Genomic DNA, 57,671 nt, shown 5'->3' with positions numbered 1-57,671 from the left:
AATATGCAAACCAAAATGAATATTACGGTTATATAAGTTACTTAATAGGAGAAGGTATTGCATGTGGCTTACTAGCATATGCAATGTCTTTTATATTGTTATATTATATAGAAAAGCACATTACATTTGGGAATCTTAAAAAACGAAATGTAGTTAGTTTGGTATTGCTTTTTATTGGAGTTCAAATAATATACTCCTTAATTTTATGGCCAATGTTAGATGTGGTTCAGAGTATTTCTAGTTTTGAATCAGAAAAAAGCTTAACAGACTCTATAAATTGGTTTATGCGTTTAACAAATATACCATTCTTTTCTGCAATGTTTGTGATATGGATTTTTATAGTATTAGTAATAAAAGCTTATGACTACAACAAAAACATTACGTTAAAACAGTTTAAACTAGAGGGGAGTTTAAAAGAATCGCAATTAAACTCTTTAAAAGGACAAATTAATCCTCATTTTATGTTTAATAGCTTAAATAATATTAGAGGATTAATGTTAGAAGATGTTGGTAAGTCTAGAGAAATGCTTACAAAACTGTCTGAAATGCTTAGGTATTCATTAATTAAGAACGATGTAAATTCTATTGCTTTAGAAGAAGAGTTAGATATGGTAGAAAACTATATTGCTTTGTCTAAAATACAGTTTGAAGATAGATTAGAATTTGTAAAAGAAGTAGATCCTAATTCGCTTTCTGTGTCCATACCTCCAATGATTATACAGTTATTGGTAGAAAATGCGGCAAAGCACGGTATCGCTAATTTAATTAAAGGAGGCACAATAACGTTAATAACTAACAGAACCCATGATTATTTACATATAATAGTACGTAATACGGGTAAATTAAAAATAGCAAAAGGTTCTACGCAATTAGGGCTTAAAAATATAAAACAACGACTACGGTTGTTATACGGAAACTTAGCAGAGTTTTCTATAGGAGAAGTAAATGAAGAGGTAGTAGCAAATATTAAAATACCAATGGTATGAGTATGATTAAAGCAGTTATAGTTGAAGATTCTAGATTGGCTAGAAACGAGTTAAAAGAATTGATTAAAAACCACGGCGATATAGAAATTGTTGGGGAGGCAGAGAATGTAGATGAAGGTTATAAATTAATTAATGAAACCCAACCAGACTTATTGTTTTTGGATATTAATATGCCAGAAAAAGATGGATTTGAGCTCTTAGAAATGTTAGATAAGGTGCCAATTACAGTGTTTACTACAGCTTTTGATGAATATGCCATTAAATCTTTTGAGTATAATGCCTTAGATTACATTTTAAAACCTATAAACGCTAAGCGTTTTGCAAAAGCTATAGAAAAAGTTAAGGCACAACTAGAGGGGTCTATAACAGAAAATGGCCAAGAGAATGCAACTAATGAAGCTAAAGAAAAACTAACAGAAAGTAGTCAGATTTTTATAAAAGATGGAGACAAATGTTGGTTGGTTAAAATAGGAGATATCTCTTTGTTTGAAATAGTGGGTAATTATACACGTGTTTATTTTAAAGGAGAAAAACCAATGTTGTATAAGTCTTTAAACCAAGTTGAAGAAAAATTACCAGAGCATAACTTTTTTAGGGTTAACAGGCAACAGATTATAAATGTAAATTACATTGCTAATGTTGTACCGTGGTTTAATGGTAAACTTAAATTAACAATGAACTCTGGTGAAGAAGTAGAGGTGTCTAGAAGACAGTCTTATATTTTTAAAGATAAAATGAGTATTTAAAAAAGATGCTAAAAAGTAATGACTAAATTGTGGGGAAAAACCACTACTTTTTATACATCTCTTCAGGAAATTAGCCATTAAGCAGGCTTGTATATTTTTACTATCTAATAGTGTATAATTGTATACCTACTTTAAAGTTAATTAAAAATATTTACTTTATAGTATAAAGTATTGTAAAACAATAAATTATAACATTGGTGATAACAGTTTTGCTATTTTATCTCCTAATCTAATATACCAAGGTCTATTAATCCATTTTTCTTTGTCTATTTGTTCTGCATCTAATAGATCGTTGTAAAAAGTTTTGGTTAATTCAGTAGCAATTTCTTCATCATACACAATAGCGTTAACCTCAAAATTAAGTTCAAAGCTTCTGTTGTCCATATTAGCCGTACCAACAATAGCTATTTTTTTATCTGTAACTATAGTTTTTGCATGTACAAACCCTTTTTTATAGCGGTAAACTTCTACGCCTGCATTTAATATTTCTCTGTAATATGCTCTAGAAGCAGCGTTTACTAAAAGGGTGTCTGACTCATAAGGTACAAGTAGTTTAACTTTTAACCCGCTCATTGCAGCAATGTTTAAAGCATCTAATAAACTTTCTCCAGGTATAAAATAAGGTGTGGTAATTAGTATTTCTTCCTCAGCTAAATAAATGGCTTGTAAAATAGAATATAAAATTGTTGGTGAGTTAGAGTCTGGTCCGCTAGCAGCAATTTGTACCAGTTTTGTATCTGTGTATGTAAATGAATTAAAAGGTACATACATCTCTTTCTCTAAAATTAAATTTTGGTTAGAGCAAGAGTTCCAGTCCGATAAAAATATATACTGTAAATAAGTTACCGCCGGACCTTCTAATTTTAAGTGCGTATCTCTCCAAAAAACGGCATCTGTGGTTTGGGTAGAGTTTACATAATTATCACTTACATTTATACCTCCAACAAAACCAATTTTACCATCTATAACAATAATTTTTCTGTGGTTGCGGTAATTAAGACTATTAGCAAAAGCTATTAACTTTATTTTGTAAAAAGGTACAGCTTCAATACCAGCATCTCTTAATCTTTTACTAAGCGTTTTTCTTATTTCAGAACTACCATAATCATCATAAATAAACCTAATTTTAACACCTTCTTTTGCTTTTTTTAGCAGGAGTTTTTCTATGGTATTACCAATTTTATCGTCTCTAAAAATATAATATTCTATGTGTATATGATGCTGGGCTTTTTCAATAGCTTTTAAAACTTCCGGAAATTTATTTTCACCATTGAGTAAAAGTTTTACAGTATTGTTATTTGTAAGCGGACTAGCAGTATCTTTCAATAATAAGTTAACCAATTCTGATCTGCTTTTTGCAGGCTCATTACCATTTTCTAAAACCTCTTTAGAGTGTGCTATTATTTCTTTTTCTAAAACTTTTCTTTGTTTAGAGTCTAACAAAAATTTGTTAGCATACATTTTATGTTTTCTGTAATTTATACCAAATGAGAAATAAATAATAATACCCAAAAAAGGCAAAAACACTGCGCCTAATAAATAAGCAAGTGTTTTTGTAGTGCCTCTAGTATCATAAATTATACGCAAACATGTAAATAATAATAAAAGTGCGTATAGTATTTCTAACAACAATATCCAGTTCATAAAAAACAGTTTATCTTGTTAAGATAAGCAATGCATTTGTTTAACGTCTATTATTTGTTAACAGAAACTCGTACGCCTTCACTATGGCTACTAAATTCTGGAGCATACATACCTTGTATTGTTGTAATACCATTACTAAAATCACCCGCGTTATTTACACGCAAGTTATACTCAAAAACATACACTCCTTTAGGTAAATAGTCAAAAAAGAAATTAGTGCTAGCATCTTTAGTACTTTCATAATAACCTAAACCATCTTGCCATTTGTATCTAGATAGTATATTTACAGGTTCTAATCCAGAGGCTCTCATATCTTTCATATGAACAAATTCCATTGCTCTGTCTGCTCTAAGCTCTATACGTACTTTAACCAAATCACCTACAGCAAGTTTTGTGTTTTTTGTTATTTCAGATAACTGCTCACCAGTATTGGTATTCTTTTGTAAGAACAGTTTTTTAGATAATTTAAGCGGCGTTTCTGCAGATGTAATTTTATCTAAATCTTCAAAATACTGCCAATACATAGCTCCCCAAGCAATACCGTTACCTTTTTTGGTAATTTGTACATCTGCCATATTTGGTTCTATTTCTTTACCGCTCCAACTAGTTTTGTAGTAACCTGTACCAGCTTCTACTTTAACATTATCTAGCTTACTAGGGTCTATTTTTTTATCAGCTACTAAAACATCTACTGCATCTGTTACAGAAAGCCAATCACTACCTTGTAACAGTAAAGCATAAACAGCTTCTGTTGTAGCTTTTGTTGTTTTCCATTGGTTAGTTTGTTTGTTTTTAAGTAACCAAATTTTAAGATTGTCAATTGTTTTAGTGTCATTCTCAATTTCTGTAAAAGCTTCAATTAATAATGACTGAGTTTCTATTGGTGCTTGGTACCAATACCAAGAACTGGTGTTTTCTTTCCAATACATACCCAATTCATCTGAAGTAATGCTGTTTTGTTTTAAAGATTTTAAAATCTTTTTAGCAGTAGCAGCTTCATCCATTCTATGCAAACTTAACGCAAGCAAGCCTTTGTTGTATAAACTGCGCTTGGTCCAGTATTTTTTAGCTTGCCCTTTGTAATATGCAGTAACTTCTCTTGTTTTTTTAGACGCTTTAACATCCGGATAAAAACTACGCATATATAAATAATGTAGTTGCATATTACTTAAATGGTCACTGTTTAAGTTAGAGCTATGTTTTTTCATATACTCATACTCACTTACAAATTCATTATCTAGGTAGGTAATAGCTTTTGTAATCATTTGCGCAACATCTTTGTCTTTTTTATTCAATGCTTTTAAGGCATCTAAATGCCCAAAACCAGCAATAATATGTTGTGTTATATATCTACTTTCATTACCACCGTTAAACCAAGCCCAAGCACCATTATTGGTTTGGTTGTTTGCTAATTTACGAACCACTGCTGCTTGTTCACTTTTCATTTTATTTAAATTAAAAAGTAAAGCAATACGTTTTTTTTGTTCTGTTTCAGATTGTGCATCTCGTAACCAAGGAGTTTCTTGAATTAAAATTGATTTTAATTCCTGGTTCTTTTCTAAATTACTTAGCAATGCATCAGAATTTGCCCATTGCTTAAAAACTTCCTGTATTTTAGGAGTACTATTTGCAATATGGCTAGCCAATGTATTTGCATAATACCTAGAGAATAACTGCTCATTACACTCGTGCGGATACTCCATTAAGTATGGTAATGCCTGCACAGCATACCAAGCCGGATTAGATGTAATTTCTAAGCTTAATTTATGGTTTGTTAATGTTGTAGATGTATTATTTTTTAATTTGTCTAAGCTGAATTTTTTAGTTTGATTGCTTCTTACCCACATTGGTAAAGTTTCTGTTACCAACATTCTATTGGTAAGTACAGGAAGTAAGTTTTGCTCACCATCACTAAAATTACCTGCTTTGGCAATAACCGTATATTGTACAGCCTGAAGATTTTTAGGAATTTCTATAGTCCATGAAACCTGAGTGTTGCCTTTTGCATCTACAGAGAAGTTATTTTCTGTGGTAGATGTAATTAATGTAGCTGTAATATCTTTACCAGTAACAGCATCTTTAAGCTCTAAAGTGGCTGCACCAGATAATTTTTTGTCCGTTATATTGGCAATTTTAGAGCTAAAAATAAGCTTGTCTCCTTCACGTAAAAAACGTGGAGCATTTGGCATAACCATTAGCTCTTTTTGTGTTACAGTTTGCAGTGTTGTTACAGCACTTTCTAAACTCTTGGTATGTGCTAATAACTGCAATTTCCATTTAGTTAATGCTTCTGGTGTTGTGAAATTAAATGAAACATTACCCTCTTTATCTGTTTGTAAATGAGGAAAAAAGAATGCTGTTTCTTGTAAGTTTTTTCTAATCTTAACTTCTTCTTTTTTAGCAGGAACAGATGCAGTAGCAGTGCTATCTTTTTTAGATTCTACGGGACTACTCATTGCATCATCTAATGCGCCAGAAGCACTTTCCTCTACTACAACTATTTCTTCAGTATCTTCAACCATTTCCATAGCAACAGGAGATGTAGATTTTCTCATCATAGACCTGCGGTTATAATAAGAGTTACCTATGTACAAGTCATACCATTTAAAAGAGTCGTAGTCTTGACCTTCATATAGGTATTTATAGGGTTCGTTAGTATAAACTCTAAACGAATTTGAAGAGAAACTTACATATGCATTAGTCCTTGTTTTTGAGGAGTGTGTTTGGTAGTTTATTGGGTAAAAGTACCAGTTATGACCTCTAAATTCATCTAAAGAAGCATCATACATACTGGCAAGTATTTCTGCAGCAACCTTATCTCCTTTAGGACCTTTAATTTTAAATTTCCAAGTTTCATCTGTACCTGGTTTAATTTTATCTCTAAAGGTTACTGTTTCTATTTCTAAAGATGTACTTTGGTAAGGCACATTAATATATACTATACCATCATTATAAGAGTTGTATGCAGTAAAAGAGTAATTAATAGATAAACCACCCATATCTTCTTTAGTTATTGGCAATTTAATTGTTTTAGAGTTGTTGTTAAGTGTCACTATTTTTGTTTCTACAGGCTTATTACCTCTGTCTATGTATAAAGTAACATACAATGGTGTAGCTGCTGATAACAATTTAACTTCTACATTATCTCCAACACTGTAACTGTTTTTATCAATTTTTATATTAAAAAGTTCATTGTCTGCAGTAGTTTTATCTTTTGTACTGTACAAGCTTGTTATAGCTTTATCTGTAACTGTTTGTCCAAATTTGTCTTTTGTTTCTAGTTCTATAATATATTTTCCTGAATCCCATTTTTTAATAGTTGGTAAATTAACTATAGCAGATTTTTCTGTATCAAAATTAGTGCTCCATAATAGTGGACCCTTGTCCCAATCTTTTGGTTGTTGTTTTTTATATATTTCATTAGGAAATTTGTCATTAAAAATATCCTCATCCATCTTATAGTCAGGTGCAGACCAAGGTCTACTACGTTTAACATTTTTAGGCGCCTGTAATTTATATATTTTTAAAGATCCTTTAGCTGCAGCAAATTGTCCGTTTAAATTGCTTGTGTTTACATATAGTACGCTGTCTTTTTCTGTTTTGTCTATTTGCGAGTTTACATTTATAGTAGCGTTTAAACTATGGTAACCAACATTAACTACAGTTGTTGTACTTTTTGTTTCGCCATTAATATCTGTAACATCTGCAGTAATTTCATAATTAAAAACAGGTAAGTTTTCTTTATTGGCACTTTTTTCTGGTATAGCCTTAAATGTAATTTGGTAATTACCATTAGCATCTGTAGTTGTTTCTCCGTGTTTAATTTCTTGTGGTGTGCTATTATAGTAAGGCATTCTCCAATAGTACCAGATAGGGTACCTAACTAATCTTTTTACAGTGTATACAACTTTAGCGTCACTAATTGTACTACCAGCAAAAGCATTGGCTGTACCGTTTACCGTTACCATATCATTAACCTTGTAAGTCTCTGTAACAGGTTTAAAAGTTGTTGTAAATTTTGGACGTTTGTATTCTTCTACACTTATATAGCTAGTACTATTTATTTTATTAGGAGTAGAAATTGCTTCTATAGTAAAATTACCTGTTAAGCCATTGCTTGGTAATATAAATTCACCGCTAAAAGAGCCGTATTCATTTGTAGTTAATTCTAAAGTTTTTACAGCTTGGTAGTTAACATCTTTTAATGTTACCGTAAACTTAGCGTTTTTTAATACTGTAGATTTATTGTTTTTCTGTTGTACTGCTATCCCTTTAAAATAAACAGGTTGTCCTGGTCTATAAATACTACGATCTGTAAATAAAAAGGCATTGTTATATTCTGTATTTTTATTTCTGTTGGCTTTAGTGTATACATAATACGTACCAAATGTAGCGTAATCATCATTACTACTAACCTTAAGTTTTATATTACGCCATCTTTCTTTTGTTTTATGAATGGTAACTATACCTAAACTATTGGTTTTAAATTTTGCGTGTTGCACAGGGTCATCATACGTTTTGTGGTACTCAAACTTAACAGTTGCATTAGTAATTGGTTTGCCGTTAGCCCTGTCTACTACCTGAAAATAATCTTCTGTATCTGTAGATGTATTTACAACAGCCATATCTGTAACTTGTATGGTACTATAACCAAATGTTTTGGTTAGTTTAGTTGGCTCTGCAAGTATAAGTAATTGGTTAACATTTAAACTAGGTATAATAACCTCAGTGGTGTGATTTTGATAGTCTTTTTCGTTTTTTAATTTTGTTTTCCAAGTTTTTACATCTTTAAGCTTTTTTATAAACTGTAGTTTTTTATCATTTTCATAAATTGTATCTAACGTATATAATTGCTTGTCTGAAATAGTATAGGCTGTAAAATTTAAATCGTCTACGTTTTTATAACGTACAAGAACCTTAGCGGGTTTATTGGCTTGTATATAGCTTTCTGTAGTTATGCTTAACTGACTTCTTTTTATTGATGTAATTAGGTCGTTACACATTTCTGCGGCTCTACTTTTAGGAAACTTTGCTATTACAGTTTCACAAACTTTAATAGCATCATTTTTTTTCCATTTGTTTTCTTGCTCAGCGCTAAAAGGTTGGTAAGTATCACCTTGATTATTGTAGTATGTTGCAATGTTGTAATTGTATAAACCAGAAACGGCATTGCTTTTAAATACGTTAACCATTTTTTTTAAGGTAGATAAGTAGTATTTATCTTTCTCTAAAAAAACAGCATTTGAGTATACAAAATTTAAACGTTCTAAATCTACTTCAGCAAAAGCCTCTGGTGAAGCATCGTTTTTATGAAAATCTAATAAATTTTGATATACTTTTAAGGCTCTGGCTTTTAATGATGTTTTATCGTCTTGGTTAATAGGTAAGCTAATAAAATCTGTTCCACTACAAAGCATATTTTGGTCATCAATCTCAAACTTATCAGCAGGTCTTGTAATGTTACTTTCATCTGTTTTATAAAACTCTAATGCAGTATGAGATAAAAGGTCAAACAAGGTAGGCCTGTATATTTCAGAATCTTTTCTGTTGTTTAATAACAAGTCAAATTCAGTTACTTTTATGTTTTGTAATGTGCTACTATTTTCTAATGATGCCTTAAAATGTGTGTCAATTTCATAAAACAAAGTAGTTAAGTCCCAAGTTCTAAAATCTACACTATCTACTTTAGTTTCAGTTGTAGTTCTATTGTAAAATCGATATCTATTTTGTCTAAAATATTGTAAATATAAATTAGCTAAATAACTGTGTAAAACGTTTTTTGTTGGAGAATCACTTTTAGCAATTTCAGATTTAAAATTATTTATAATAGTTAACACAGCATTTTCCTCTAAAACCATTGCATATTTAGAGATGTACAACAATGCCTTTATATTTTGTGGCGAGTTACCTTCTTTTTTTGCTTTGGCAGCAATTAGCTGTACTGTTTCTAAGGCAGATTTAGTCATTGTAGACTTTTCGTGCTTTTCTACGGTTTTCCAAAGTGCGTTAAAACTGTTGTTTTCTTGTGCCATTGCTATGTTTGCAAATAAAATTAGAACTATAATTGACGTTAAGTTTTTCATTACCTGTATGTTATCTTGTTAAGACTTATGAATCTAAATCTGCATTAAAAGTACTAACAAAAATGAGCTTTATAGTACAACTATGCAATTAAGAATGCGTTAACTTACCCTTTAAGTGAGTAAAGTCATCTAAACAAATCAAAAGTAGTACCATTCTAAGTTTTTTACATCCCAATTTACCGTGTAATTGTCTGCAGTGTTTATTTTTTTTATACCTATTTGTATTGTTATCTTTACGGCAATAATTTTACGTATGAAAATTCATTTTATAGCCATTGGCGGAAGTGCAATGCACAATTTGGCATTAGCCTTAGAACACAAAGGATACACAATTACAGGTAGTGATGATGTTATTTTTGAACCTTCTAAAAGTAGGTTAGAGGCTAAAGGATTACTACCAGAATCTTTTGGTTGGTTTGCAGATAAAATTACGGCAGATATAGATGCTGTTATTTTAGGTATGCACGCTAAAGCAGATAATCCAGAGCTTTTAAAAGCAAAAGAATTAGGACTTACTATTTATTCTTACCCTGAATTTTTATACGAGCAAAGTAAAAATAAAACAAGAGTTGTTATTGGTGGTAGCCACGGAAAAACAACTATAACTTCTATGATTTTGCACGTGCTTAATTACCACGGTAGAGAAGTAGATTATATGGTAGGCGCACAGTTAGATGGTTTTGATAGAATGGTGCACTTAACAGAAGAAAACGACTTTATAATTTTAGAGGGAGATGAGTACTTGTCTTCTCCTATTGATAGAAGACCTAAGTTTCATTTATACAAACCTAACATTGCCTTGTTAAGTGGTATTGCTTGGGATCATATTAACGTTTTTCCTACGTTTGAAAATTATGTAGAACAATTTAAAATTTTTGTAGATAGTATTGTTAAAGGCGGAAGCATTACTTACAATGAAGAAGATGCAGAAGTAGTTAAAGTTGTAGAAGCTTCTGAAAACCCTATACGCAAACTAGCATACTCTACACCAGAATATACTATAGAAGACGGAGAAACTTTGTTAGAAACCCCAGAAGGTCCAATGCCAATAGAAGTTTTTGGTAAACACAACCTAAGTAATTTGGCAGGTGCTAAATGGATTTGCCAAAACATAGGTATAGATGAGGACGATTTTTACGAAGCAATAGCAACTTTTAAAGGAGCCTCTAAAAGATTAGAAAAAATAGCGGAAAGTAAAACTTGTGTTGCTTACAAAGATTTTGCACACTCGCCAAGTAAAGTGGCAGCTACTACAAAAGCAGTAAAAGAACAATACGGAAACAGAAAATTAATTGCTTTTTTAGAGTTGCATACTTATAGTAGTTTTAATCCAGAGTTTTTAAAAGAATATAAAGGAGCATTAGATGCTGCAGATGAAGCAGTGGTTTTTTATATTCCAGAATCTGTGGCTATTAAAAAACTAGACCCAGTTAGTCCACAACAAATTAAAGACGCTTTTAAAAGGGACGATTTGCAAATTTTAACTAATGCAGAGGAATTTAAAACCCTTGTGCATAAACAAGATTACAACAACTCTGTTGTTTTGTTTATGAGTTCTGGTAACTACGGAGGCTTAAATCTTAATGAGTTTAAAGAAATTATAGAAGCCTAATTTTTTATTTTTTAGGCAAGTACATCATAAAGTTTAGATATTTTCGTTAAAAGAATATCTAAACTTACTTATGTATATTTCTCCTGTTGACCTTTTAGGAATATCACTAGACCAATTAATGAACTTGGATAGCCGAGGAATTATTAGACTAGAGAAGACATTAAAAATACAAAGATTGCGTTCTGGCGCTAATGCTTACAATCCAGAGCAGGTAAGTAGCATAATAAAACAACTCTCTAACGAAGAACAAAAAAAGTCTGTTTACTTTGTAGAAAAACACAGGTATTTAAAAGAATTTATTACCACTGGTAATGATAGCGGAGAAAAAACATTTGTAATAGATGCTGTCTTAATAGCCAAAACACCAAATATAAAAGAGTTTTTAGAACCATATTTTGAAGCTTATTTTATGAAAATGGTAAAAACGGACTTTGCTGCAAAAAAGTACGATACTATTATTAAAGCAATGCAGCATAAAGAGCTTTTTACAGATTATTTATTAAGCACATATTACCGTTATATAAAATCACAAGCAGATATTATTACCGAAAAAGTAAAAATATCTTCTAACGGAGATCTAATAAGTAGGTGTCCGGAGGTTACTTATAAAACATATATTCATTTACTAAATACGGTTTCTTTAGGTGTAATTACCAAGTCTAAGGCAGACTATGTAAATGCTATGATAGACTATTACAATATTACTAAAAATGTATATCAAGAGTTTCCCAGAGTACAAAGGGCGTTTCGTAATTTTAAGCTCATAGAGGTAGCCAATCAAGAAACAAAAGATTTTTATATAAAAGTAGCCAACCATGTAGGTAGCCAACACTGGGCTTCTCAACAGCAGCAGCATACATCTACCAGAAGAGATACCAAAAAAAGTAAAGAGTCATCTTTTTCTAGCTTAAAAGCAATTGGAATTGTTATTGGGATTATGATATTTCTAGTAAGAGTGGGGCGTATTTTTACATCGTCTTCATCATCATCAACAAATTACTCTACATATAGTTCTCCTAATTATAAAATTCCAACTTTAGAGTTTTCTTACGAGGATGATAAAACCGCATTTTACTCAGACTTAATACACAAAGCAGAAAATGATAGTTTAGATATAAATAACAAAATAATTATAAAATCCGGAACTACACCATACGCAGCTTCTTTTAAAAGTAATGAAGGACTAAGATCTGGTGATTTTATAAAAGTACTAAACAAAAGAACTAGGCCTTTTATTCTTTTTGAGCATTTTAACGTTATAAAACCAGATTACGCAGCTTATACCAGGCCTAATGACTCTTTTAAAATAATGAATAAAAATTATTTAGAAGAATTGGTTTTTTATATGGGTGATGATTTTGTGGGCAACGAAAGTTTAAAACGAGAAACCTATGGATCATCTACAAAATTAAGTGCTAGTAAAAAGTACTTTAAAAGTGTAAATGAAAAAGAACTGAGCTTTTTAAAAAATAAATACATTATAGATAGTTTAGGAACAGATCCTAATATTGTTGTTTATGATGATGATATTGTTTTTACAGATGTGTTTTACCATTTAGAACCTCATAAAATTTTACCTCCAGAGGTTGAAGAAGTAGAAGAAACTATAATTATGGATAGTGAACCACATAGGTATTATGAAGAACCTAGTGAAACTGTTTCAAGAAAAAATAAGGCGCCATTTTTTGTAAACTTATTTAAAGGAGAAGATGTTAGTACTGTAAAATGGAGCTTAAAGAATTTAAAAACAGGGGCAAACCCTTTTCCTAAAATATTTAAGAGTATTAGAAGTAATTCTATTACTGGCTATGAGGTTGTTGTTAATAATACTAGTGCAGAAGACGTTATCCTTTTTGGTGTAAACACAGCGTTAAGTAGAGATCAGTCTACCTATATAAAAAAGAATACTTCTGTAACTTTAAACTTGCATGATGAAGATGATACACTATATATTTATATGGGATCTTATTTTTATCAGCATAAAGATTTTGATGTGAATTCTACCATAAATTCTCCCAACGGATTTTTTAAGAACTCGTCTAAAATAGGTAAAGACTTATCTAAGAAAAGCTTTACCATTACATATTTGGGTGTAAACCCCAAAATAAATATAACTCCTTTTGGAGTAACCTTAGTGGATATTGAGTATGATGAAAATAAGAGTTGATAAAAACCACTAAGCATAAAAAAAGAAGGGCTGAATTAATTTTAATTCAGCCCTTCTTTTTTATAAAATACCGTACACCTAGTTTTAACTTAAACCAGTTTTGTCTTGGTTGTTAAATGACGTTTTTGGCGTGTCATCTGGTAGCATACTAGCAAGCTGATATACTACTTGTTTTAAAACCTTATATTGTTTGTTTTCTAAAGCTTTATCTCCTTCTGCAATTAACATATTTGCTTTTTGCTGATCTGGGTAATTATCTAAAGTTTTATAATGGAAAAAAGGCCCTATAAAGTTAGATTCGTCCGCGGTAAAAATAGCATTTCTAATAACCCGTAGTTCTTCAATTTTAGAACGTATTAAGTATTTATTTCCAGAGTTTATAAATGATTTTTCGTTGGCAATTACTTTATTAAATTGGGCTGTATAATATTCACTATTATTTTCAGATAAAGATTGCTTTACTGCTAAAACAGAAGTTTTGTATTCTTCAATATCATTATCTAATTCTTTATGCCTAGTTAATAAATCAAACTGTTGTATTAAGCTTCTTTTTTCATTGTCAATTTTAAATTTAGCATCAGTAACATCTGTGTCTGCTAATAATGTTAACTGTATTTGTAACTCTATTAAAGCGTGCTCTATAGTTTTAAATTTTTGCAATAACTCATAGTTCTCTGCATATTCTGGCTTAGCTTTTTCTTGTTCAATTTTTTGGGTAACTACTCTAATTTCATTCTCCATTTTAGAGCTGCTAATGTACCTTTCTGTTGGTTTAAAGGAATTACTAAACTCTTGGTCACAACTTGTTAAAAATATATCTACATCAATATCTCTAGATTCAGATACAGAGATGTTTAATTCTATATCTGTTCCTTTAATTAAGTCTTGTTCTAATTGTTTACCAGTAATTTCTATATAACCAATAGATAAACCAGAGCTAGGTAAACCATTACCATCACCTTCTACAATATTAATTTGTAATTTTTCATCACTATCTTTTAAAATAGTTTTGGAGGCAGATTTGTAAATTGTTTTTTTAAGAGGAAGAACAGTGTTTTTATTAAAAATAGCTTCAAGCCTTGTTACACTATACTGTATATCATCTATCTCTAGACAAATATCATTAGGTAGTAATTGTCCTTGTATGTTGTATTTGCCTTGGTTAATATGTATGTCATCTGTAGAAAAAAGAACTTCTTGTTGCGTATTGTAAATTTTTAAATAAAAGGTGTTTACTTGTCCTTCTAATAAATCTACAAATACATTTACATTTACATTGTTTTCTAGTGTAACAAGTCCGGTATCATAACCACCATCTTTTCTTGTAATACGGTAAAAACCTTGTGTAGGCTTATGTAGTGTAAATGCAATTAGCTCTTCTGTATCTTTTGTGTTTTTTTCAAAAATTAAATTAACAAGAGGTTGCTTTTCACTGGTTGCCGCTGTAGTAGTGCTGGTTGGTTGACTAATTTTTTCTTGTTTTAATGTAGATATTTTTGTGCCTGCATAATATGCAGCGCCAATGCCTACAGCTGCAGTAGGGTCTACACTAGTATCTATAGCAATTTTTAGGTTATTTTGCACTTGTTCTCTAACATACGGTATAAGCGTACTGCCGCCAACCATAATAATTTTTTCTACATCTGTATTGGCCAGGTTATTATTGTTAAGTATTTTTTTAGAAAAATTAATAGTGTGTTCTACCAAAGGAGCAAGTAAATTATTAAAATCTGCTCTGCTAACCTCTACACTGGTGTAAATATCTTTGTCTGGGTAATCTATATCTATTTCTGTGGTTTCAAACCTAGAGAGTTCTTTTTTTGCTTCTTCTGCTCTAAATAAGAGTTCAAAATATAATTTTTGTAGCGGATTGTTAGGCTCTTTAAACTTGTCCAAAAGTTTGGTTTCATTTAAAATAGGTTCTAATTTAGGAACAAGAAGTTTTTCAATTATTAGGTTGTCTATGTCCATACCTCCTAAAAAGTTATCACCTTCATTGTCCAAAACATTCATTTCTCTCTGGTTAATCTCTAACAAGGCAACATCAAAAGTACCACCGCCAAAATCATATATAAGCCATTTTTTTGTATCGCTTAATTCTAAATTGTTTTTATTGGCAAAGGCTAAACTGGCAGCAATAGGTTCTTGCAGTAAATACACTTCTTTAAAACCCGCTTGCTGGCCAGCGGTTTTAGTTGCGTTAGATTGTATGGTGTCAAAAGAAGATGGAATAGTAATAACCGCTTCATGTAACTCTTCTCCTGTATGTATAAAGTTTTTAAGTTCTTTTAATACATAAGCGCTAAGCTCTATAGGAGATACATCTTTGTTAATACTTTTAGCAAAGTAACGGTCTGTAGTACCCATTTTTCTTTTAAAACAGGTAAAAACATTTAAGGGATCTTTCTCTAATAAATCTCTGGCTTTATCTCCAACTAAAATTCTACTACCTCTAAAGGCAACAGCAGATGCAAGGGTTTGTTTTTGACCAATAGGGTTTTTAAAAACCTCTAATAATCCGTTTTCATATTTAGCAATTAAACTATTTGTTGTACCTAAGTCTATTCCAAAATTTACTGTTTTCATACTTACTTATTCTACTATTGCTACCCCTTTTTGTATTATTATTAGTTGGTCATTCTCTTTTTTGTAAATAATAGGTTTTAACACCTTCGTAATTTTAGATTCTGGTCCCAAACTATTCATTAAAGTAGCGTCAATATCGGTTCTAGATTCTGAAAACTTTTCGCCTAACGGATTTTTTATAAAAAAACCTTGTTCTTCAATATCATGAAATAAACGTTTTAGGTTTCTGTTAAACAAAGTAATATTATTTTTTATACTTTTTTGTTCAATCTCGTAAAGCTGATTCAGAATTTCTTTCATTGTAATATTTATTTATAGAAGTAACGTTTTAATACACAAATACGTATGTTGCCAAAGATTATTATCTTTAACAAATGCAAAACCAACCACAATCCTTTTCTATTAAGAATTGGTCTAACGATGATAAACCTAGAGAAAAATTAGCACAAAAAGGAAAATCTGTATTGTCTGATGCGGAACTTATAGCAATATTAATTGGCTCTGGAAGCAGAAATGAAAGTGCTGTAGAACTATCTAAAAGAATATTAGGCTCTGTAAATAATAATTTAAACGACTTAGGAAAGCTATCTATAAATCAGCTAATGCAGTTTAAAGGTATTGGAGAGGCAAAAGCAATTACTATTACCGCAGCTTTAGAAATAGGCAGACGTAGAAGAGAAGAAGGAGAAAAAAAGGTGGAGAAAATAGGAAGTAGTAAAGATGTTTTTAACTTGTTACAACCTGTGCTAGGAGAATTACCGCATGAAGAATTTTGGATTATTTACCTTAATAACTCCAATAAGGTTATACACCAAGCACAACTAAGTAAAGGTGGTATAACTGGTACTTTAGTAGATGTAAGGTTGGTGTTAAAACAAGCCTTAGAAATAGGTGCAATAGGCTTAATTTTGGCACATAACCACCCGTCTGGAGGCCTAAAACCAAGTACTGCAGATAAGCAAATTACAGAGAAACTAAAAAATGCAGCAGCAGCTTTAGATATGAAAGTTTTAGACCATATTATTATTACTCAAAGAGAATACTTTAGCTTTGCAGATGATAATTTATTGTAAAATAAAAACATACACTATATAAATAGCTAAAATCCAAAATGTTACTAATCTACACACATAAAATAACACCACGTTTCACGTATATAATGAAACACCTTTTTGGTAAAATATTGGGAGTAGAGGTTACATTAACAACTAAAGTAGAAGATTTTATAAAGCACTCTGGAGCTAAAATTACGTACAGTAAGCAACCATTACAAAACGAATTTTTTATACGTAGTAATGATTTGCTGTACCAACAAGGAATAACAGATTTAGAGATTAATATTGGAGATTGGGATGGCACACCTTGTTTTTTTGCTACTGGAGAACGTAGTAACATTCCGTTTGATGTTTTTGCAGCAAGTTTTTACTTAATTTCTAGGTATGAAGAGTATTTGCCACACGTTAAAGATGAGCACGGTAGGTACCCTGTAAAAGATAGTTTAGCATACAAATACAATTTTTTAGAGCAACCTGTAGTAGATATTTGGATGTATAAAGTGCTAGATGCTTTACTAGTACAATTTTCAGATTTAGTCTATAAAAAAAGAGCTTACCAGTATACATCTATAATAGACGTAACCACATCTCATTGTTATGCCCATAGAGGAATTATGCGTAGCTTGGGAGGTTTGTTTTTAGATGTATTTACCTTAAAATTTAAGCGAGTTTTTCAGAGAGTATCGGTATGGTTTAACCCCAAAAAAGATCCTTATAATAATTTTGATTACCTTATAAATTTACACAAAGCAAATACTGTAAAAAGTATGTTCTTTTTTCAGTTTGCAAACTATTCTACTTTTGATAAAAATGTATCTACCACAAACAATAAGTTTAAATACTTAATTAAATCTGTGGCAGATTATAGTGTTGTGTCTTTAGCGGCATCTTACAATTCTTTTTCTAACTTAGAAATTTTAAAAGAAGAAAAACGCAAATTAGCAGCTGTAATTAACAGACCTATAAAATATGTGCGTTTTAGATACAATAGGGTAGAAATACCCGCAACATATAAGGCTTTGGTAGATGCAGATTTTAGAGAAGATTTTACAATGGGTTATACGCATTGTATGGGGTTTAGGGCAGGTACTTGTTCCCCTTTTTCTTTCTATGATATCCATTTAGAGTCTCAGCAGCCAATAAAAATTCATCCGTTTGCTGTGCACAATTATTCACTTATTACGTTAAAAAACGAAAAAGCAATTTTTAAAAAGTTAGATGCTTTGTACCACCAATTGCATAAAGTTAATGGTACGCTGGTTACCATATTTTCTAACGAATTGCTAGGCGGTAAACAGCGTTTTAATTGGATGAATATTTACGAAACAATACTAAAAAAATACAATGTATAAAGAATTAGTAACCGATGTTTTTTTTGATCTAGATCACACACTTTGGGATTTTGAAAAAAACTCTGCACTTACATTTACCAAAATATTAGAAGATAATAAAATTGGTGTTAAAGTTGAAGATTTTTTAACTGCATACGTGCCAATTAATCATCAGTACTGGAAATTGTTTAGAGAAGAAAAAATATCCAAAGCAGATTTGCGTTTTCAACGATTGCAAACCACCTTTAACTCCATAAATTACAAGGCAACAGATGCAGAAATTAATTTACTTGCAGCAGAGTATATTAATCATTTATCATCTTACAACCACTTATTTCCTTATGCTATAGAAATTTTGCAACACTTAAAACCAAACTATAAATTACACATTATTACAAATGGTTTTCAGGAAGTGCAAAACAAAAAAATAAAAAACGCTAAGTTACACACCTTTTTTGATGTGATAATTGATTCAGAAATGGCAGGTGTAAAAAAACCAGACCCTTATATTTTTGAGCTTGCTTTGCAAAAAGCTAATGCAAAACCAGAACAATCCTTAATGATAGGTGATAGTTTAGAGGCAGATATTTTAGGAGCAAAATCGGTAGGATTACATGCGCTTCATTTTAATGCTCACCAAGAGCCATTACATAACCATTGTAGCATAATTAACTCTTTAGATGAAATAAAAATGTATTTGTAGAGTTATGTTTTTACCATTGTTACACAAATACTTAAAAATGAAAAGTCCCCACTATTTATTTGCTGTTCTATTTTTGTGTTTATCATTTGTGTCTTGTATAGATGAACAAGACTTTAACCAAACTGATGATATTATTATAGAACCTACTGTAGAAGCCAGTATATTTTACTTTGAAACTACAGAAGATTTAATAAATTCTAACCCTTCATCATTCTATACAAACGATTTTAATTTTGATGCCTTTAAGGAGGATTATATATCAGACCGTGTTATAGAGTGTACTATTACATATCAATTAGAAAATACAACAAGTAAACCTGTTAGTGTGGTTATAGAGCTTATTGATGATGGTGGTAATGTATTAGATACTACAGTTTTAAATATTGGAGCAGAATCTGCTACAACTACAGATTTAGATGTGCTTTATGGTGGTACAGGTAAACCATTAGATATTATAAGAAATACTTCTGCTTTGCGTTTATCTGCTCAAAATTTAGGAGATAATACAAGCGTATCTAGCAATGCCGACCCAAAACTAATTTTTAGATCTAGTGCTAAATTAAAAATTGGTGTAAGATGATAAATAGATATGCAACACTTTTGTTTTTTGTGTGTGCCACATTTGGTTTTTCGCAAAATAAGCAAATAATGTACGACTTTAAAGAGGTGCCACAAGCTATGCTTTTAAATCCGGGTATAGAAACAGGTTTAAATATGTATGTTGGTGTGCCCTTATTGTCTGGTATTTCTTTTCAGGCAGGATCTAGTGGTGCTTCTGTAAACGATTTTTTTGCTAATGATGGTTTAGATATAAACGATAAAATTAGAGAACGTGCATTGTATGGTATGAAACCATCTGATGATTTAAGCGGTACTTACCACTTAGAAATTTTAAACGTTGGATTTAGAAGCAGAAAAAATCCAGATAATTTTTACTCTTTTGGTATTTATAATGAAGGTGATGCTATTGGGTATTGGTTTAAAGATTATGCCATTTTAGGTTTTGAGGGAAATGCAGACAGGTTAAATCAAAGGTTTGATTTGTCTCACTTAAAAACAAGAGGAGAAATGGTAAACGTTTTTCATTTTGGTGTAAATAAGCGTGTAAACAACAGACTTATAGTAGGTGCAAGAGCTAAATTATACTCAAGCATTTTTTCATTTAAATCTACTAAAAATAAAGGATATTTTGTAACCACAGAAGGTCAAAATAACTTATTAGCCTCTACTTTAGTTGCAGATATGCAACTGCAAACATCTGGTTTAAATAGCATAGAAGAAGCTAATGACAATGGTAATTTAGGTAGTGTTATTACAAAAAGAGGCTTGTTGGGTGGAGATTTAGGTGTTGGTATAGACTTAGGGTTTACCTACCAATTAAACAGAAACACAACAGTTACTGCTAGTATTTTAGACTTAGGTTTTATAATGAATTCTACAGATGTTAAAAATTATACTTTAAAAGGACAAGCTACAGTAGAAGGCGTAGAGGTAATTTTACCAGATGCTTTAGCAGATCCATCAAGAGATTTTTGGCAAGATTTGGTAGATGAGGTAGATGGATTAATACCGTACGAAGAAAACCAAGATTCATATATAAGTTTTAGGCCAACTAAACTTTATGGCTCTATACGTTACAATTTTGGAGAACAAGATAGAAGTATGCAAGATTGTGATTGTAAAGCCGGTGGTAGTAAAGGTAGCTTAGGTTTTCCTAATGCTGTAGGCGGACAATTATATGTAATTAACAGACCAAGAGGGCCACAAGTGGCATTAACTGGTTTTTACCAAAGAAATTTTGGAAAAGCAATTAGCTTAAAAACAACTTACACGGTAGACAAGTTTTCATATACAAACATAGGTTTTGGAGCAAATCTTAACTTAGGCCCAGTAAACCTATATGCAATGGCAGATAATTTAATTGCATATAAAAATTTAGCAGCTTCACAGTACGCATCTTTTCAATTAGGAATTAATGTTATATCTTGGCGTTAAATTTACTTAGTCCTATGAAACAGTTACTTTTTAGCGCAATTTTTATGTGCTCATTTTTTTTATCAGCTCAAAATTTTAACGAGTATAAATACATAATTGTTCCTAAAAAATTTAATGCTTTTAAAGAGGAAGATCAATATAGAACAAGTGCATTGGTTAAGTTTCTGTTTGATAAAAAGGGGTATAATGTTGTATATGATGACGCTATGCCACAAGATTTAAAATCTAACAGATGTTTAGGTTTAACAGTAGATTTAAAAGATGAGTCTAATATGTTTACTACAAAAGCAGGTTTGTTACTAAAAGACTGTAATGCAGACCAAGTTTTTAAAACTACAATTGCAAAGAGTAAACAAAAAGAATATCAAAAAGCCTATAATGAAGCTATTAGAAGTGCATTTAAATCTTTTAATACAATAACTTATAATTACACACCTAAGCAACAAGAAAAGCAAAATAACCAAACTTTGGTTGTGAGTTATGAAGGTGATGTAGAAGAGGTTAAGGAAAAAACAGTAGCTCCGGCTCCAGTTAAAAAACAAGTTGTTGCAGTTGCTAAAGCAGAAGAGTCTGTTCTAGAAGGTGTTTTATATGCACAACAGATTAGCAATGGTTACCAATTGGTAGATAGTACTCCTAAAATTGAATACAAAATGTATAAAACTACAGTACAAAATGTATTTTTGGCAACTAATAATGATATTAACGGAATAGTAGTATCTAAAAACGGCAAATGGTTTTTTGAGTATTACCAAGGAGGTAAATTACAATCTAAAGAATTAAACATAAAGTTTTAGTTCTAAAGTTCATATTTATCTTTCCACCTATTTTTTAAAAATTCTTTAATAGTTCGTTCTCGGTTATTATTTCCAGGAATGTAAAAAGAACTACCTGATAACTCATCAGGTAAAAATTCTGCTGCTACAAAGTTATTTTCATAATTGTGGGCATATTGGTAGTCTTTACCATAACCAATATCTTTCATTAATTTGGTGGGAGCATTACGCAAAGCAAGCGGTACAGATAAATCTCCTGTTTGTTTAACAACCTGCTGTGCTTTTCCTATAGCAGCATAACTGGCATTACTTTTAGCAGATGTAGCTAAATATATAGCACATTGGCTAAGTATAATTCGTGCTTCTGGGTAACCAATTGTACTAACAGCTTGAAAAGTGGTATTAGCCATAACCAAAGCAGTAGGGTTAGCATTGCCAATATCTTCAGACGCAGCAATAAGCATTCTTCGAGCAATAAATTTTACATCTTCGCCTCCTTCAATCATACGAGCTAACCAATACACAGCACCGTTAGGGTCACTACCACGAATAGATTTTATAAAAGCAGAAACAATATCATAATGTTGCTCTCCTGTTTTGTCATATAAAACAGTGTTTTTTTGTACTTTGCTTAGTACCAATTCATCAGTAATAACAACATCTTCTGTGTCTTCAGAATTTATAACTAGCTCAAACATATTTAACAGCTTTCTGCCGTCACCTCCAGAGAGTCTTAACAAAGCTTCTGTTTCTTTTAGTTCAATTTTCTTTTTTTGTAGCTGTGCATCTTGTCGTATTGCACGTTCAAGCAAAGTAACCAAGTCGTGCTTATCAAAAGGTTTTAAAATATAAACCTGACACCTGCTTAAAAGTGCGGGTATAACTTCAAAACTAGGATTTTCAGTTGTAGCCCCAATCAAGGTAACCCAACCCTTTTCTACAGCTGCCAGTAAAGAATCTTGCTGAGATTTACTAAATCGATGAATTTCATCAATAAATAAAATGGGATTTTTAGTAGTAAATAAACCGCCGCTTTTTTTTGCTTTTTCTATAACCTCTCTAACATCTTTTACCCCACTACTAATAGCACTTAGTGTGTAAAAAGGCCTGTCTATTTCATTAGCTATAATATTAGCTAAAGTGGTTTTACCAGTACCAGGAGGTCCCCAAAGAATTAAAGAAGGTAATATACCTCTTTTAATTTGTTGGGTTAGTGTGCCATTATCACCAACTAAGTGGGTCTGACTCACATATTCTGTTAACGTTTTTGGTCTTACTCTTTCTGCTAAAGGCTCATTCATACCACAAAAATAAAAAGAATCTAAATGACAATTTAGCAGATTTATATTTTTTGGCTAAATCATTGCGTTATTGTAGTAAATTAGTGTTAATGACAGACAATAATTACTTTAAATTCTCCAATTCGGTATTATTAGTGCCAATAATAGCAGTACTTAGTATTTGGACGGTCTATTGGGTAGAATTACAATTTAAAATTAATTTTAACCATTTTGGAGTGTATCCAAGAACACTTAGCGGAATTAAAGGTATTTTTTTTAGTCCGTTTATACATGGGTCATTAAAACATTTGTATAGTAATACATTGCCATTGGTGGTGTTAAGTGCCGCTCTTGTTTATTTTTATAAACCAGTAGCTTTTAAAGTATTATTTTATGGTACACTATTGTCTGGTTTAATTACTTGGGTAATTGGTAGACCATCTTACCATATTGGAGCAAGTGGAGTTATTTACTTACTAGCTAGTTTTATATTTTTTAAAGGTGTTTTTGCAAAACATTTTAGATTAATTGCACTTTCTTTATTTGTTGTATTTGTTTACGGTAGTATGCTTTGGTATATTTTACCAATAAAAGAAGGTATATCTTGGGAAGGCCATTTAGGCGGATTTATTACAGGGTTGTTTTTTGCATACTTTTTAAAGGCAGATATTCCTAAACCCAAAAAATATGCTTGGGAAGAGGATAGCTACAATGAGGAAGCAGATGAGTTTTTACGTCATTTTGACGAAGATGGTAATTTTATAGAATCTACTCCGGAATCAGAACCTGAAACCGATTTAGATACTACAACTCCAATTAAAATTACTTACCACTATAAAGAAAACAAAGAAGAGTAGCGTAATTTATGCTAAGCGTTGCCTTACAGCTTCATATAAAAATACACCACAAGCAACAGAAACGTTTAATGATTCTATTTCCCCTAATAATGGCAATTTAGCAGTATGGTCTGCTGCTTTTAATATTGATGGAGAAATACCTACATCTTCTGATCCCATAATTATTGCAGAAGCTTCTTTAAAAGAAACATCGTAAATTGTGTTTTCAGTTTTTTCTGAGGCAGCAATAATTTTTACTCCAGATGCCTGTAAATAATGTACAGCGTCTTTAATGTGGTTAACTTTTGCAATTGGAACTTTAAAGGCCGCTCCGGCAGATGTTTTTATGGTATCTGCAGTTACAGGTGCAGCACCTTTTTTCTGAATAATTATACCATCTACACCAGTACACTCTGCGGTTCTGATAATGGCACCAAAATTACGTACATCAGATAATTGATCTAAAAGTAGAAAAAGAGGAGCTTCTTTTTTTTGAATAACGCTTTCAACTAATTCTTCAAAATTATGAAACGTGATAGGAGATATGTTAGCAACTACACCTTGGTGATTATTTTTTGTTAGCCTGTTTAGTTTTTCAACAGGTACATAAGAAATGCTAATTCCTTTTTTTCTGGCTAAATTTTCTAGTTCTCTAAAAAGATCACCTTTTAATCCCTTTTGAACAAAAATTTTATCTAGAGCTTCATTAGCATTAATGGCTTCTATAATAGCTCTAATACCATAAATTTGGGTAGTTTTTTCCATTTGGCAAAGGTATAAAAAAAACCTGCGGAAATCTCCGCAGGTTTAGATATTAAATAGGATTTATTTTTCTAATTAATTAGTTTACATCCCAAAATAATTTACTTGTAATTAAATCACCATTAGAAAGGCCTTGGGCAGCAGCATTTCTGTTTTCCCCATTTAAAGTTTGTAGTAATTGCGGGTACCTTAAACGAAAAGGTAAATCATCTACAGAAGGGTCTACAGGTCCAGGTTCAAAAATATAACTAGTTAATGGGTCATCTGTATTTTGTTCATCAACTTGAACTTGAGGTAAAGTGATTAATTCATTAGGTTGAATTAATGTATTTGGAAAACCTGTTCTTCTGTATTCTGTGTATGCTTGGTGAGCTTGCATATATAAAGCAATGTATTTTTGGTTTAATACATTTGCTTGATTAGCAGCAGGCAAACTTGATACAAAAGTAGTAATGTCTGCTGTAGGAACTCCCCATTTTTCCATACTTGCAGTTACACCATTTTCATAATTAGTTTGTGACCAACCATTACGTTCAGAAATTAAGAATTCTACCTCTGCATATTCCATTAGAACTTCTTTGTAGTTTGGTTTTAGAACGTTACTGCTAGGATAAGAATACGCAATGTTTCTTAAAAAATTAGTATTTCTAAAAGCATAAGGAATACCTACATAGTCATCAAAGTTTTCTGTAACAACTGCAGTTCCATCTTTAACTTTTGCTATTCCTTCTGAAATTGGTACAGCCATTTTAAATAATCTAGGGTCAGGATTAAAGTTTCCTCTTTCTCCTTTTAGTAACTCTATAAATGGTGCTGCAACAGCAAAATCTGTTCTGTCAATGAATGAATCCCACAATGGTGAAGAATTAGCATCAGCAGTGTCGTATGATTGTGCAGCATTATCATCATTAGATGTCATAACTCCACTAGCAATAGCTGCATCAAAAGCAGTTTCATATGTTGCGTTATCCACACCTTTTATAGTTGTAGCTACTCTTAGGATTAAAGAATTGGCAAACTTTTTCCACTTTGTTGCATCTCCACCATAAATGTTATCACCACTGTTAAAAACTACAGCACCTTCATTAATCATATCAGCAGACTCTCTTAATTCTTTTAGTATATCCATATAGATATCTTCTTGAGCAGCAAAAACAGGTGTAGCTGTTTCCTCTAGCTTTAAAGCTTGAAAGGTTTCGTTATCAGAACCATAAGAATAGTAAGGAACATCCCCAAAGAAATTTGTTAGCTCGTAAAACATATAAGAAAGCATAATACGAGAAGCGGCTATTTGATTATCATTATCGCCATATGCAGCAGCAAGGCCTCTTGTTTCTTCATTTGTATTTTGATCTAATATAGCTTTAAAATCTGTAGCAACTAAATATGTGTTGCGGTATATAGATTCTGCAGAAGATTCACGGTATAGATATCTGTCTTCATCAGCATAAGCAGTTTGTCCCCAGTACTGAACCCAAGGAAGAGTTAATCTTCCTTCATTAAATGCATCTCTAGAGAAATCTGTGAATTGTTTAGTAGCACTAGCAAAAATATTACTAGTAGGTACTACCTCTGGGTTGTTTGGATTCTCATTAATTTCTGCTAAATCTTGGTCACAGGAATTAAAAGTAATTGCCAATACAACTGCTAATAATAGTATAAATTTATTTTTCATTTTCTTAGAATTTTAATTGTAAGTTTAATCCATAGCTTTTAGTTGATGGTAAAGAACCACCTTCAGAACCTTGGATGTTTCCACTTCCAGAAGTAGCTACTTCTGGGTCAAAGTTATCATTGTCTAATCCCCACACACCTAAGTTTCTTCCAAAAGCAGAAATGTTTACAGCAGAAATACCAGTGTTTTTTAATAGGTTAGATGGTAATTTATAACTTAAACTAACCTCCCTTAATTTTACGTAATCGGCATTAAATACATTGGCTGCATCTGCTCCAAAATAATAATCTGTACCTTCCTGCTGTGCAGATATTACTTGGGTATTTGGAGCTGTATTTGTTACAACATAATCTCCATTAGCATCATAAGTAATAGTACCCGTTACACCTTCTAAAACGGTACCAACTTCTCTTTTGTTGTTTGTTGCTGTTTGTTCTAATATACCAGAGTAGTTACCCCATATATTTGTTAGAGACCTGTACTTACCACCTTTTTGTACATCTATTAAAAATCCTAAACTAAGGTTTTTGTAACGGAAACTATTTTTAAAGCCCATATTGTAATCAGGAAGAATTGATCCTAAGTTTTCTACATTTTGAGTTTCTGCGTAGCTACCGTTTGCATTTACAACCTTGTTACCTTGATCATCAAAAACAAAATTTGTACCTCTAATTACTCCATATGATTCCCCTACAACAGCATTTATTGATACTGAATTAAAAGGAAAAGATGCAATTTGTAAAGATTCTACACCGTCAATTATTTCAAGTAATTCGTTGTCATTTTTTGAGAAATTCCAAGTGAAATCCCAAGAAAAATCTTCAGTTTGTATTGGAGTTATATTAACTAAAGCTTCTATACCTCTGTTTCTTAAAACACCTGCATTTGTAAATGTAGAGTTGTAACCTGTTGAAGGGTCAACTGTTACAGGAGTTATCAAGTCGCTAGTTTCTTCATTGTAGTAAGTTAGATCAAAACTAAGGCGATTTTTTAAGAAAGCCATTTCTAAACCTACTTCATAAGTCTGCTTTAATTCTGGACGTAAATTTGGATTTTGGCTTATACCATTTGTACTAAATGGTACATCTCCTAAAAATGGAATATCAGCTACAAATGTAGTTGCTAACTGGTAAGGGTCAGTATCACTACCTACTTCTGCATAACCACCACGTATTTTACCAAATGACAACCAATCTGCTTTAATTAAATTAGAAAACACAATACTACCGTTTACACCTGGGTAAAAGAAAGAATTATCATTTTCAGGAAGTGTTGATGACCAATCACTACGACCAACAACTGTTAAATAAGCAAAGTTGTCATATCCTAAAGAAACAGATCCGTAAACACTGTTTACTCTTTTGTAAGAGTCATATTCTGTTGCCTGAGCAGGGTCTGATGAGTTACTAATGTTGTAAAGTCCAGGTACAACCAAACCTCCCGAAGTAGTTGCAGATAATCTATGAAATTCATTATCCCTACGGTTTGTACCTATAAATGAGTTAACACTAAATTTATCATCCATAAATTTTTTGTCAAAATGTAGTCTAGCCTCGTAATTTATTTCTTGGAAATCTCTATCCGTTTCAGTATAAAATGCTGGTGATTGAGAGCCAACTGCTCTACGATCATTTATTCTAAAGTCATAAGTATCTGCATATATTTTAGCAACTACATATAATTCATCTGTAAAATTATAAGTTGCACCTATATTACCATACCAACGTGTACGTTTATCTTCTGATGTATTTTCATACAATGTCCAGTATGGGTTGTCTGAGTATCTAGGGCTTCCATCTTCTGCAGAAACTCTATTCCAGCTACGTTGAGTACCGTCTTCTCTTTTATATTTTTTTAAACGTTCAAAATCTAAAGACGTTTGACCAAATTGATACATCTGCTGAACTACACCAGATCCTGTATAACCTGAAGCTGGCCTATTAAATCCGTCAGTAATTGTTAAGTTAACAAGTGCATCTACTTTCAACTTATCTGTTAATTGACTTGTAGCGTTAAAGTTAACAGAGCTTTTATTTAACTCAGAATTAGGAACAATACCAGTAGTACTTGTTTTATTAGCACTTAAACGTACTGTAGATTTTTCTGTTCCTTGTGAAAAAGATACTCCGTTATTATAAGTTACACCAGTATTCCAAAAAGAATCTTTATCATTTTTAGGAGCAACCCATGGCCTTGTTTGTAAATAATCATCACTAAACTCAGGATCAAAAGCATCCCAATGCAATACTTGTTGACCTTCATATCTTGGCCCCCAAGATTCATCTGTACCATAATCAACAACATTATACACAGTACCATTAATAGTTGTAGTTCCAAAACCAACTTGACCTATAGTGCTTGCATCACCAGCACCACCACCGTATAAGTTTTGTACTTTAGGAAGAATATTAACTTTGTCAAATGTAATACCAGAGTTTATTGTTATTTGTGCTTTTCCTTTTTTTCCAGACTTTGTTGTTATAAGGATAACACCATTACTTGCACGTGAGCCATAAAGAGCAGCTGCGGCACCACCTTTAAGTATGTTCATAGTTTCAATGTCATCTGGGTTGATGTCAAAACCAGCATCTCCAAAATCACGTCCGCCGCCCCCTGTTTGGGTAGAGCTGCTATTGTAATTAGAATTGTCTAAAGGAATACCATCAACAACCATTAACGGTCTGTTTTCTTGTGTTATTGAACTTGGTCCCCTTAATACAATTCTTGTAGATCCTCCTAAGTTACCAGAGTTATTTGAAATTTGAACACCCGCTACTTTACCAGACATAGCATTAAGAGCATTTGAACTTCTAGTTTCGGCTATGTCATCACCACTAACAGTTTGGGTAGAGTAACCTAGCGATTTTTTTTCTCTAGAAATACCCAAAGCAGTAACAACAACTTCTTGTAATGCTTCTGCATCTTCTGTCATTTGTACGTTAATAACATCTTGGTTATTCACCGTACGTGATGTTGGTGTTTGACCTAAATAGGTAAATAAAAGTACTTGCCCGCTAGATGCTGAAATTGAGTATTTCCCATCAAAATCTGTTTGAGTACCTGTAGTTGTTCCTTTAACAAGGATGTTTACGCCTGGTAATGGTATACCATCTTGATCGGTAACTGTACCAGAAATCGTTTTTTGTTGTGCAAAAGTTAAGTGCACAATAAACGCTAAGAGTAGCGTTAAGATTCCTCTTTGTTTTGTTTTCATTTTTTTGAAATTTGAATTAGTCGGTTTCAAAAGTCAAAAAATAATGTTAATTAAAAAAATAATATTCACTTTATTTTAACAAATAGAGTAAATTATTAAAATAACATATGTTTTTTTAGCATATACAATTGTATTTTTATTGTTAATTAAAGATATTTTATAGCTAATGTTTGTTATTAAAAAAAGCCTTTGAATTTCTTCAAAGACTTTTTTCGTTACTACTCAAATATTAAAAAATTAAATCATTTAAAAGCTGATATTTACTGGGTAATTTTTTTTATACTCAATGAGTATTTTTTTTTTGTCTTTTCTACTAAAAGTTATTTTACCATTAATTAAAATTTCAGCTTTATTGTGAAAAATATATTTATTGCTATGTTTTAATACATTGTACAAATGCATTCCCATATCAATAGTATTTGCTTTTTCTGTTAATGTTTTGCCTTCAACTTTTAAGCTTGTAAAACTGTAAGAGGGTATTGAAAAATTATTTACTTTTTCAATGTTATTCTTATGTGTTACTTTTATGTCATCTATAATAATCCAGTTATCATCTTTTATTTTAAATAAGTTACTTTCAGGGTAATTTATAGATATAATGTTATTGGATTTTTTTATTGTATTATTAATACAGCTAAAAACCAGTGATAATGTTACTAATGTTATAATAGTTTTTAGTTGTTTTTTTAACATAGCTAAAAGTTGAAAATTACGGAGCTTTTGAGTTTTTATTAACTCCGTAATCATTAATTTTTAATTTCCGTTCCAAGAGTTACTTCCATCAGCAGTTCCTTCTTGGGAACCATTAGATTCACCTCCAAAAGTATATAATTGATCTCCTGTGATTTCTAATTCTGTTCCAGGCACAGGAAACTGTAGAGGAGTTCCAGTTTGTAATAAATCGTGTCTTCTCATAAACATCCATTGAGTACCTATTGTGCTACCTAAGTCTAGTTCTATAGAATATTCATAAAACAATGCTTTTTCAATTTCTTCAGGTGTACCTCCAGTTGTTATGCCACCTTTAGTAAATCTTACAGAATTGTCTAGTATAGTTTTAGCGGCACCTGCACCAGATGCATATAATGTTGCTTCTGCTTTTATGTAGTCTAGTTCTTCTGTGTGAAATATGTCTGTAGATAAACCAGGATCTGTTCCTCTATCATTGTTAGTGAAATACCTACGATGTCTGTAGTTTGTAAATAATTCTCTACCTCTAGACTCTCTTAAGAAGCCAAACGCAGTAACATATTCAAAATATTCATCTAATCTTGGGTCAGAAGAATTTGCAGGTTCAGGTGTTACTGAAGCATCTGTTGGATAATCTTTAGGATATGTTTCATCAAATAATGAAGCAATTTTAATATCAGTAGGCAAATAACCGGCACCATCACTTAAAGTATAAGTAGACCAGTCTTGCATATTGTTAAAAAATTGATAACCGCCATCTGTAGGAGGGTTAAAATCCTCTGTAATCCCTTTGTTAGCATATGTAAGAACTTTGTTATAATCCGTTGTACTAGCTTCTGCTTTAGTTCTAGGTAAGTTAATTAATATTTTAGCAGCAAAAGAATTTGCTAGCTTAATAAAAGTAGCATTGTCAATAGTATATGCATTGTGTATTTTTAACGATATACTAGAATCGCTTTGAGCTAAAGAGATAGCAGTATCTAGATTCTGAATGGCAACATCATTAAGTTCTTTGTAAGTCTTAAACTCTAAAGCGGCTAAATCTGTATCAGGATTTACTATATATGCTTTATCAAAAAGTAAAGATATGTAGCCTTGACATAAGCCTTTAACAAAGTATGCTGTTGCTAACATTTCTTGAGTTTTATCTACATCATCAACAATCATAGTATTTCCTTTAAACTCAATTAAGTCAATAACTGTGTTAGCGCTATATATGTAATTGTTTAATGAAGACCAGTTAGACCCTACGTGTGAGCCTAAATCAGCATTTGTACTACTGTTGTTTATTTGTACTCTAGGTTGATCTGCAAAATTCCAAAAACTTAAATAAGCATTAGTCGTTGTTGTTTGATCAGCCATTAAATTCATATAAATACCTGTAAACCCTATTAAATGTGTAAAGGCATTTGTTGTAGAACCGTCTAGCAAACTTTTAACGTCGTCTGCACTTGCTAGTGCTTGAACTAGATCTGGTTGGTTCGTGTTTTCTACATCTAAATCTTCACAGCTGGTAAAAATTGCGCTGGAAATGATGCATAACGTTATTTTGTATATTAATCTTTTCATTTTTCTCTTTTTTAAAATTTAATCATAAATGTGAAAGAATAATTTCTGAAGTTAGGATAAGCAAATTCATCTAATCTAAAGTTAGTTGGGTTTTGACCTATTGCAACCTCAGGATCCCATCCTGTATAGTTTGTCCATGTAAATAAGTTTCTACCACTTATTCCGAATTTAATACTATCAATGAAATCAATATTCATTTGTTCGCCTGTTAGAGTATAGTCTAATGATATTTCTCTAATTTTTACGAAAGAACCGTCCTCTACAAAGTGATCAGTTGGATCTGATTTGTTGTATATATTTTGAGCGTAATTTTGGTTTTTGCCAGCAGCTCCAAATGTTTGTAAGTCAATATGTCTCTCGTTAAAGTATAAAAGTTGCTTAGTGTAGTTGTATATATCACCACCTTGTTGCCAATCTGTTAATACATATAATCCTAAGTTTTTATATTTAAAAGAAGATGAAAAACCTACATTGAAATCAGGGTTGGTGTCACCTATTTTTGATATTAAATCTGAATTTGAAGCTTCATCGTATAATTTTACAGGAGCTTCGTCTGCTGTACCAATTGCACTTGTTAAAACAACAAAACCATCACTGTTTACAGAGTAATCACTTACAGTTCCTCCTTGTGTACCATTTAATACTGCTCCAGAATTATCTGTTATTAGTTGATCTGTAGATTTTGCAAAAGTTTGTCCAAACATAGTACCGTATGGTAAATTTTCTTCAACTCTAAAAATGTCAATTGCAGAGTTAGTATTTCTCGTAAATGGAGCAATACCATTTAGGTCAGTTATCTCTTGTGTTCCCTTGTCAAAATTAACTTGGAAATCCCATGAGAAATTTTTGTTCTTAATGATATTACCAGATAAAGACATTTCTATGTATTTGCTAGAAATTTCACCAATATTTTGCCATTGAGTAGAGAAACCTGCAACACCAGATAATGGTACCTGAATCATTGCATCAATAGTTTTTGTGTCTGCATAACTGGTAGAGAAAGAAAATCTGTCTAAGAAATCAATATCCAAACCAACCTCTAATTCTCTAGTTTCTGAAGGTTTTAAAAATGTATTACCTAAAGCACCAGGTACTATTGAGTTTGCATTAACAGTAAATGTTTCGTATTGAGCATTAAATGCAGGAGGTCTTTGACCAGCAGTACCATAAGCAGCTCTTAATTTGAATTCTTCTATTCCGTTAATGTCTAAATCTTGCGATAATCTATATGCTAATGATCCTCTGTAGTACATTTTGTTTCTTTCATCGCTACCAAACAAAGAAGATTGATCAAACCTAACTAAACCATTAAGTATTAACTTGTCTTTATAATCCAAATCAACATTGACAAAATAGTTTTTAGCAATTTCTTTTTGGTAATAAGAAGAAACACTTCTATTGTCAATTGGAGTATTTTGTATTGTTTCAACACCTTGAGCTGCTATAAAATCGTAACCAGAAGTGTTTAAACTTTTAAATTGTCTGTTTTCAAACAAGTATTTTAAACTCGCTGCAAAATTCAAATCAGGAGAAAGTTCTGTGAAATAATTTAATTGCATTGACGAAACTAAAGTACTTGTTTTACTTTCGTTTAAAGTTATGCTACCATTGTTAAGTGTAGGACTTGGTGTAGGTGTAATAAATCCTGATTTTACTATTCCCTTGTATGAGTATATGGTTTGATCTAAACTTTGTTGTGCAGAAAAGCTAAAATTATCTGTTATGTCATAATTCAAAGAAGCTCCTAATAACATTCTTTGTCTATCAAACCCATCTCTTCTATTTTGTAGCACATAAAGAGGGTTTTGGAAATTAGAACCTTGTACTTCATAACCACTAGGTACGTTAGAGTATTCGCCATCTGCTGTTTTTTCTTGTAAGTCAATAAAAGGCTCTACAACCAGGCCGCTATAAAATACATTGGCACCTTGTCCTTGTTCAGTTACATTAATACCTTTTGTTTGCGCTAATGATCCGTTAAATTTAACAGTAACCTTATCAGAGGCTTTAACATCAAAGTTAGCTCTAAAGTTATTTCTTTTGTATGGGTCTAAACCTTCTATAATACCCTTTGTTTCATTTCTTTGGGCAGATAAAAAATAGTTAATATCATTTTTAGATCCACCAATCGAAACAGTATTGGTTTCAAAAGGTTGGTTAGTAAAAATATTATCAACATTGTTTATGTTGTTAGTTAGGTATGGGTTATCAAAAACCGCATCATCATCTAGCACTCTGTTTCCAGTAGATAAATCAAAACCGAAGTTGCTAGTGTCTGGAGTTGACGGGTCATTATCCCAATCACCCATTCTAACTCCTTGTGAGTCATTTTTATATGGGTGTACAGATGATAAATCGTAATCATTAGCAATTTCAGAGAAACCATACTCTGTTTTAACAGTTACTTGCATTTTTCCGCGCCCTTTTTTAGTGATGATTTGAATAACACCATTACCAGCTAATGAACCATAAAGAGAAGATGCGGCAGCACCTTTAATAACCTCCATAGATTCGATGTTTTCAACAGCTATATCTTTAAGAGATCCATCAGTAATAATTCCATCTACTATAATTAAAGGTGATTGTGACCCAGATATAGATGTAGAACCTCTTAATCTAATTGAAGCATCAGAAGAAGGGTTTCCAGATGGACTAACGATTCTTACACCAGCAACCTTACCTCTTAGGGCATTTGCAGGATCAGCCGCAGGAACATTTTGTAAACTCTCTTCGCTTACCTTACTTAGCGCAAAACCCAGTTTTTTAGTTGATGTACCTCTGGCAACACCAGTAACAACAATTTCATCTAACGCTTCTGCATCTTCTTCCATTTGAACGTTAATGACGTTGTTTGTCCCAATAGCTCTAGTGGTTTCTTTTTGTCCAATGTAGGTGTAGATTAAAACCTGACCAACATTACCCGCTATAGTATACTCGCCATCAAATCCAGTTTGAGTTCCTATTTTAGTTCCTTTAACAAGGATGTTAACTCCTGGTAGAGGTAAACCATCTTGATCGGTTACTGTACCAGAAATCGTTTTTTGTTGTGCAAATGATAAGTGCACAATAAACGCTAATAATAGCGTTAAGATTCCTCTTTTTTTTGTCTTCATTTTTATGAGTTTTGAATTAGTCGATTTCAAAAATCTTAAATTAATGTTAATTAAAAAAATATAATTAGCTTTTTTTTAACATTCAAGCTTAATTTTAACATTAACGATTGTTAAATAATAGTTAGCGATTGATACTTTGTTTTATTTTTGTTGATGATATTTGAAGTTGTTTTTTTTGTAAATGAATTTGATTTTGTCTAGAGTGTTTCTTTGAAAAAAATAAAATTAATGTGTAACTATTTGAATTTTAATAAATAATTACTACATTTGCCGCCCTTAAAAGAAGGGAAAAAATTTATATACATATAAATATAGTATGCCAACAATTTCACAATTAGTACGAAAAGGAAGGGTCTCAATTACTAAGAAGAGTAAATCGGCTGCTTTGGATTCGTGTCCTCAAAGAAGAGGGGTTTGTACGCGTGTTTACACAACTACTCCAAAGAAACCAAACTCTGCAATGCGTAAAGTTGCAAGGGTTAGGTTAACAAATGGAAAAGAAGTAAATGCTTACATCCCGGGTGAGGGTCACAATTTACAAGAGCACTCGATAGTATTAGTAAGAGGCGGAAGAGTAAAAGATTTACCAGGTGTTAGATATCACATCGTTAGAGGTGCTTTGGATACAGCAGGTGTTGCTGGAAGAACTCAGCGTAGGTCTAAGTATGGAGCTAAACGCCCTAAGAAGTAATTAACTAACACTTTTAAAGAGAAGAAATGAGAAAAAAACAGGCGAAAAAAAGGCCTCTTTTACCGGATCCAAAATTTAATGATCAATTAGTGACGCGTTTCGTTAATATGATGATGTGGGATGGTAAAAAATCTGTAGCCTTTAAGGTGTTCTATGATGCAATTGCAATTGTAGGTGAAAAAAATACTGACGAGGAAAAGTCGGCTTTGGAATTATGGAAGGAAGCGTTATCTAATGTTATGCCTCACGTAGAAGTGCGTAGTCGTAGAGTTGGTGGTGCTACATTTCAAATACCAATGCAGATTAGACCAGATCGTAAAATATCTACAGCTATGAAGTGGTTGATTAGTTATTCTCGTAAGAGAAATGAAAAATCAATGGCTCAGAAGTTAGCTGCTGAAATCTTAGCTGCTGCTAAAGAGGAAGGTGCTGCTGTTAAAAAGAGAGTAGATACTCATAAGATGGCTGAAGCAAACAAAGCATTCTCACATTTTAGATTCTAATAGTAATGGGAAGAGATTTAAGATATACAAGGAATATAGGTATTGCAGCTCATATTGATGCTGGTAAAACAACAACAACTGAACGTATTTTATTTTATACGGGTGTTAGTCATAAAATAGGAGAAGTGCATGATGGTGCTGCTACTATGGATTGGATGGAGCAGGAGCAGGAAAGAGGTATTACAATTACTTCTGCTGCAACTACTTGTACTTGGCAGTTTCCAATGGAAAATGCAAAGCCATTACCAGAGACTAAAGATTATCACTTTAATATTATTGATACTCCGGGTCACGTAGATTTTACTGTTGAGGTAAATAGATCTTTACGTGTTTTAGATGGTTTAGTTTTCTTATTTAGTGCTGTTGATGGTGTTGAGCCTCAGTCAGAAACTAACTGGAGATTAGCTGATAACTATAAGGTTCCGCGTATTGGTTTTGTTAATAAAATGGATCGTCAAGGTTCTAACTTCTTAAAGGTTTGTGGTCAGGTAAAAACAATGTTAGGTTCTAATGCAGTTCCTATTGTATTGCCAATTGGTGATGAGGCTGATTTTAGAGGTATTGTTGATTTAGCAAAGAATAGAGCTATTGTTTGGCATGATGAGAACTTTGGGGCAACTTTTGATGTTGTTGATATTCCTGAGGAGATGAAAGCTGAAGTGAAGCAGTATAGAGCTGCTTTAATAGAGGCTGTGGCTGAATATGATGAGGAGTTAATGGAGAAATTTTTTGAGGATGAAGATTCAATCTCAGAGGAGGAAGTTCATGCTGCTTTAAGAGCTGCTGTTATGGATAGAGCAATTATTCCTATGGTTTGTGGTTCTTCATTTAAAAATAAAGGAGTACAGTTTTTATTAGATGCTGTATGTAGATATTTACCTTCTCCGGTGGATAAGGATGATATTGTGGGTACGGATCCAGATACTGGTGAATCTGTTACGCGTAAGCCGGATGCTAAGGAGCCATTTGCTGCATTAGCGTTTAAAATTGCTACAGATCCTTTTGTTGGTCGTTTAGCCTTTTTTAGAGCTTATTCTGGTCGTTTAGATGCAGGTTCTTATATTTTAAATAATAGATCTGGAAAAAAAGAACGTATTTCTCGTATTTACCAAATGCACTCAAATAAGCAAAATGCTATTGATTATATCGAAGCAGGAGATATTGGTGCGGCTGTAGGATTTAAGGATATTAAGACTGGTGATACTATGTCTGATGAAAAAAATCCTATTGTATTGGAAAGTATGGATTTCCCAGATCCAGTAATTGGTATAGCTGTTGAGCCTAAGACTAAAGCTGATGTTGATAAGTTAGGCATGGCTTTAGGAAAGCTTGCAGAAGAAGATCCAACATTTACAGTAAGAACGGATGAGGCTTCTGGTCAAACAATTATATCTGGTATGGGTGAGCTTCACTTAGATATTATTGTTGATCGTTTAAAGCGTGAATTTAAAGTTGAGGTTAATCAAGGTGAGCCTCAGGTAGAATATAAAGAAGCGTTAACAAAAACTGCTAACCATAGAGAGACGTATAAAAAACAATCTGGTGGTCGTGGTAAGTTTGGTGATATTGTTTTTGAAATGGGTCCTGTGGATTCTGATTTCGAAGGTGAAGGTCTTCAGTTTGTTGATGAGATTAAAGGTGGTCGTATTCCAAAAGAATTTATACCTGCTGTGCAAAAAGGATTTGAAATCGCTATGAAGAATGGTCCTTTAGCTGGTTATGAAATGGATACTATGAGAATAGTTCTAAAAGATGGATCTTTCCACCCAGTGGATTCTGATGCATTATCTTTTGAGTTAGCTGCTAAAATGGGTTATAAAGCTGCTGGTAAAGCTGCTGGTGCTGTTATAATGGAGCCTATTATGAAAATGGAGGTGTTAACTCCAGAGGAAAATATGGGTGATATTGTAGGTGATTTAAATAGAAGAAGAGGTGTAATTAGTAGTATGGATGATAGAGCTGGTTCTAAGGTTGTTAAAGCTGAAGTTCCATTATCTGAAATGTTTGGTTATGTAACTTCATTAAGAACATTATCTTCTGGTAGAGCAACATCTACAATGGAATTTTCTCATTATGCAGAAACTCCATCTAATATATCTGAAGAAGTAATAAAAGCAGCAAAAGGAGCAACCGCTTAAATTTAGTAAAATGAGTCAAAAAATTAGAATAAAATTAAAATCTTACGATCACAATTTAGTGGATAAGTCTGCTGAGAAAATTGTAAAGACGGTTAAGACTACTGGAGCGGTTATTACGGGTCCAATTCCGTTACCAACTCACAAGAAAATATTTACGGTATTGCGTTCACCGCACGTAAACAAAAAATCTAGAGAGCAATTTCAGTTAAGTTCTTATAAAAGATTATTGGATATTTATAGTTCTTCTTCTAAAACTATTGATGCTCTAATGAAGTTAGAGTTGCCAAGTGGTGTAGAGGTAGAGATTAAAGTTTAAGTATCTCTGTCTGCTTCTGGATGAAGTGGATGACATGTCCTGAGCGTTTCGCGATGGAAAGACGGAAAAAATAAATTCAGGGTTGAGTTATTTTTGACCCTGTTTTTTTGTCAAAAAGTTAAGTAGTAAACAAGTAATTAATAATTAATAATTAATAAATATGTCTGGGTTAATTGGAAGAAAGATTGGCATGACCAGCATCTTTGATGAAAATGGAAAAAATATTCCATGTACAGTAATCGAAGCTGGACCATGTGTTGTTACCCAAGTCAGAACCGAAGAGGTTGACGGGTATAATGCCCTTCAACTTGGTTTCGATGACAAGGCAGAAAAGCGTGCTAATAAGGCTCAAATGGGTCATTTTAAAAAGGCAGGTACTTCTCCTAAGAAAAAAGTCGTTGAATTCCAAGATTTTGAAGGTGAGTACAAATTAGGTGACACTGTAGGTGTTGATCAATTTGTAGAAGGTGAATTTGTAGATGTAGTTGGTACATCTAAAGGTAAAGGTTTTCAAGGTGTTGTTAAAAGACATGGCTTTGGTGGTGTTGGTCAGGCTACGCATGGTCAGCATAACAGATTAAGAGCTCCTGGTTCTATTGGTGCTGCTTCTTATCCTGCAAGAGTATTTAAGGGTATGAAGATGGCAGGTAGAATGGGTGGTGAAAGAGTCACTGTTCAAAACCTTAGAGTTTATAAAGTAGTTCCAGAAAAAAATCTTTTAGTAGTAAAAGGTTGTGTTCCTGGTCATAAAAACGCTTACGTAACTATTCAGAAGTAATGAAAGTAGCAGTTTTAGATAGTAAAGGAAAAGATACGGGTAGAAAGGTAGACCTTTCTGATTCGGTATTCGCAATAGAGCCTAATAAGCATGCTGTATATTTAGATGTTAAGCAGTATTTAGCGCATCAGAGGCAAGGAAACCACAAGTCAAAGGAAAGAGCTGAGATTGCTGGTAGTACAAGAAAAATAAAGAAGCAAAAGGGAACAGGTACTGCTCGTGCGGGTAGTATTAAGTCTCCAGTTTTTAGAGGTGGTGGTCGTATTTTTGGTCCTCGTCCTAAAGATTACAAGCAGAAATTAAATAAAAACGTTAAGCGTTTAGCGAGAAAATCTGCTTTTAGTATTAAACAAAATGAGAAGGCAATTTTAGTAGTTGAAGACTTTAATTTTGATGCTCCAAAAACGAAAGAATTTACACAAGTTCTTAAGTCTTTAGGTATTGAAAATAAAAAATCTTTAATTGTGTTGGGTGATTCAAATAATAATGTATATTTGTCATCGCGCAATTTAAAGCGTTCCGAAGTTGTAATTAACTCAGAATTAAGCACTTATAAAATACTTAATGCTTCAAGTGTAGTGTTATGTGAGAGTGCATTAGAGGGAATTGTATCGAACTTAAACAAATAGAAAAGCAATGAGTGTATTAATTAAGCCAATAATTACGGAAAAAATGACCGCTGATAGCGAGTTATATAATCGTTATGGTTTCGTTGTGGATTTAAATGCCAATAAAATCCAGATTAAGGATGCTGTAGAGCAGGCTTATGGGGTTACGGTAAAAGATGTTCGAACAATGATTTACGGACCAAAGCGTAAAACACGTCACACTAAGACAGGTGTGCAGCACGGAAAAACTAATAGTTATAAGAAGGCTATTATTGACGTGGTAGAAGGAGATATAATTGATTTTTATAATAATCTATAAAGACAAAGAATGTCAGTTAGAAAATTAAAACCAATCACTCCAGGACAGCGATTTAGAGTAGTAAACGGATTTGACGCGATTACTACTGATAAGCCGGAGAAAAGTTTACTTGCTCCGTTAAAAAAGTCTGGAGGTAGAAACAGTCAGGGGAAAATGACAATGCGCCAAAAAGGTGGAGGTCATAAGAGAAGGTATCGTGTAGTTGATTTTAAGCGTGACAAACAAGGTGTTGTTGCGACTGTAGAATCTATTCAGTACGATCCAAATAGAACAGCTTTTATTGCATTAGTAGAGTATACTGATGGTGAAAAGAGATATGTTGTTGCTCAAAACGGTTTAGAAGTAGGTCAGAAGATTTCTTCTGGTGAATCTGCTTCGCCAGAGATAGGGAATGCTTTACCATTAAGTGCTATTCCTTTAGGAACAATTATTTCTTGTATAGAACTACGTCCTGGACAAGGAGCTGTAATGGCTAGGAGTGCGGGTACTTTTGCTCAGTTAATGGCAAAGGATGGAAAATTTGTAACTGTTAAGTTGCCATCTGGTGAGACTAGATTAGTTTTAGCGGGTTGTATGGCTACGATAGGAGCGGTATCAAATTCTGATCACCAATTACTTGTATCTGGTAAAGCGGGTAGAAGTAGATGGTTGGGTAGAAGACCAAGAACAAGACCAGTAGCAATGAACCCTGTAGATCATCCAATGGGTGGTGGTGAAGGTAGAGCTTCAGGTGGTCATCCAAGATCAAGAAATGGTATTCCTGCTAAAGGATTTAGAACTCGTTCTAAAACTAAGGATACAAATAGATATATATTAGAACGTAGAAAGAAATAAAATTAGAAAAAAATGGCACGTTCACTAAAGAAAGGACCTTACGTTCATTATAGTTTAGAGAAAAAAGTTCAACAAAATGTTGAGTCGGGTAAAAAAGCGGTTATTAAGACTTGGTCTAGAGCTTCTATGATTACTCCTGATTTTGTTGGTCAAACTATAGCAGTACACAACGGTAGACAATTTGTTCCTGTTTATGTAACAGAGAATATGGTAGGGCATAAATTAGGAGAATTTTCACCAACTAGATCTTTTAGAGGTCATGCTGGTGCGAAGAACAAAGGAAAAAAGTAAGCTATGGGAGTTCGTAAAAAACAGATGGCCGAAAGAATTAAGGCTGAAAAGAAAAAGATTGCTTTTGCAAAGTTGAACAACTGTCCAACTTCGCCAAGAAAAATGCGTCTTGTTGCAGATTTAATTAGAGGTGTACAGGTAGAAAAAGCTTTGGCTATATTAAAGTTTAGTCAAAAAGAAGCTTCAAGAAGAGTAGAAAAGTTATTGCTTTCTGCTATAGCTAACTGGCAGTCTAAAAATGAAGATGCTGATATTGAAGAAGCTGATCTTATTGTTAAAGAAATAAGAGTAGATAGTGGGGCAATGTTAAAAAGGTTAAGACCTGCGCCACAAGGAAGAGCACATAGAATTAGAAAACGTTCTAACCACGTAACATTGGTTTTAGAATCTAACAATAAAACTCAAAGCTAAGACATTACTATGGGACAAAAAACAAATCCAATCGGGAATCGTCTAGGTATCATCAGGGGTTGGGAATCTAACTGGTATGGTGGAAATGATTATGGAGATAAATTAGCAGAGGATGATAAAATACGTAAGTATGTTCATGCTCGTTTAGCAAAAGCTAGTGTTTCTAGGGTTATTATAGAGCGTACTTTAAAGCTTGTAACTGTAACTATTACTACTGCTAGACCTGGAATTATTATCGGTAAAGGTGGGCAGGAAGTAGATAAGTTAAAAGAGGAGCTTAAGAAGATTACTAGTAAAGAAGTTCAGATTAATATTTTTGAAATTAAGAGACCAGAAGTAGATGCAAATCTTGTAGCTGCTAGTGTTGCTCGTCAAATTGAAAATAGAATTTCTTATAGAAGAGCTATAAAAATGGCAATTGCTGCAGCAATGAGAATGAATGCAGAAGGTATAAAAATTCAAATCTCTGGAAGATTAAACGGTGCTGAGATGGCGCGTTCTGAAGCTTACAAAGATGGTAGAATTCCATTGTCTACTTTTAGAGCAGATATAGACTATGCATTAAATGAAGCACATACTACTTATGGTAGATTAGGTATAAAAGTGTGGATTATGAAAGGCGAGGTTTATGGTAAAAGAGAACTTTCTCCATTAGTTGGTATGTCTAAAGGACAGGGCAAAGGTGGAAGAAATGAAGGGCCTAAGAAACAACGTCGTAGAAAGTAATTATTTAAAGAGATAGAGAAATGTTACAACCAAAAAGAACCAAATTTCGTAAAGCGCAGAAAGGCCGTATGAAAGGACTTTCGCAAAGAGGGCATCAGCTTTCTAACGGTATGTTCGGTATAAAATCTTTAGATTCTAAGTTTATTACTTCACGTCAGATAGAGGCGGCTCGTATTGCTGCTACTAGATATATGAAGAGGGAAGGACAGTTATGGATAAAAATATTTCCGGACAAGCCTATTACTAAAAAGCCATTAGAAGTACGTATGGGTAAAGGTAAGGGTGCTCCAGAATATTTTGTTGCTGTTGTGAAACCAGGTAGAATTATGTTTGAGATTGCAGGTGTTCCTATGGACATCGCTAAAGAGGCTTTACGTCTTGCAGCTCAAAAATTACCGGTAAAGACTAAATTTATTGTTGCTAGAGATTATTCAGCTTAATTTATAATTTAAGGAATCATGAAACAATCAGAAGTAAAAGAATTATCAGTTGAAGATTTAAAAAATAAATTAGCTGAGTACAAAAAACAGTATGGCGATTTAAAATTAGCACATTCTGTTACACCTTTGGAGAATCCACTTCAAATCAGAAAGACGAGAAGAACGGTGGCTAGACTAGCAACTGAATTAACTAAAAGGGATAACCAATAATTGGTTCTGCTTTATGGAAAAAAGAAATTTAAGAAAAGAGAGAGTAGGAGTTGTTACTAGCAACAAAATGGAGAAATCAATTGTGGTTTCAGAAGTTAAGCGTGTTAAGCACCCTATGTACGGTAAGTTCGTGTTAAAAACAAAGAAATATGTTGCGCACGACGAAACAAACGATTGCAATATTGGTGATACAGTAAAAATAATGGAGACTCGTCCATTGAGTAGAACTAAGTGTTGGAGATTGGTGGAAATTTTAGAAAGAGCTAAATAATATGTTACAGCAAGAATCTAGACTAAAAGTGGCAGACAATACAGGGGCAAAAGAAGTTTTGACTATACGTGTATTGGGCGGTACAAAAAGAAGATATGCATCTGTTGGAGATAAAATAGTAGTGTCTGTTAAAGATGCTACTCCAAACGGAGGTATCAAAAAAGGTGCTGTTTCAACTGCAGTGGTTGTAAGAACAAAGAAAGAAGTAAGAAGACAAGATGGATCTTACATTCGTTTTGATGATAATGCGTGTGTATTATTAAACCCAACGGGTGAAATGAGAGGTACGCGTGTTTTTGGACCTGTTGCAAGAGAGCTTCGTGATAAGCAATTCATGAAGATTGTTTCATTAGCCCCTGAGGTACTTTAATATTCAGAAAAATGATGAAGTTAAAAATTAAAACAGGAGATACAGTAAGAATTATAGCTGGAGACCATAAAGGTACAGAAGGTAAAGTTGTTAGTGTAGACCGTGAAAAAAATAAGGCAATTGTTGAAGGTGCTAATATGGTATCTAAGCATGAAAAGCCTAGCGCAAACAATCCTCAAGGAGGAATCGTTAAAAAGGAAGCTCCATTACACATTTCTAACCTATCTTTAATTGATCCTAAATCAGGAGAAACTACAAGAGTTGGTTATGAAGTAAGAGATGGTAAGAAAGTGAGATTTTCTAAAAAATCTAATGAAGTAATTTAATTATGACTTACACTCCAAGATTAAAACAAGAATATAAAGAGCGTATTGTTTCATCTCTTACAGAAGAGTTTGAGTACAAAAACGTTATGCAGGTGCCAAAACTTACTAAAATAGTTTTAAGTAGAGGTATTGGTGCTGCAGTTGCAGATAAAAAGCTTATAGATCACGCTATTGATGAGTTAACACTTATCACTGGTCAAAAAGCAGTTTCTACAATGTCTAAAAAAGATGTTGCTTCATTTAAATTACGTAAAGGGATGCCAATTGGTGCTAAAGTTACGTTAAGAGGTGAGAGAATGTATGAGTTTTTAGATAGGTTAATTACAAGTGCGTTGCCACGTGTTAGAGATTTTCAAGGTATTAAGGCTACAGGTTTTGATGGTCGTGGAAACTATAACTTAGGTATTACAGAGCAAATTATATTTCCAGAAATAAACATTGATAAGATTAATAGAATCAATGGTATGGATATTACATTTGTAACTACTGCTGAGACTGATAAAGAAGCTAAATCATTATTAACTCATTTAGGATTACCTTTTAAAAAGAATTAGTATGGCTAAAGAATCAATGAAGGCCCGCGAAAGAAAAAGAGCGGCAACAGTTGCAAAATATGCTGAGAAAAGAAAAGCTTTAAAAGAAGCTGGAGATTATGAAGCATTACAAAAATTACCAAAAAATGCTTCACCTGTTCGTATGCATAACAGATGTAAGTTAACAGGAAGACCAAAAGGTTATATGAGAACTTTTGGTATTTCTAGGGTAACTTTTAGAGAAATGGCTAACAATGGTTTAATCCCAGGGGTTAAAAAAGCAAGTTGGTAAACAATAAACAATCAATATAAATTGGTTTCAGGTTTAACAAAAAAAGTTAAAAACCGTCACCGCAAATTATTTTAAATGGTAACAGATCCTATAGCAGATTATTTAACAAGAGTTAGAAATGCCAGTCGTGCAGGTCACAGAGTGGTAGAGATTCCTGCTTCAAATCTAAAAACAGAAATAACTAAAATATTATTTGATCAAGGATATATTTTAAGTTATAAAGTCATTGAAGACGCAGTACAGGGTACAATTAAAATTGCTTTGAAATACAATAAAGCAACTAAAGAGCCTGTAATTAAAAAAATACAACGAGTAAGTAAGCCAGGTTTACGTAAGTATGCTGGTTCTTCAGACTTGCCAAGAGTACTTAACGGTTTAGGTATCGCTATAGTTTCTACTTCTCATGGAGTTATGACTAGCAAGCAAGCTAAGTTAGAAAAAGTTGGTGGTGAAGTTTTATGCTACGTTTATTAATCTATAAAGAATAAGAATAATGTCTAGAATAGGTAATAATCCAGTAACAATTCCTGAGGGTGTAACCGTAGAGGTTAACGATAATGTAGTTACTATGAAAGGTAAATTGGGTGAATTAACTCAAGAGTTTTCAGGAATTTCAGTAAAAATAGAAGAAGGATCAATCATTGTAACGAGAAATTCAGAACATAAGAGTGATAAAGCTAAGCACGGTTTGTACAGAGCTTTATTTTTTAATATGATTGAAGGGGTTTCTAAAGGTTGGACTAAAGAATTAGAATTGGTTGGTGTAGGTTATAGAGCTAGCCACCAAGGACAAAAATTAGATTTGGCTGTTGGTTTTTCACACAATATAGTTCTGGACATAGCTCCAGAAGTAAAAGTGGAAACAGTTTCTGAGAAAGGAAAGAATCCAATTGTAAAATTAACATCTTTTGACAAGCAATTAGTAGGTCAAGTAGCGGCAAAAATAAGAGCTTTCCGTAAGCCAGAGCCATACAAAGGAAAAGGTATTAAGTTTGTTGGAGAAATATTAAGAAGAAAAGCAGGTAAATCAGCTTAATAATTAGCAATATGGGATTATCAAAGACTGAAAGAAGATACAGAATCAAGAGAAGGATTAGAAAAGTTTCATTTGGAACTGCAACTAGACCAAGATTAGCTGTATTTAGAAGTAATAAAGAAATTTATGCTCAAATTATTGATGATAATGCAGGAACTACTTTAGTTGCTGCTTCATCAAGAGATAAAGAGCTAGATGCAAAAGGAACTAAAATAGAAATAGCAAACCAAGTTGGTAAAGCTATTGCTGAAAAGGCTTTAAAAGCTGGTATAGAGACTATTGCTTTTGATAGAGGTGGAAACTTATACCACGGAAGAATTAAATCATTAGCAGAAGGTGCTAGAGAAGGCGGACTTAAATTCTAATATATTATGTACCAAAAATATAAAAACGTAGAAACAGTTAAACCAGGAGGATTAGATTTAAAAGATCGTCTGGTTGGTGTACAAAGAGTTACTAAGGTAACAAAAGGTGGTAGAGCTTTTGGTTTTTCTGCTATAGTTGTTGTAGGAGATGAAAATGGTGTTGTAGGACACGGTTTAGGAAAATCTAAAGATGTTGCTACTGCTATAGCAAAAGCTGTTGAAGACGCAAAAAAGAATTTAATTAGAATCCCTCTAATCAAAGGAACTATACCTCACGAGCAAAAAGGTAAATTTGGTGGAGCACGTGTATACATTCAGCCTGCATCTCACGGTACAGGTGTGATTGCTGGTGGAGCTTTAAGAGCTGTATTAGAAGCAGTTGGTGTGCATGATGTATTATCAAAATCACAAGGATCTTCTAACCCTCATAACGTAGTAAAAGCAACTTTTGATGCTTTATTACAAATTAGGGATGCAAAAACAATTGCAGATCAAAGAGGAGTATCTTTAGAAAAAGTATTTAAAGGATAAATAGGATACAATGGGAAAGATTAAAGTAAAGCAAGTTAAGAGTAATATTAAACAGACTCAAAGACAGAAAAGAACCTTAGAGGCTCTTGGGCTTAGAAAAATTGGTCAAGTTGTTGAGCATGAGGCTACGCCAAATATCCTTGGTATGGTAAATAAAGTTGAACATTTAGTTTCTACTGAAGAAGCTTAATTATAAATTTATCAAGATGAATTTAAGTAATTTAACACCTGCAGAAGGTGCTGTTAATAAGGCAGGTAAAATCGTAGGTAGAGGACAAGGTTCTGGTAAAGGTGGTACTGCTACTAGAGGGCACAAAGGTGCTAAATCTAGATCTGGTTACTCTAAGAAGATTGGTTTTGAAGGTGGACAGATGCCGTTGCAAAGACGTGTGCCTAAGTTTGGTTTCACAAACATTAATAGAAAAGAATACCAAGGTATTAATCTTGACAAACTACAAGGGTTGGTTGAAAAAGGAGCTATAAAAGATGTAGTTACTTTTGAAACTCTAGTAGAGAATAGATTAGTAAGGAAAAATGATTTGGTTAAGATTTTAGGTGGTGGTGAGTTAAAAGCTTCACTTAAGATTTCTGCTCACAAATTTACTGCATCTGCTAAGCAAGCTATTGAAGCTGCTGGAGGAGAAGCAATAAGTCTTTAATCACTAAACAGAAGATGAAGAAATTTTTTGATACCATATCCAATATTTGGAAAATAGAAGAGTTAAGAAACAGAATAATTATTACGCTTACTTTACTATTAGTATACCGTTTTGGTGCTCAAATTGCACTACCAGGGATAGACTCTCAGGAATTGGGTAATTTACAATCGGGTACAGAACAAGGTATATTTGGTTTATTAAATGCATTTACAGGTGGGGCTTTTGCCAAGGCATCTGTTTTTGCATTGGGTATAATGCCTTATATTTCTGCATCTATTGTAGTGCAATTAATGGGTATAGCTATCCCTTACCTTCAAAAATTACAAAAAGAAGGTGAGAGTGGTAGAAAAACAATTAACCAAATTACAAGATGGTTAACAATTGCTATATGTATAGTACAGGCTCCTGCTTATTTGTTAGGTTTAGGTGCTTTTGGTGTACCAGATAGTGCTTTTGTATTAGGTAAAGGATTAGATTTTATGATCCCAGCCGTAATAATATTAGTAACTGGTACTGTATTTGCAATGTGGTTAGGAGAAAAAATAACTGATAAAGGTATTGGTAATGGTATTTCATTATTAATTATGATTGGTATTATTGCTACAATGCCGCAGGCATTTATGCAAGAAGTTGCTTCTAGAACAGGAGAAAATACTGGTGGTCCAATGTTAATACTTGTAGAAGTTATTTTATGGTTCTTAGTTATATTAGCATCTGTGCTTATAGTTTTGGCAACTCGTCAAATACCTGTTCAGTACGCTAGAAGAACAGCTTCTGGTGGTTATGAGAAAAATATTACTGGATCTAGACAATATATTCCATTAAAATTAAATGCATCTGGTGTAATGCCAATAATATTTGCTCAAGCATTAATGTTTTTGCCTGGTATGATTGGTAAGTATTTTAATACTTCTGCAATAGGTTCATGGTTTGAGGTTAATTTTCAGGATCCCTTTGGATTAGCATATAATTTGTTATTTGCTTTTCTAATTATAATATTCACATATTTTTATACTGCTATCACTGTACCAACAAATAAGATGGCAGATGACTTAAAAAGAAGTGGTGGATTTGTACCAGGAACAAGGCCTGGGAAAGAAACTGCAGATTTTTTAGATAAAATTATGTCATTAATTACGTTACCCGGATCTATTTTCTTAGCTTTGCTGGCTGTTTTACCAGCTATTGTTGTTCAACTGCTAGGAATTCAAGGAAATTGGGCAATGTTTTATGGTGGAACATCACTACTAATTATGGTAGGTGTGGCAATTGATACAGTTCAGCAAGTAAATTCATATTTGTTAAATAGACATTATGATGGCTTAATGAAAAGTGGTAAAAATAGAAAAGTAGCATAAGTTATGGCTAAACAAGCAGCGATAGAGCAAGACGGATCTATAATTGAGGCATTATCAAATGCAATGTTCCGTGTGGAGTTAGAAAACGGACACGTGGTAACAGCGCATATATCTGGAAAGATGAGAATGCATTATATTAAATTATTACCAGGTGATAAGGTTAAATTAGAAATGAGCCCTTATGACTTGACTAAAGCAAGAATTACATATAGATATTAAGATGAAAGTAAGAGCATCAATAAAAAAGAGAAGTGCCGAGTGCAAAATAGTGCGCAGAAAAGGACGGTTGTACGTAATTAATAAAAAGAATCCTAGATTTAAACAAAGACAAGGGTAATTATGGCAAGAATTGCAGGTGTAGATATACCAAAACAGAAAAGAGGAGTTATAGCTTTAACCTATATATTTGGTGTAGGTAGAAGTAGAGCTAAAGAAATTTTAGCTAAAGCCCAAGTTAGTGAAGATACTAAAGTATCAGATTGGAATGATGACGAAATAGGTCGTATTCGTGATGCTGTATCTGAGTTTACAATTGAAGGTGAATTACGTTCAGAAATTCAATTAAGCATTAAGCGTTTAATGGATATCGGATGTTACAGAGGAATTCGTCATAGATCTGGTTTACCTTTAAGAGGTCAAAGAACTAAGAACAACTCTAGAACTAGAAAAGGTAAAAGAAAAACTGTTGCTAATAAGAAAAAAGCAACTAAATAATTAAAAGTCATTAGTATTTAGTAGTTGGATTGAATCTGTTTGAAATGTAATAGTTTAGGATTCTAATACTAACAACTAACAACTAAAAACTAAAATCATATGGCAAAGTCAAATACAAAAACAGCTAAAAAACGTAAAGTTATAGTTGAATCTGTTGGAGAAGCACACGTAACAGCTTCTTTTAACAACATTATTATTTCTTTAACAAACAAAAAAGGAGATGTAATCTCTTGGTCATCTGCCGGTAAAATGGGCTTTAGAGGATCTAAGAAAAATACACCTTATGCTGCACAAGTAGCATCTGAGGACTGTGCAAAAGTTGCACATGAAGCAGGACTAAGAAAAGTTAAAGTATACGTAAAAGGACCTGGAAACGGTAGAGAATCTGCAATACGTGCAATTCACAACTCAGGAATTGAAGTAACTGAAATTATTGATGTTACTCCATTACCACACAACGGTTGTAGACCTCCAAAAAGAAGAAGAGTTTAATTAAATTAATAGCCCTAAGGGCATTTCACAGAAAGTGTAATTACGATTATCGAAGGATAAGCCTTAATTCATAATCTCACTTTCAAAATTTTAGAAAATGGCAAGATATACAGGACCTAAAACTAAGATCGCACGTAAATTCGGAGAAGCGATATTTGGAGAAGATAAGTCTTTTGAGAAAAAGAATTATCCTCCAGGACAACACGGTAACAACAGACGTCGTGGTAAAAAATCTGAATATGCTATCCAATTAATGGAGAAGCAAAAAGCTAAATATTCTTACGGAATTTTAGAAAAACAATTTAGAAACTTATTTGCAAAAGCAAACAGTAGTAAAGGAGTAACTGGTGAAGTTTTACTTCAGTTATGTGAATCTCGTTTAGATAACGTTGTTTACAGAATGGGTATTTCTAACTCAAGAAGAGGGGCAAGACAATTAGTTTCTCACCGTCACATTACTGTAAATGGAGAATTGGTAAACATACCATCTTATTCTTTAAAGCCAGGAGATGTTGTAGGTGTTAGAGAAAAATCTAAATCATTATCTGCTATACAAGATGCATTGGCTGCTAACAGTCGAGTATACGAGTGGATTACTTGGAATTCTGAAAAGAAGGAAGGTACATATGTATCTATTCCAGAAAGAGTTCAGATTCCAGAGAATATCAAGGAACAACTAATCGTCGAGTTATACTCTAAATAAACAACCTAATTCAACTATGGCATTATTAAATTTTCAGAAGCCCGATAAAGTTATAATGATCGATTCTACAGATTTTGAAGGGAAATTTGAATTTCGTCCTTTAGAGCCTGGTTATGGATTGACTGTTGGAAACGCATTAAGAAGAGTATTACTTTCTGCATTAGAAGGTTTTGCAATTACTTCTGTGAGAATGGACAAAGTAGAACATGAGTTCTCTGTTATTCCTGGTGTTGTTGAAGACGTTACAGAAATGATTTTAAACTTAAAACAAGTTCGTTTTAAGAGACAAATAGAAGATGTTGAAGCTGAAACAGTTTCAATTTCTGTAAGTGGTAAAAATCAGTTAACTGCGGGTGATTTTCAGAAATTTATTTCTGGGTACCAAGTATTAAATCCTGATTTAGTAATTTGTAATATGGATGCTAAAGTAAGCATCAATATGGAAATTGTTATTGAAAAAGGAAGAGGATACGTACCAGCAGAAGAGAATAAAAAGCCTGGTGCTGCTATAGGAACTATTCCAATTGATTCTATTTTTACGCCTATTAAAAACGTAAAATATAGTATTGAGAACTATCGTGTAGAACAAAAAACTGATTATGAAAAACTAGTTTTTGAAATCAGTAGCGATGGATCAATAAATCCTAAAGATGCTTTAACTGAAGCTGCAAAGGTTTTAATTCATCACTTCATGTTATTCTCTGATGAGCGTATTACTCTAGAAGCAGATGAAATAGCTCAGACTGAGACTTATGATGAGGAATCATTACACATGCGTCAGTTGCTAAAAACTAAATTAGTAGATATGGATTTATCAGTTCGTGCACTAAATTGTTTAAAAGCAGCAGAAGTAGATACATTAGGAGACTTAGTTTCATTTAACAAAAATGATCTTATGAAGTTTAGAAACTTCGGTAAAAAATCATTAACTGAATTAGAAGAGTTAGTGATTAATAAAGGATTAAGTTTTGGAATGGACTTGTCAAAATATAAATTGGATAAAGATTAATTTTATTTCCATTAAAGGAGATATATAAGATAATACAATGAGACACGGTAAAAAAGTTAATCATTTAGGAAGAAAAGCAGCGCATAGAAAAGCTATGTTAGCAAATATGGCTTGTTCTTTAATTGAGCACAAAAGAATTAACACTACTGTTGCTAAAGCTAAAGCTTTAAAACAATTTGTAGAGCCTTTAATTACTAAATCAAAGGCAGAAAACAATAAATCTGTTGAGAAAGGAACTCACAACAGACGTATAGTTTTTAAAAGCTTAAGAGATAAGTATGCAGTAACAACTTTATTTGGTGAGGTTTCTTCTAAAGTAGGAGACAGACCAGGTGGTTACACAAGGATTATTAAACTTGGTAACAGGTTAGGTGATAATGCTGATATGGCTTTAATAGAGTTAGTAGATTTTAATGAAGTTTACAACGCTGGAAAACCAAAAGAGAAGAAAAAATCTAGAAGAGGTAGAAGCAAAAAGGCTGTAGCGCCTGTAGCAGAAACAAAATCAGATGATTCAGAAGAATAAAATAATGATTTTATTTTTAAATATTCAAAAAAGGATAGGCTTATAGTCTATCCTTTTTTTTATGTTAAATTTGTAAAGTAAAAATAATAAGGATTAAATTTTTATAGGGTGAAATATCAAGCAAGAAAAAAAGCGCTAATTTTATTAGCAGACGGTACAATTTTTCACGGAAAAGCTGTTGGTGATGCAGAAGGTACTGCATTTGGTGAGGTTTGTTTTAATACTGGTATGACAGGGTACCAAGAAATTTTTACAGATCCATCTTATTTTGGACAAATAATGGTAACTACTAATGCACACATTGGTAATTATGGTACAAACGAAGAAGAAGTAGAGTCTAACTCTGTGAAAATCTCAGGTCTTGTTTGTAAAAATTTTAGTTATGATTATTCTAGAGTTGATGCAAATGCTAGTTTGCAAGAATTTTTAAATAACAGTAACCTTTTTGCTATTTCTGATGTAGATACAAGAGCTTTAGTTAGTTATATTAGAGATAATGGTGCAATGAATGCTGTAATTTCTACAGATGTAGATAATATAGAAAGTTTAAAAGAGCAATTGGCAAATGTTCCTAGTATGGAAGGTTTAGAACTTTCTTCTAAAGTATCTACTAAAGAGCCTTATTTTTATGGAGACGAAAATGCTAAATATAAAATTGCAGCTTTAGATATAGGAATAAAGAAAAATATACTTCGTAACCTAGCTAAAAGAGATGCATACATTAAGGTATATCCATACAATGCATCTTATAATGAGTTAAGTTCTTTTAATCCTGATGGTTATTTTATATCTAATGGGCCAGGTGATCCAGAACCACTAACAGACGCTATACAAACAGCTAAAGATATTATAGCAAATAATAACCCATTATTTGGTATATGTTTGGGGCACCAAGTTATTGCTTTGGCTAATGGTGTTTCTACTTATAAAATGCATAATGGTCATAGGGGTATTAACCACCCTGTAATGAATATAACAACAGGTAAAGGAGAAATTACATCTCAAAATCACGGATTTGCTATTAATAGAGAAGAAACAGAGGCTAATGCTGAATTAGAAATTACACACAAACATTTAAATGATAATACCGTAGCAGGTATTAAAATGAAAAATAAGAATGTTTTTTCTGTTCAATATCATCCAGAAGCTAGCCCAGGACCAAATGATTCTAATTATTTGTTTGATAATTTTTTTGAATTAATAAAAAACAGTCAGAACTAAATAATACGATATCGTTTTCGTTTAAATTATAGTTAATTATTGATATAGTTATAGTGTAAAGAACACTGTTAATGCTACACTTTTGTATCTTTACAACTAGATTATATCAACCTAAAAAATAAAAAATTCTATGAGTATTATCATAAATGTGCATGCAAGGCAAATATTAGATTCAAGAGGTAACCCTACAGTAGAAGTAGATGTTTATACAGAAAATGGCGTTTTAGGTAGAGCCGCAGTTCCTTCTGGAGCTTCTACAGGAGAACATGAAGCAGTAGAGCTTAGAGATGGTGGAGATATTTTTATGGGTAAAGGTGTTTCTAATGCCGTTGCTAATGTAAACACTACTATTGCAGAAGAAATTGTTGGAATGTCTGTTTTTGAGCAAAACTTAATAGACCAAACAATGATAGATTTAGATGGTACTCCAAACAAATCTAAATTAGGAGCTAATGCTATTTTAGGTGTTTCTTTGGCTGTTGCAAAAGCTGCTGCTAATGAAATGGGTATGCCTTTATATAGATATGTTGGTGGTGTAAGTGCAAATACTTTGCCAGTACCAATGATGAATATTATAAATGGAGGTTCTCACTCAGATGCACCTATTGCTTTTCAAGAATTTATGGTAATGCCCGTTAAAGCAAAAAGCTTTACGCATGCAATGCAAATGGGTACAGAAATTTTTCATCATTTAAAGAAAGTTTTACATGATAGAGGATTAAGTACAGCAGTTGGTGATGAAGGTGGTTTTGCTCCAAATTTAGCAGGTGGTACAGAAGATGCTTTAGATACAATTGCTAAGGCTGTTTCTAATGCTGGCTATAAATTGGGTGATGAAATTATGATTGCTTTAGATTGTGCTGCTGCAGAATTTTTTGTGGATGGTAAGTATGATTATACTAAGTTTGAAGGAGATAAAGGTGTAGTAAGAACATCTGAAGAGCAAGCACAATACTTAGCAGATTTGTCTGCTAAATACCCAATAATTTCTATAGAAGATGGTATGGATGAGAATGACTGGGATGGCTGGAAGTCTTTAACAGAAAAAGTTGGAGATAAAGTACAGTTGGTTGGTGATGATTTGTTTGTTACAAACGTAGAGCGCTTGTCTAAGGGTATTAAAAATAACATTGCAAACTCTATTTTAATTAAAGTAAACCAAATAGGAACACTTACAGAAACAATTGCAGCTGTAACAATGGCTAAAAATGCAGGCTATACATCTGTAATGTCTCACCGTTCTGGAGAAACTGAAGATAATACAATTGCAGATTTAGCGGTTGCATTAAATACAGGCCAAATTAAAACAGGTTCTGCCTCTAGATCAGATCGTATGGCAAAATACAATCAATTATTACGTATAGAAGAAGAATTAGGTACTGTTGCATATTACCCACAAATGGATGCATTTAAAATAAAATAACTTAACTTTAAAGTTATATAATAAAAAGCCGCTCTTTTTAAGAGCGGCTTTCTTGTTTTTGTTAAATTAATATAATATAAGTAACTTTTTAGGTTGTTTTTATAGTATCTTAATTTACATTATATATTTTTTAAATAATATATGTTATTAAATGTATAAATAGCTGCAACTAATTGATAAACTCTTGTCTTTTTCTTAAATTTACAGTTCGATTAATAATATTAGTAAATTATACCAATGTCAGATAAAGTTACTTTAGAATTTAAGGGAAATAAATATGATTTTCCAATAGTAGAAGGCACAGAGAAAGAACAGGCCATAGATATTAAAACATTACGTTCTGCAACCGGTTTAACTACAATAGATCCAGGATATAAAAATACAGGCTCTTGTGAAAGTGCTATTACATTTTTAGATGGTGAAAAAGGTATTTTAAGGTACCGTGGGTATTCTATTGAAGAGTTAGCTGAAAAAGCAGACTTTTTAGAGGTAGCTTATTTATTAATTTTTGGAGAATTACCTAACACAGATCAGTTAGCTAAATTTCATTCAGATATAAAAAAGGAGTCTCACGTAGATGAGGAGATGAAAAAGATTTTAGATGGCTTTCCAAAGTCTGCACACCCAATGGGCGTGTTATCATCTTTAACAAGTGCTTTAATAGCATTTAACCCATCTTCTGTAAATGTTACTTCAGAAAATGATATGTACCACGCAATAGTAAGAATTTTAGCTAAATTCCCTGTTTTAGTTGCTTGGACATTAAGAAAGAAAAAAGGTCTTCCGTTAGATTATGGAGATGATTCTTTAGGTTATGTAGAAAACATTCATAAAATGATGTTTAAAAGACCTAGTGAAGATTACAAGTCTAATAAAATTGTTATAGATGCATTAGACAAGCTATTAATTTTACACGCAGATCACGAGCAAAACTGTTCTACATCTACTGTAAGAATTGTAGGTTCTTCTCACGCAGGCTTATTTGCGTCATTATCTGCAGGTATTTCTGCTCTTTGGGGACCATTACACGGTGGTGCTAACCAAGCTGTATTAGAAATGTTAGAAGCTATTGAAGCAGATGGTGGAGACACTAAAAAATATATGGCTAAAGCTAAAGATAAAAATGATCCGTTTAGGTTAATGGGCTTTGGACACAGAGTTTATAAAAACTTTGACCCTAGAGCTAAGATTATTAAAGTAGCAGCAGATGAAGTTTTAAATGATTTAGGTATTGATGATCCAATTTTAGATATTGCTAAAGGATTAGAAAAAGAAGCTTTAGAAGATCCTTACTTTGTAGACCGTAAATTATACCCTAATGTAGATTTCTACTCAGGAATTATTTACAGAGCTTTAGGTATACCTACAGAAATGTTTACAGTAATGTTTGCTTTAGGTAGATTACCAGGCTGGATTGCTCAATGGAGAGAAATGAGATTAAATAATGAGCCAATTGGTAGACCAAGACAGGTTTATGTTGGTGAAAATCATAGATCTTTTGTAGATGTAAACAAAAGATAGTCTATTACAATATATACAATAAATAAAAGCCTTTTTGTTAATTCAAAAAGGCTTTTATTATTTTAGGGATTCTTATTTTTATTTAGAAAAATTCGTTTCATATTTGCATAAAAATTAGTTTATGCGTCGAATAAATGTGAAAAACGAAACTTCTAGGTTAAAAACTGTTGTATTAGGTACAGCACAAAGTTGCGGGCCAACTCCAACAGCAGAGGAAGCTTATGATCCTAAGTCTTTAGAGCATATTTTAGCAGGTACATATCCAAAGGAAGAAGATATGATAGCAGAAATGAATGCTTTTGAGGCTGTTCTTAAAAAATACAATGTAGAAGTATTAAGGCCTAAACTACTTAAAGATTGTAACCAGATTTTTTCTAGAGATATTGCTTTTGTTATAGACGATGTTTTTTTTAGAGCCAATATATTACCAGACAGGGAAGAGGAGTATTTGGCTATACAACACATTGTAGATCAAATTAACCCAGAAAAGGTTGTAGAGCTTCCTGAGGAAGCACATATAGAAGGTGGTGATGTTATGCCATGGAACAATCATATTTTTATTGGTACTTATACAGCAGAAAATTACTCGCACCACATAACTGCCAGAACAAATAAGTTAGCAGTAGAACAGATTACTAAACTTTTTCCTAATAAAACAGTGAAATCTTTTGAGTTGCGCAAATCTACAAACGCAAAAGAAAATGCATTGCATTTAGATTGTTGTTTTCAACCATTAGGAAAAAATAAAGCAATACTTCATAAAAACGGTTTTTTAGTAGAAGAAGAATACCAATGGTTAGTTAACTTTTTTGGAAAAGAAAATATTTTTGAAATTACTAGTGATGAAATGTATCAAATGTTTAGTAATGTATTTTCTATATCAGAGGAAGTAATTGTATCAGAAAAAAACTTTACAAGATTAAATAATTGGTTAAGAGAGCAAGGATTTACGGTTGAAGAAATTCCGTATGCAGAAATATCTAAACAAGAAGGGTTATTGCGTTGCAGTACTTTACCACTTTTAAGAGAATAATATAAATAATAGTACTATGCAGGTTACAAATACAATTTTAATGATTAGACCAGTTGGTTTTCGTAAAAACGAACAAACAGCTGTAAATAATTATTTTCAAGAAGATCTTGACATTAAAAATGCAGAAATAAATGCAAAAGCTCAAGAAGAGTTTGATGCTTTTGTGAATGCTTTACAGGCAAAAGGAGTAAATGTTGTTG

At 32.5% G+C, this 57,671-nt stretch carries 59 protein-coding genes (2 of these 59 cut by a window edge); 48 read left to right on the top strand and 11 right to left on the bottom strand.

Translation table 11 applies throughout. From position 1 onward, the window contains the following. On the top strand, positions 1-986 hold the 3' portion of the coding sequence (locus KLA_RS00580; RefSeq protein ID WP_034642829.1) for a sensor histidine kinase. 103 nt of this gene lie to the left of the window's left edge; the window shows 986 of its 1,089 coding nt (coding positions 104-1,089); the start codon falls outside the window, past its left edge; its stop codon occupies positions 984-986. Further along, positions 983-1,732 (top strand): LytR/AlgR family response regulator transcription factor, encoded by a 750-nt coding sequence (locus KLA_RS00575; RefSeq protein WP_034642826.1) that lies wholly within the window; start codon positions 983-985, stop codon positions 1,730-1,732. Before KLA_RS00580 ends, KLA_RS00575 begins: the two co-directional genes overlap by 4 nt. 186 nt (positions 1,733-1,918) lie before the next feature. On the opposite strand, the gene cls is transcribed toward KLA_RS00575, so the two are convergent. Then, on the bottom strand, positions 1,919-3,376 hold the full coding sequence (cls, locus tag KLA_RS00570; RefSeq protein ID WP_034642823.1) for a cardiolipin synthase: 1,458 nt from the start codon (positions 3,374-3,376) through the stop codon (positions 1,919-1,921). A 50-nt stretch (positions 3,377-3,426) separates the two neighbouring features. Next, positions 3,427-9,459, bottom strand: a complete 6,033-nt coding sequence (locus KLA_RS00565) for an alpha-2-macroglobulin family protein (protein ID WP_034642820.1) — start codon at positions 9,457-9,459, stop codon at positions 3,427-3,429. 253 nt (positions 9,460-9,712) lie between these two features. Here KLA_RS00565 and KLA_RS00560 point away from each other — a divergent pair, with 253 nt between their 5' ends. Together KLA_RS00560 and KLA_RS00555 are read left to right on the top strand one after the other, a co-directional pair. Continuing rightward, positions 9,713-11,071: a UDP-N-acetylmuramate--L-alanine ligase gene (locus KLA_RS00560; RefSeq protein WP_034643314.1), complete on the top strand. Its 1,359-nt coding sequence runs from the start codon at positions 9,713-9,715 to the stop codon at positions 11,069-11,071. A 70-nt stretch (positions 11,072-11,141) separates the two neighbouring features. Beyond that, a complete protein-coding gene (locus KLA_RS00555) occupies positions 11,142-13,238 on the top strand; it encodes a hypothetical protein (protein ID WP_034642818.1) in 2,097 nt (698 codons plus the stop codon). 84 nt (positions 13,239-13,322) lie between these two features. Here the strand turns inward: KLA_RS00555 and KLA_RS00550 are convergent, their stop codons facing one another. Beyond that, on the bottom strand, positions 13,323-15,824 hold the full coding sequence (locus tag KLA_RS00550) for an Hsp70 family protein (protein ID WP_034642815.1): 2,502 nt from the start codon (positions 15,822-15,824) through the stop codon (positions 13,323-13,325). A gap of 6 nt (positions 15,825-15,830) precedes the next feature. Further along, positions 15,831-16,124, bottom strand: a complete 294-nt coding sequence (locus KLA_RS00545) for a hypothetical protein (RefSeq protein WP_013621691.1) — start codon at positions 16,122-16,124, stop codon at positions 15,831-15,833. A 74-nt stretch (positions 16,125-16,198) separates the two neighbouring features. Between KLA_RS00545 and radC the strand changes: the two genes are divergently transcribed. Genes radC through KLA_RS00515 form a run of 6 tightly spaced genes read left to right on the top strand, consistent with a single transcriptional unit; the run spans position 16,199 to position 21,705 of the window. Beyond that, positions 16,199-16,897, top strand: coding sequence for a RadC family protein (gene radC / locus KLA_RS00540; RefSeq protein WP_034642813.1), 699 nt, complete (start codon positions 16,199-16,201; stop codon positions 16,895-16,897). Between the two features lie 38 nt (positions 16,898-16,935). Next, complete coding sequence (locus KLA_RS00535; protein ID WP_034642810.1) at positions 16,936-18,231, top strand: polysaccharide deacetylase family protein; 1,296 nt, start codon at positions 16,936-16,938, stop codon at positions 18,229-18,231. Then, entirely contained in the window at positions 18,224-18,913 is a 690-nt protein-coding gene (locus KLA_RS00530; protein WP_013621694.1) for a YjjG family noncanonical pyrimidine nucleotidase, read from the top strand. Before KLA_RS00535 ends, KLA_RS00530 begins: the two co-directional genes overlap by 8 nt. Before the next feature lie 37 nt (positions 18,914-18,950). After that, positions 18,951-19,493, top strand: coding sequence for a hypothetical protein (locus KLA_RS00525; RefSeq protein ID WP_148228899.1), 543 nt, complete (start codon positions 18,951-18,953; stop codon positions 19,491-19,493). Next, positions 19,490-20,908: a DUF5723 family protein gene (locus KLA_RS00520; RefSeq protein WP_034642806.1), complete on the top strand. Its 1,419-nt coding sequence runs from the start codon at positions 19,490-19,492 to the stop codon at positions 20,906-20,908. Before KLA_RS00525 ends, KLA_RS00520 begins: the two co-directional genes overlap by 4 nt. Before the next feature lie 14 nt (positions 20,909-20,922). Further along, positions 20,923-21,705: a hypothetical protein gene (locus tag KLA_RS00515; RefSeq protein WP_034642803.1), complete on the top strand. Its 783-nt coding sequence runs from the start codon at positions 20,923-20,925 to the stop codon at positions 21,703-21,705. Positions 21,706-21,707: 2 nt separating this feature from the next. Here KLA_RS00515 and KLA_RS00510 read toward each other — a convergent pair whose 3' ends face one another. Continuing rightward, positions 21,708-22,985, bottom strand: coding sequence for a replication-associated recombination protein A (locus KLA_RS00510; RefSeq protein WP_013621698.1), 1,278 nt, complete (start codon positions 22,983-22,985; stop codon positions 21,708-21,710). An 89-nt stretch (positions 22,986-23,074) separates the two neighbouring features. Between KLA_RS00510 and KLA_RS00505 the strand changes: the two genes are divergently transcribed. Then, positions 23,075-23,821: a rhomboid family intramembrane serine protease gene (locus tag KLA_RS00505; RefSeq protein WP_034642801.1), complete on the top strand. Its 747-nt coding sequence runs from the start codon at positions 23,075-23,077 to the stop codon at positions 23,819-23,821. 6 nt (positions 23,822-23,827) lie between these two features. On the opposite strand, the gene rlmB is transcribed toward KLA_RS00505, so the two are convergent. From rlmB to KLA_RS00475, 6 genes are all read right to left on the bottom strand, one after another. Then, positions 23,828-24,565, bottom strand: a complete 738-nt coding sequence (gene rlmB, locus KLA_RS00500; protein ID WP_013621700.1) for a 23S rRNA (guanosine(2251)-2'-O)-methyltransferase RlmB — start codon at positions 24,563-24,565, stop codon at positions 23,828-23,830. Positions 24,566-24,641: 76 nt separating this feature from the next. Continuing rightward, positions 24,642-26,237, bottom strand: a complete 1,596-nt coding sequence (locus KLA_RS00495; RefSeq protein ID WP_013621701.1) for a SusD/RagB family nutrient-binding outer membrane lipoprotein — start codon at positions 26,235-26,237, stop codon at positions 24,642-24,644. 4 nt (positions 26,238-26,241) lie between these two features. Further along, positions 26,242-29,451 (bottom strand): SusC/RagA family TonB-linked outer membrane protein, encoded by a 3,210-nt coding sequence (locus tag KLA_RS00490; RefSeq protein WP_034642797.1) that lies wholly within the window; start codon positions 29,449-29,451, stop codon positions 26,242-26,244. A 246-nt stretch (positions 29,452-29,697) separates the two neighbouring features. Beyond that, entirely contained in the window at positions 29,698-30,144 is a 447-nt protein-coding gene (locus tag KLA_RS00485) for a hypothetical protein (RefSeq protein WP_152536818.1), read from the bottom strand. Positions 30,145-30,204: 60 nt separating this feature from the next. Next, complete coding sequence (locus KLA_RS00480; RefSeq protein WP_034642792.1) at positions 30,205-31,710, bottom strand: RagB/SusD family nutrient uptake outer membrane protein; 1,506 nt, start codon at positions 31,708-31,710, stop codon at positions 30,205-30,207. An 11-nt stretch (positions 31,711-31,721) separates the two neighbouring features. Next, the gene (locus KLA_RS00475; RefSeq protein ID WP_013621707.1) at positions 31,722-34,823 is read right to left on the bottom strand and encodes a SusC/RagA family TonB-linked outer membrane protein; all 3,102 of its coding nucleotides are present in this window, start codon (positions 34,821-34,823) and stop codon (positions 31,722-31,724) included. 316 nt (positions 34,824-35,139) lie between these two features. Between KLA_RS00475 and rpsL the strand changes: the two genes are divergently transcribed. From rpsL to ctlX, 37 genes are all read left to right on the top strand, one after another. Further along, positions 35,140-35,514, top strand: a complete 375-nt coding sequence (gene rpsL, locus KLA_RS00470; protein WP_013621708.1) for a 30S ribosomal protein S12 — start codon at positions 35,140-35,142, stop codon at positions 35,512-35,514. A 26-nt stretch (positions 35,515-35,540) separates the two neighbouring features. After that, positions 35,541-36,017 carry a 30S ribosomal protein S7 gene (rpsG, locus tag KLA_RS00465; RefSeq protein ID WP_034642788.1) on the top strand — a complete coding sequence of 159 codons (477 nt, stop codon included), beginning with the start codon at positions 35,541-35,543 and terminating at the stop codon, positions 36,015-36,017. A 5-nt stretch (positions 36,018-36,022) separates the two neighbouring features. Then, complete coding sequence (fusA, locus tag KLA_RS00460) at positions 36,023-38,155, top strand: elongation factor G (RefSeq protein WP_013621710.1); 2,133 nt, start codon at positions 36,023-36,025, stop codon at positions 38,153-38,155. A 10-nt stretch (positions 38,156-38,165) separates the two neighbouring features. Continuing rightward, positions 38,166-38,471: a 30S ribosomal protein S10 gene (rpsJ, locus tag KLA_RS00455; RefSeq protein ID WP_013621711.1), complete on the top strand. Its 306-nt coding sequence runs from the start codon at positions 38,166-38,168 to the stop codon at positions 38,469-38,471. A gap of 160 nt (positions 38,472-38,631) precedes the next feature. Beyond that, positions 38,632-39,249: a 50S ribosomal protein L3 gene (gene rplC / locus KLA_RS00450; RefSeq protein ID WP_013621712.1), complete on the top strand. Its 618-nt coding sequence runs from the start codon at positions 38,632-38,634 to the stop codon at positions 39,247-39,249. Further along, complete coding sequence (gene rplD, locus KLA_RS00445) at positions 39,249-39,878, top strand: 50S ribosomal protein L4 (protein ID WP_034642784.1); 630 nt, start codon at positions 39,249-39,251, stop codon at positions 39,876-39,878. Before rplC ends, rplD begins: the two co-directional genes overlap by 1 nt. Positions 39,879-39,885: 7 nt before the next feature. Beyond that, entirely contained in the window at positions 39,886-40,176 is a 291-nt protein-coding gene (gene rplW / locus KLA_RS00440) for a 50S ribosomal protein L23 (protein WP_013621714.1), read from the top strand. A gap of 9 nt (positions 40,177-40,185) precedes the next feature. Next, entirely contained in the window at positions 40,186-41,010 is an 825-nt protein-coding gene (gene rplB, locus KLA_RS00435) for a 50S ribosomal protein L2 (RefSeq protein ID WP_013621715.1), read from the top strand. Between the two features lie 12 nt (positions 41,011-41,022). Then, entirely contained in the window at positions 41,023-41,301 is a 279-nt protein-coding gene (rpsS, locus tag KLA_RS00430; RefSeq protein ID WP_013621716.1) for a 30S ribosomal protein S19, read from the top strand. 3 nt (positions 41,302-41,304) lie between these two features. After that, the gene (rplV, locus tag KLA_RS00425) at positions 41,305-41,712 is read left to right on the top strand and encodes a 50S ribosomal protein L22 (RefSeq protein ID WP_013621717.1); all 408 of its coding nucleotides are present in this window, start codon (positions 41,305-41,307) and stop codon (positions 41,710-41,712) included. Between the two features lie 9 nt (positions 41,713-41,721). After that, the gene (rpsC, locus tag KLA_RS00420) at positions 41,722-42,438 is read left to right on the top strand and encodes a 30S ribosomal protein S3 (protein ID WP_013621718.1); all 717 of its coding nucleotides are present in this window, start codon (positions 41,722-41,724) and stop codon (positions 42,436-42,438) included. A gap of 20 nt (positions 42,439-42,458) precedes the next feature. Further along, the gene (rplP, locus tag KLA_RS00415) at positions 42,459-42,878 is read left to right on the top strand and encodes a 50S ribosomal protein L16 (protein ID WP_013621719.1); all 420 of its coding nucleotides are present in this window, start codon (positions 42,459-42,461) and stop codon (positions 42,876-42,878) included. 18 nt (positions 42,879-42,896) lie between these two features. Then, positions 42,897-43,088: a 50S ribosomal protein L29 gene (gene rpmC / locus KLA_RS00410; protein ID WP_013621720.1), complete on the top strand. Its 192-nt coding sequence runs from the start codon at positions 42,897-42,899 to the stop codon at positions 43,086-43,088. Positions 43,089-43,101: 13 nt separating this feature from the next. Next, entirely contained in the window at positions 43,102-43,359 is a 258-nt protein-coding gene (gene rpsQ / locus KLA_RS00405) for a 30S ribosomal protein S17 (protein WP_013621721.1), read from the top strand. A gap of 1 nt (position 43,360) precedes the next feature. Continuing rightward, complete coding sequence (gene rplN, locus KLA_RS00400; protein WP_034642780.1) at positions 43,361-43,729, top strand: 50S ribosomal protein L14; 369 nt, start codon at positions 43,361-43,363, stop codon at positions 43,727-43,729. A gap of 11 nt (positions 43,730-43,740) precedes the next feature. After that, entirely contained in the window at positions 43,741-44,055 is a 315-nt protein-coding gene (gene rplX / locus KLA_RS00395) for a 50S ribosomal protein L24 (RefSeq protein WP_013621723.1), read from the top strand. 2 nt (positions 44,056-44,057) lie between these two features. After that, on the top strand, positions 44,058-44,609 hold the full coding sequence (gene rplE / locus KLA_RS00390) for a 50S ribosomal protein L5 (protein WP_013621724.1): 552 nt from the start codon (positions 44,058-44,060) through the stop codon (positions 44,607-44,609). 1 nt (position 44,610) lies between these two features. Further along, complete coding sequence (gene rpsN / locus KLA_RS00385) at positions 44,611-44,880, top strand: 30S ribosomal protein S14 (RefSeq protein WP_013621725.1); 270 nt, start codon at positions 44,611-44,613, stop codon at positions 44,878-44,880. 75 nt (positions 44,881-44,955) lie between these two features. Next, the gene (rpsH, locus tag KLA_RS00380) at positions 44,956-45,354 is read left to right on the top strand and encodes a 30S ribosomal protein S8 (protein ID WP_013621726.1); all 399 of its coding nucleotides are present in this window, start codon (positions 44,956-44,958) and stop codon (positions 45,352-45,354) included. Between the two features lie 19 nt (positions 45,355-45,373). Continuing rightward, positions 45,374-45,916, top strand: a complete 543-nt coding sequence (rplF, locus tag KLA_RS00375) for a 50S ribosomal protein L6 (RefSeq protein WP_013621727.1) — start codon at positions 45,374-45,376, stop codon at positions 45,914-45,916. A gap of 11 nt (positions 45,917-45,927) precedes the next feature. After that, the gene (gene rplR / locus KLA_RS00370) at positions 45,928-46,281 is read left to right on the top strand and encodes a 50S ribosomal protein L18 (RefSeq protein ID WP_013621728.1); all 354 of its coding nucleotides are present in this window, start codon (positions 45,928-45,930) and stop codon (positions 46,279-46,281) included. Positions 46,282-46,287: 6 nt separating this feature from the next. Beyond that, complete coding sequence (gene rpsE, locus KLA_RS00365) at positions 46,288-46,812, top strand: 30S ribosomal protein S5 (RefSeq protein WP_013621729.1); 525 nt, start codon at positions 46,288-46,290, stop codon at positions 46,810-46,812. A 10-nt stretch (positions 46,813-46,822) separates the two neighbouring features. Next, positions 46,823-47,002, top strand: coding sequence for a 50S ribosomal protein L30 (gene rpmD / locus KLA_RS00360; RefSeq protein ID WP_013621730.1), 180 nt, complete (start codon positions 46,823-46,825; stop codon positions 47,000-47,002). 16 nt (positions 47,003-47,018) lie between these two features. After that, a complete protein-coding gene (gene rplO, locus KLA_RS00355) occupies positions 47,019-47,471 on the top strand; it encodes a 50S ribosomal protein L15 (protein WP_013621731.1) in 453 nt (150 codons plus the stop codon). A 14-nt stretch (positions 47,472-47,485) separates the two neighbouring features. Next, positions 47,486-48,829, top strand: a complete 1,344-nt coding sequence (gene secY / locus KLA_RS00350) for a preprotein translocase subunit SecY (protein WP_013621732.1) — start codon at positions 47,486-47,488, stop codon at positions 48,827-48,829. A gap of 3 nt (positions 48,830-48,832) precedes the next feature. Next, the gene (gene infA / locus KLA_RS00345; protein WP_013305172.1) at positions 48,833-49,048 is read left to right on the top strand and encodes a translation initiation factor IF-1; all 216 of its coding nucleotides are present in this window, start codon (positions 48,833-48,835) and stop codon (positions 49,046-49,048) included. A 1-nt stretch (position 49,049) separates the two neighbouring features. Continuing rightward, positions 49,050-49,166: a type B 50S ribosomal protein L36 gene (ykgO, locus tag KLA_RS17780; RefSeq protein ID WP_013621733.1), complete on the top strand. Its 117-nt coding sequence runs from the start codon at positions 49,050-49,052 to the stop codon at positions 49,164-49,166. Positions 49,167-49,168: 2 nt separating this feature from the next. Then, positions 49,169-49,543: a 30S ribosomal protein S13 gene (gene rpsM, locus KLA_RS00340; protein ID WP_013621734.1), complete on the top strand. Its 375-nt coding sequence runs from the start codon at positions 49,169-49,171 to the stop codon at positions 49,541-49,543. A 99-nt stretch (positions 49,544-49,642) separates the two neighbouring features. Further along, positions 49,643-50,035, top strand: coding sequence for a 30S ribosomal protein S11 (rpsK, locus tag KLA_RS00335; RefSeq protein ID WP_013621735.1), 393 nt, complete (start codon positions 49,643-49,645; stop codon positions 50,033-50,035). A gap of 97 nt (positions 50,036-50,132) precedes the next feature. Further along, the gene (gene rpsD, locus KLA_RS00330) at positions 50,133-50,738 is read left to right on the top strand and encodes a 30S ribosomal protein S4 (RefSeq protein WP_013621736.1); all 606 of its coding nucleotides are present in this window, start codon (positions 50,133-50,135) and stop codon (positions 50,736-50,738) included. 16 nt (positions 50,739-50,754) lie between these two features. Further along, positions 50,755-51,747: a DNA-directed RNA polymerase subunit alpha gene (locus KLA_RS00325; protein WP_013621737.1), complete on the top strand. Its 993-nt coding sequence runs from the start codon at positions 50,755-50,757 to the stop codon at positions 51,745-51,747. Between the two features lie 37 nt (positions 51,748-51,784). Continuing rightward, positions 51,785-52,273 carry a 50S ribosomal protein L17 gene (gene rplQ, locus KLA_RS00320; RefSeq protein ID WP_013621738.1) on the top strand — a complete coding sequence of 163 codons (489 nt, stop codon included), beginning with the start codon at positions 51,785-51,787 and terminating at the stop codon, positions 52,271-52,273. Between the two features lie 108 nt (positions 52,274-52,381). Beyond that, positions 52,382-53,494 (top strand): glutamine-hydrolyzing carbamoyl-phosphate synthase small subunit, encoded by a 1,113-nt coding sequence (carA, locus tag KLA_RS00315; RefSeq protein WP_034642773.1) that lies wholly within the window; start codon positions 52,382-52,384, stop codon positions 53,492-53,494. Positions 53,495-53,624: 130 nt separating this feature from the next. Beyond that, positions 53,625-54,917, top strand: coding sequence for a phosphopyruvate hydratase (gene eno / locus KLA_RS00310; RefSeq protein ID WP_034642771.1), 1,293 nt, complete (start codon positions 53,625-53,627; stop codon positions 54,915-54,917). 237 nt (positions 54,918-55,154) lie between these two features. Then, positions 55,155-56,438, top strand: coding sequence for a citrate synthase (locus KLA_RS00305; RefSeq protein ID WP_013621741.1), 1,284 nt, complete (start codon positions 55,155-55,157; stop codon positions 56,436-56,438). 121 nt (positions 56,439-56,559) lie between these two features. Beyond that, positions 56,560-57,471 (top strand): dimethylarginine dimethylaminohydrolase family protein, encoded by a 912-nt coding sequence (locus tag KLA_RS00300; RefSeq protein ID WP_034642768.1) that lies wholly within the window; start codon positions 56,560-56,562, stop codon positions 57,469-57,471. A 16-nt stretch (positions 57,472-57,487) separates the two neighbouring features. Then, on the top strand, positions 57,488-57,671 hold the 5' portion of the coding sequence (ctlX, locus tag KLA_RS00295; RefSeq protein ID WP_034642765.1) for a citrulline utilization hydrolase CtlX. Its footprint extends 749 nt past the window's final position; only the first 184 of its 933 coding nucleotides appear in the window; its start codon is at positions 57,488-57,490; its stop codon lies beyond the right edge, outside the window.

It is taken from the genome of Cellulophaga geojensis KL-A (assembly GCF_000568425.1).
GTDB lineage: Bacteria > Bacteroidota > Bacteroidia > Flavobacteriales > Flavobacteriaceae > Cellulophaga > Cellulophaga lytica.
This window is presented reverse-complemented; position numbering and strand designations above follow the sequence as displayed.

What these genes read in the sequence shown, in the direction of transcription:
- KLA_RS00575 (WP_034642826.1), top strand. Translation starts at nt 983, where the DNA reads ATGAGTATGATTAAAGCAGTTATAGTTGAAGATTCTAGATTGGCTAGA.
- cls (WP_034642823.1), bottom strand. Translation starts at nt 3,376, where the DNA reads ATGAACTGGATATTGTTGTTAGAAATACTATACGCACTTTTATTATTA.
- KLA_RS00565 (WP_034642820.1), bottom strand. Translation starts at nt 9,459, where the DNA reads ATGAAAAACTTAACGTCAATTATAGTTCTAATTTTATTTGCAAACATA.
- KLA_RS00560 (WP_034643314.1), top strand. Translation starts at nt 9,713, where the DNA reads ATGAAAATTCATTTTATAGCCATTGGCGGAAGTGCAATGCACAATTTG.
- KLA_RS00555 (WP_034642818.1), top strand. Translation starts at nt 11,142, where the DNA reads ATGTATATTTCTCCTGTTGACCTTTTAGGAATATCACTAGACCAATTA.
- KLA_RS00550 (WP_034642815.1), bottom strand. Translation starts at nt 15,824, where the DNA reads ATGAAAACAGTAAATTTTGGAATAGACTTAGGTACAACAAATAGTTTA.
- KLA_RS00545 (WP_013621691.1), bottom strand. Translation starts at nt 16,124, where the DNA reads ATGAAAGAAATTCTGAATCAGCTTTACGAGATTGAACAAAAAAGTATA.
- radC (WP_034642813.1), top strand. Translation starts at nt 16,199, where the DNA reads ATGCAAAACCAACCACAATCCTTTTCTATTAAGAATTGGTCTAACGAT.
- KLA_RS00535 (WP_034642810.1), top strand. Translation starts at nt 16,936, where the DNA reads ATGTTACTAATCTACACACATAAAATAACACCACGTTTCACGTATATA.
- KLA_RS00530 (WP_013621694.1), top strand. Translation starts at nt 18,224, where the DNA reads ATGTATAAAGAATTAGTAACCGATGTTTTTTTTGATCTAGATCACACA.
- KLA_RS00525 (WP_148228899.1), top strand. Translation starts at nt 18,951, where the DNA reads ATGAAAAGTCCCCACTATTTATTTGCTGTTCTATTTTTGTGTTTATCA.
- KLA_RS00520 (WP_034642806.1), top strand. Translation starts at nt 19,490, where the DNA reads ATGATAAATAGATATGCAACACTTTTGTTTTTTGTGTGTGCCACATTT.
- KLA_RS00515 (WP_034642803.1), top strand. Translation starts at nt 20,923, where the DNA reads ATGAAACAGTTACTTTTTAGCGCAATTTTTATGTGCTCATTTTTTTTA.
- KLA_RS00510 (WP_013621698.1), bottom strand. Translation starts at nt 22,985, where the DNA reads ATGAATGAGCCTTTAGCAGAAAGAGTAAGACCAAAAACGTTAACAGAA.
- KLA_RS00505 (WP_034642801.1), top strand. Translation starts at nt 23,075, where the DNA reads ATGACAGACAATAATTACTTTAAATTCTCCAATTCGGTATTATTAGTG.
- rlmB (WP_013621700.1), bottom strand. Translation starts at nt 24,565, where the DNA reads ATGGAAAAAACTACCCAAATTTATGGTATTAGAGCTATTATAGAAGCC.
- KLA_RS00495 (WP_013621701.1), bottom strand. Translation starts at nt 26,237, where the DNA reads ATGAAAAATAAATTTATACTATTATTAGCAGTTGTATTGGCAATTACT.
- KLA_RS00490 (WP_034642797.1), bottom strand. Translation starts at nt 29,451, where the DNA reads ATGAAAACAAAACAAAGAGGAATCTTAACGCTACTCTTAGCGTTTATT.
- KLA_RS00485 (WP_152536818.1), bottom strand. Translation starts at nt 30,144, where the DNA reads ATGTTAAAAAAACAACTAAAAACTATTATAACATTAGTAACATTATCA.
- KLA_RS00480 (WP_034642792.1), bottom strand. Translation starts at nt 31,710, where the DNA reads ATGAAAAGATTAATATACAAAATAACGTTATGCATCATTTCCAGCGCA.
- KLA_RS00475 (WP_013621707.1), bottom strand. Translation starts at nt 34,823, where the DNA reads ATGAAGACAAAAAAAAGAGGAATCTTAACGCTATTATTAGCGTTTATT.
- rpsL (WP_013621708.1), top strand. Translation starts at nt 35,140, where the DNA reads ATGCCAACAATTTCACAATTAGTACGAAAAGGAAGGGTCTCAATTACT.
- rpsG (WP_034642788.1), top strand. Translation starts at nt 35,541, where the DNA reads ATGAGAAAAAAACAGGCGAAAAAAAGGCCTCTTTTACCGGATCCAAAA.
- fusA (WP_013621710.1), top strand. Translation starts at nt 36,023, where the DNA reads ATGGGAAGAGATTTAAGATATACAAGGAATATAGGTATTGCAGCTCAT.
- rpsJ (WP_013621711.1), top strand. Translation starts at nt 38,166, where the DNA reads ATGAGTCAAAAAATTAGAATAAAATTAAAATCTTACGATCACAATTTA.
- rplC (WP_013621712.1), top strand. Translation starts at nt 38,632, where the DNA reads ATGTCTGGGTTAATTGGAAGAAAGATTGGCATGACCAGCATCTTTGAT.
- rplD (WP_034642784.1), top strand. Translation starts at nt 39,249, where the DNA reads ATGAAAGTAGCAGTTTTAGATAGTAAAGGAAAAGATACGGGTAGAAAG.
- rplW (WP_013621714.1), top strand. Translation starts at nt 39,886, where the DNA reads ATGAGTGTATTAATTAAGCCAATAATTACGGAAAAAATGACCGCTGAT.
- rplB (WP_013621715.1), top strand. Translation starts at nt 40,186, where the DNA reads ATGTCAGTTAGAAAATTAAAACCAATCACTCCAGGACAGCGATTTAGA.
- rpsS (WP_013621716.1), top strand. Translation starts at nt 41,023, where the DNA reads ATGGCACGTTCACTAAAGAAAGGACCTTACGTTCATTATAGTTTAGAG.
- rplV (WP_013621717.1), top strand. Translation starts at nt 41,305, where the DNA reads ATGGGAGTTCGTAAAAAACAGATGGCCGAAAGAATTAAGGCTGAAAAG.
- rpsC (WP_013621718.1), top strand. Translation starts at nt 41,722, where the DNA reads ATGGGACAAAAAACAAATCCAATCGGGAATCGTCTAGGTATCATCAGG.
- rplP (WP_013621719.1), top strand. Translation starts at nt 42,459, where the DNA reads ATGTTACAACCAAAAAGAACCAAATTTCGTAAAGCGCAGAAAGGCCGT.
- rpmC (WP_013621720.1), top strand. Translation starts at nt 42,897, where the DNA reads ATGAAACAATCAGAAGTAAAAGAATTATCAGTTGAAGATTTAAAAAAT.
- rpsQ (WP_013621721.1), top strand. Translation starts at nt 43,102, where the DNA reads ATGGAAAAAAGAAATTTAAGAAAAGAGAGAGTAGGAGTTGTTACTAGC.
- rplN (WP_034642780.1), top strand. Translation starts at nt 43,361, where the DNA reads ATGTTACAGCAAGAATCTAGACTAAAAGTGGCAGACAATACAGGGGCA.
- rplX (WP_013621723.1), top strand. Translation starts at nt 43,741, where the DNA reads ATGATGAAGTTAAAAATTAAAACAGGAGATACAGTAAGAATTATAGCT.
- rplE (WP_013621724.1), top strand. Translation starts at nt 44,058, where the DNA reads ATGACTTACACTCCAAGATTAAAACAAGAATATAAAGAGCGTATTGTT.
- rpsN (WP_013621725.1), top strand. Translation starts at nt 44,611, where the DNA reads ATGGCTAAAGAATCAATGAAGGCCCGCGAAAGAAAAAGAGCGGCAACA.
- rpsH (WP_013621726.1), top strand. Translation starts at nt 44,956, where the DNA reads ATGGTAACAGATCCTATAGCAGATTATTTAACAAGAGTTAGAAATGCC.
- rplF (WP_013621727.1), top strand. Translation starts at nt 45,374, where the DNA reads ATGTCTAGAATAGGTAATAATCCAGTAACAATTCCTGAGGGTGTAACC.
- rplR (WP_013621728.1), top strand. Translation starts at nt 45,928, where the DNA reads ATGGGATTATCAAAGACTGAAAGAAGATACAGAATCAAGAGAAGGATT.
- rpsE (WP_013621729.1), top strand. Translation starts at nt 46,288, where the DNA reads ATGTACCAAAAATATAAAAACGTAGAAACAGTTAAACCAGGAGGATTA.
- rpmD (WP_013621730.1), top strand. Translation starts at nt 46,823, where the DNA reads ATGGGAAAGATTAAAGTAAAGCAAGTTAAGAGTAATATTAAACAGACT.
- rplO (WP_013621731.1), top strand. Translation starts at nt 47,019, where the DNA reads ATGAATTTAAGTAATTTAACACCTGCAGAAGGTGCTGTTAATAAGGCA.
- secY (WP_013621732.1), top strand. Translation starts at nt 47,486, where the DNA reads ATGAAGAAATTTTTTGATACCATATCCAATATTTGGAAAATAGAAGAG.
- infA (WP_013305172.1), top strand. Translation starts at nt 48,833, where the DNA reads ATGGCTAAACAAGCAGCGATAGAGCAAGACGGATCTATAATTGAGGCA.
- ykgO (WP_013621733.1), top strand. Translation starts at nt 49,050, where the DNA reads ATGAAAGTAAGAGCATCAATAAAAAAGAGAAGTGCCGAGTGCAAAATA.
- rpsM (WP_013621734.1), top strand. Translation starts at nt 49,169, where the DNA reads ATGGCAAGAATTGCAGGTGTAGATATACCAAAACAGAAAAGAGGAGTT.
- rpsK (WP_013621735.1), top strand. Translation starts at nt 49,643, where the DNA reads ATGGCAAAGTCAAATACAAAAACAGCTAAAAAACGTAAAGTTATAGTT.
- rpsD (WP_013621736.1), top strand. Translation starts at nt 50,133, where the DNA reads ATGGCAAGATATACAGGACCTAAAACTAAGATCGCACGTAAATTCGGA.
- KLA_RS00325 (WP_013621737.1), top strand. Translation starts at nt 50,755, where the DNA reads ATGGCATTATTAAATTTTCAGAAGCCCGATAAAGTTATAATGATCGAT.
- rplQ (WP_013621738.1), top strand. Translation starts at nt 51,785, where the DNA reads ATGAGACACGGTAAAAAAGTTAATCATTTAGGAAGAAAAGCAGCGCAT.
- eno (WP_034642771.1), top strand. Translation starts at nt 53,625, where the DNA reads ATGAGTATTATCATAAATGTGCATGCAAGGCAAATATTAGATTCAAGA.
- KLA_RS00305 (WP_013621741.1), top strand. Translation starts at nt 55,155, where the DNA reads ATGTCAGATAAAGTTACTTTAGAATTTAAGGGAAATAAATATGATTTT.
- KLA_RS00300 (WP_034642768.1), top strand. Translation starts at nt 56,560, where the DNA reads ATGCGTCGAATAAATGTGAAAAACGAAACTTCTAGGTTAAAAACTGTT.